The organism is Parapedobacter luteus, assembly GCF_900168055.1.
Classification (GTDB): Bacteria; Bacteroidota; Bacteroidia; order Sphingobacteriales; family Sphingobacteriaceae; genus Parapedobacter; species Parapedobacter luteus.
On record NZ_FUYS01000013.1, the window covers coordinates 57672 to 104192 of the forward strand.

Annotated in this window: 51 protein-coding genes and 1 pseudogene (1 of these 52 cut by a window edge); 18 read left to right on the top strand and 34 right to left on the bottom strand. The window is 51.7% G+C overall.

All coding sequences use genetic code 11. The features are described from left to right. On the top strand, positions 1-364 hold the 3' portion of the coding sequence (locus tag B5X72_RS18425) for a Gfo/Idh/MocA family protein (protein ID WP_079718402.1). It extends 1004 nt beyond the left edge of the window; the window shows 364 of its 1368 coding nt (coding positions 1005-1368); its start codon lies off the left edge, out of view; the stop codon is at positions 362-364. 130 nt (positions 365-494) lie between these two features. Here B5X72_RS18425 and B5X72_RS18430 read toward each other — a convergent pair whose 3' ends face one another. Next, positions 495-1742 carry an ABC transporter permease gene (locus tag B5X72_RS18430; RefSeq protein ID WP_079718403.1) on the bottom strand — a complete coding sequence of 416 codons (1248 nt, stop codon included), beginning with the start codon at positions 1740-1742 and terminating at the stop codon, positions 495-497. A 57-nt stretch (positions 1743-1799) separates the two neighbouring features. Beyond that, positions 1800-2585: a carboxylesterase family protein gene (locus B5X72_RS18435; protein ID WP_079718404.1), complete on the bottom strand. Its 786-nt coding sequence runs from the start codon at positions 2583-2585 to the stop codon at positions 1800-1802. Positions 2586-2764: 179 nt separating this feature from the next. Here B5X72_RS18435 and B5X72_RS18440 point away from each other — a divergent pair, with 179 nt between their 5' ends. Then, positions 2765-3931, top strand: coding sequence for an FG-GAP and VCBS repeat-containing protein (locus B5X72_RS18440; protein WP_079718405.1), 1167 nt, complete (start codon positions 2765-2767; stop codon positions 3929-3931). Between the two features lie 10 nt (positions 3932-3941). Here B5X72_RS18440 and B5X72_RS18445 read toward each other — a convergent pair whose 3' ends face one another. The 3 genes from B5X72_RS18445 to B5X72_RS18455 all read right to left on the bottom strand — a co-directional run bounded on the left by B5X72_RS18445 (position 3942) and on the right by B5X72_RS18455 (position 7198). Further along, on the bottom strand, positions 3942-5216 hold the full coding sequence (locus tag B5X72_RS18445) for a metallophosphoesterase (protein WP_079718406.1): 1275 nt from the start codon (positions 5214-5216) through the stop codon (positions 3942-3944). Further along, positions 5217-6278, bottom strand: a complete 1062-nt coding sequence (hemH, locus tag B5X72_RS18450) for a ferrochelatase (RefSeq protein WP_079718407.1) — start codon at positions 6276-6278, stop codon at positions 5217-5219. It abuts the gene before it with no gap. 71 nt (positions 6279-6349) lie between these two features. Then, entirely contained in the window at positions 6350-7198 is an 849-nt protein-coding gene (locus tag B5X72_RS18455; RefSeq protein ID WP_079718408.1) for a 4-hydroxy-3-methylbut-2-enyl diphosphate reductase, read from the bottom strand. Between the two features lie 151 nt (positions 7199-7349). Between B5X72_RS18455 and B5X72_RS18460 the strand changes: the two genes are divergently transcribed. After that, positions 7350-7775 (top strand): nucleoside-diphosphate kinase, encoded by a 426-nt coding sequence (locus B5X72_RS18460; protein ID WP_079718409.1) that lies wholly within the window; start codon positions 7350-7352, stop codon positions 7773-7775. Positions 7776-8055: 280 nt separating this feature from the next. Here the strand turns inward: B5X72_RS18460 and ybeY are convergent, their stop codons facing one another. The 3 genes from ybeY to B5X72_RS18475 are packed head-to-tail and all read right to left on the bottom strand — an operon-like array spanning position 8056 to position 9187. Beyond that, entirely contained in the window at positions 8056-8481 is a 426-nt protein-coding gene (ybeY, locus tag B5X72_RS18465; RefSeq protein WP_079718410.1) for an rRNA maturation RNase YbeY, read from the bottom strand. A 34-nt stretch (positions 8482-8515) separates the two neighbouring features. Continuing rightward, complete coding sequence (gene ruvX / locus B5X72_RS18470) at positions 8516-8935, bottom strand: Holliday junction resolvase RuvX (protein ID WP_079718411.1); 420 nt, start codon at positions 8933-8935, stop codon at positions 8516-8518. A gap of 51 nt (positions 8936-8986) precedes the next feature. Next, entirely contained in the window at positions 8987-9187 is a 201-nt protein-coding gene (locus tag B5X72_RS18475) for a hypothetical protein (RefSeq protein ID WP_079718412.1), read from the bottom strand. A 127-nt stretch (positions 9188-9314) separates the two neighbouring features. On the opposite strand from B5X72_RS18475, the gene dnaN reads away from it, so the two are divergent. The 6 genes from dnaN to nadD are packed head-to-tail and all read left to right on the top strand — an operon-like array spanning position 9315 to position 13801. Further along, on the top strand, positions 9315-10439 hold the full coding sequence (dnaN, locus tag B5X72_RS18480) for a DNA polymerase III subunit beta (protein ID WP_079718413.1): 1125 nt from the start codon (positions 9315-9317) through the stop codon (positions 10437-10439). A 4-nt stretch (positions 10440-10443) separates the two neighbouring features. Then, positions 10444-11094: a DedA family protein gene (locus B5X72_RS18485; RefSeq protein WP_079718414.1), complete on the top strand. Its 651-nt coding sequence runs from the start codon at positions 10444-10446 to the stop codon at positions 11092-11094. 30 nt (positions 11095-11124) lie between these two features. Further along, complete coding sequence (locus B5X72_RS18490; RefSeq protein WP_079718415.1) at positions 11125-11700, top strand: CAP domain-containing protein; 576 nt, start codon at positions 11125-11127, stop codon at positions 11698-11700. Between the two features lie 60 nt (positions 11701-11760). Beyond that, a complete protein-coding gene (locus tag B5X72_RS18495; RefSeq protein WP_079718416.1) occupies positions 11761-12636 on the top strand; it encodes a YicC/YloC family endoribonuclease in 876 nt (291 codons plus the stop codon). 2 nt (positions 12637-12638) lie between these two features. Next, positions 12639-13217, top strand: coding sequence for a guanylate kinase (gene gmk, locus B5X72_RS18500; RefSeq protein WP_079718417.1), 579 nt, complete (start codon positions 12639-12641; stop codon positions 13215-13217). 5 nt (positions 13218-13222) lie between these two features. After that, positions 13223-13801, top strand: a complete 579-nt coding sequence (nadD, locus tag B5X72_RS18505) for a nicotinate (nicotinamide) nucleotide adenylyltransferase (RefSeq protein ID WP_079718418.1) — start codon at positions 13223-13225, stop codon at positions 13799-13801. Positions 13802-13869: 68 nt separating this feature from the next. Here the strand turns inward: nadD and B5X72_RS18510 are convergent, their stop codons facing one another. The 13 genes from B5X72_RS18510 to B5X72_RS18570 form a co-directional block, all read right to left on the bottom strand. Then, positions 13870-14640, bottom strand: a complete 771-nt coding sequence (locus B5X72_RS18510) for an SDR family oxidoreductase (protein WP_079718419.1) — start codon at positions 14638-14640, stop codon at positions 13870-13872. Between the two features lie 7 nt (positions 14641-14647). After that, entirely contained in the window at positions 14648-15775 is a 1128-nt protein-coding gene (locus tag B5X72_RS18515) for a DUF4861 family protein (RefSeq protein WP_176146263.1), read from the bottom strand. Between the two features lie 36 nt (positions 15776-15811). Next, the gene (gene kduI, locus B5X72_RS18520) at positions 15812-16654 is read right to left on the bottom strand and encodes a 5-dehydro-4-deoxy-D-glucuronate isomerase (protein WP_079718421.1); all 843 of its coding nucleotides are present in this window, start codon (positions 16652-16654) and stop codon (positions 15812-15814) included. Between the two features lie 280 nt (positions 16655-16934). Continuing rightward, complete coding sequence (locus B5X72_RS18525; RefSeq protein WP_079718422.1) at positions 16935-17588, bottom strand: HAD family hydrolase; 654 nt, start codon at positions 17586-17588, stop codon at positions 16935-16937. A gap of 47 nt (positions 17589-17635) precedes the next feature. Next, complete coding sequence (locus B5X72_RS18530) at positions 17636-18022, bottom strand: (deoxy)nucleoside triphosphate pyrophosphohydrolase (RefSeq protein ID WP_079718423.1); 387 nt, start codon at positions 18020-18022, stop codon at positions 17636-17638. 37 nt (positions 18023-18059) lie between these two features. Next, positions 18060-19631: a glycoside hydrolase family 43 protein gene (locus B5X72_RS18535; RefSeq protein WP_079718424.1), complete on the bottom strand. Its 1572-nt coding sequence runs from the start codon at positions 19629-19631 to the stop codon at positions 18060-18062. Positions 19632-19651: 20 nt separating this feature from the next. Further along, positions 19652-22084: an alpha/beta hydrolase family protein gene (locus tag B5X72_RS18540; RefSeq protein ID WP_245827016.1), complete on the bottom strand. Its 2433-nt coding sequence runs from the start codon at positions 22082-22084 to the stop codon at positions 19652-19654. A 149-nt stretch (positions 22085-22233) separates the two neighbouring features. Continuing rightward, a complete protein-coding gene (locus tag B5X72_RS18545; RefSeq protein ID WP_079718453.1) occupies positions 22234-24120 on the bottom strand; it encodes an alkaline phosphatase in 1887 nt (628 codons plus the stop codon). A gap of 133 nt (positions 24121-24253) precedes the next feature. Next, positions 24254-25114, bottom strand: a complete 861-nt coding sequence (locus B5X72_RS18550) for a DUF808 domain-containing protein (RefSeq protein WP_079718425.1) — start codon at positions 25112-25114, stop codon at positions 24254-24256. 93 nt (positions 25115-25207) lie between these two features. After that, on the bottom strand, positions 25208-26137 hold the full coding sequence (locus B5X72_RS18555; RefSeq protein ID WP_079718426.1) for a helix-turn-helix domain-containing protein: 930 nt from the start codon (positions 26135-26137) through the stop codon (positions 25208-25210). A gap of 92 nt (positions 26138-26229) precedes the next feature. Then, a complete protein-coding gene (locus tag B5X72_RS18560; RefSeq protein ID WP_079718427.1) occupies positions 26230-27105 on the bottom strand; it encodes an SDR family NAD(P)-dependent oxidoreductase in 876 nt (291 codons plus the stop codon). 152 nt (positions 27106-27257) lie between these two features. Next, on the bottom strand, positions 27258-28940 hold the full coding sequence (locus B5X72_RS18565; RefSeq protein ID WP_079718428.1) for a RagB/SusD family nutrient uptake outer membrane protein: 1683 nt from the start codon (positions 28938-28940) through the stop codon (positions 27258-27260). 5 nt (positions 28941-28945) lie between these two features. Continuing rightward, positions 28946-32017: a SusC/RagA family TonB-linked outer membrane protein gene (locus B5X72_RS18570; protein WP_079718429.1), complete on the bottom strand. Its 3072-nt coding sequence runs from the start codon at positions 32015-32017 to the stop codon at positions 28946-28948. 473 nt (positions 32018-32490) lie between these two features. Here B5X72_RS18570 and B5X72_RS18575 point away from each other — a divergent pair, with 473 nt between their 5' ends. Beyond that, a complete protein-coding gene (locus tag B5X72_RS18575; RefSeq protein WP_079718430.1) occupies positions 32491-34140 on the top strand; it encodes a right-handed parallel beta-helix repeat-containing protein in 1650 nt (549 codons plus the stop codon). A gap of 63 nt (positions 34141-34203) precedes the next feature. Here B5X72_RS18575 and B5X72_RS18580 read toward each other — a convergent pair whose 3' ends face one another. The 10 genes and pseudogenes from B5X72_RS18580 to B5X72_RS18620 all read right to left on the bottom strand — a co-directional run bounded on the left by B5X72_RS18580 (position 34204) and on the right by B5X72_RS18620 (position 41770). Further along, entirely contained in the window at positions 34204-34530 is a 327-nt protein-coding gene (locus tag B5X72_RS18580) for a DUF3817 domain-containing protein (protein ID WP_079718431.1), read from the bottom strand. Between the two features lie 11 nt (positions 34531-34541). Then, a complete protein-coding gene (locus B5X72_RS18585; RefSeq protein ID WP_245827018.1) occupies positions 34542-35039 on the bottom strand; it encodes a hypothetical protein in 498 nt (165 codons plus the stop codon). 29 nt (positions 35040-35068) lie between these two features. Further along, a complete protein-coding gene (locus B5X72_RS18590) occupies positions 35069-35662 on the bottom strand; it encodes a TetR/AcrR family transcriptional regulator (protein ID WP_245827020.1) in 594 nt (197 codons plus the stop codon). Positions 35663-35710: 48 nt separating this feature from the next. Further along, entirely contained in the window at positions 35711-35854 is a 144-nt protein-coding gene (locus B5X72_RS20865; protein WP_176146264.1) for a hypothetical protein, read from the bottom strand. Beyond that, entirely contained in the window at positions 35851-37434 is a 1584-nt protein-coding gene (locus B5X72_RS18595; protein WP_079718433.1) for a DUF4595 domain-containing protein, read from the bottom strand. The genes B5X72_RS20865 and B5X72_RS18595 overlap by 4 nt, the downstream gene beginning before the upstream one ends. Positions 37435-37441: 7 nt before the next feature. Further along, the gene (locus B5X72_RS18600) at positions 37442-39208 is read right to left on the bottom strand and encodes a hypothetical protein (RefSeq protein WP_079718434.1); all 1767 of its coding nucleotides are present in this window, start codon (positions 39206-39208) and stop codon (positions 37442-37444) included. 126 nt (positions 39209-39334) lie between these two features. Then, positions 39335-39652 (bottom strand): annotated as a pseudogene (locus B5X72_RS18605) (outer membrane beta-barrel protein); the annotation flags it as partial. 236 nt (positions 39653-39888) lie between these two features. Then, positions 39889-40302, bottom strand: a complete 414-nt coding sequence (yidD, locus tag B5X72_RS21135) for a membrane protein insertion efficiency factor YidD (protein WP_079718436.1) — start codon at positions 40300-40302, stop codon at positions 39889-39891. 1 nt (position 40303) lies between these two features. Next, positions 40304-41503 (bottom strand): GTP-binding protein, encoded by a 1200-nt coding sequence (locus B5X72_RS18615; protein ID WP_079718437.1) that lies wholly within the window; start codon positions 41501-41503, stop codon positions 40304-40306. A gap of 57 nt (positions 41504-41560) precedes the next feature. Next, positions 41561-41770, bottom strand: a complete 210-nt coding sequence (locus B5X72_RS18620) for a hypothetical protein (RefSeq protein ID WP_079718438.1) — start codon at positions 41768-41770, stop codon at positions 41561-41563. A 150-nt stretch (positions 41771-41920) separates the two neighbouring features. Here B5X72_RS18620 and B5X72_RS18625 point away from each other — a divergent pair, with 150 nt between their 5' ends. From B5X72_RS18625 to B5X72_RS18640, 4 genes are all read left to right on the top strand, one after another. Beyond that, the gene (locus B5X72_RS18625; RefSeq protein WP_079718439.1) at positions 41921-42409 is read left to right on the top strand and encodes a hypothetical protein; all 489 of its coding nucleotides are present in this window, start codon (positions 41921-41923) and stop codon (positions 42407-42409) included. Between the two features lie 17 nt (positions 42410-42426). Then, complete coding sequence (locus tag B5X72_RS18630; RefSeq protein ID WP_079718440.1) at positions 42427-42906, top strand: hypothetical protein; 480 nt, start codon at positions 42427-42429, stop codon at positions 42904-42906. An 8-nt stretch (positions 42907-42914) separates the two neighbouring features. Then, complete coding sequence (locus B5X72_RS18635; protein ID WP_079718455.1) at positions 42915-43424, top strand: hypothetical protein; 510 nt, start codon at positions 42915-42917, stop codon at positions 43422-43424. 86 nt (positions 43425-43510) lie between these two features. After that, positions 43511-43723 (top strand): hypothetical protein, encoded by a 213-nt coding sequence (locus B5X72_RS18640; protein WP_245827022.1) that lies wholly within the window; start codon positions 43511-43513, stop codon positions 43721-43723. 47 nt (positions 43724-43770) lie between these two features. Here the strand turns inward: B5X72_RS18640 and B5X72_RS18645 are convergent, their stop codons facing one another. Next, a complete protein-coding gene (locus B5X72_RS18645; RefSeq protein ID WP_079718441.1) occupies positions 43771-44319 on the bottom strand; it encodes a hypothetical protein in 549 nt (182 codons plus the stop codon). A 293-nt stretch (positions 44320-44612) separates the two neighbouring features. Between B5X72_RS18645 and B5X72_RS21210 the strand changes: the two genes are divergently transcribed. Continuing rightward, entirely contained in the window at positions 44613-44816 is a 204-nt protein-coding gene (locus B5X72_RS21210) for an HNH endonuclease (RefSeq protein WP_079718442.1), read from the top strand. Here B5X72_RS21210 and B5X72_RS18655 read toward each other — a convergent pair. Beyond that, positions 44806-45204 carry a type II toxin-antitoxin system VapC family toxin gene (locus tag B5X72_RS18655; protein WP_079718443.1) on the bottom strand — a complete coding sequence of 133 codons (399 nt, stop codon included), beginning with the start codon at positions 45202-45204 and terminating at the stop codon, positions 44806-44808. The genes B5X72_RS21210 and B5X72_RS18655 overlap by 11 nt on opposite strands. 2 nt (positions 45205-45206) lie before the next feature. Beyond that, positions 45207-45428: a hypothetical protein gene (locus B5X72_RS18660; RefSeq protein WP_079718444.1), complete on the bottom strand. Its 222-nt coding sequence runs from the start codon at positions 45426-45428 to the stop codon at positions 45207-45209. A gap of 167 nt (positions 45429-45595) precedes the next feature. Between B5X72_RS18660 and B5X72_RS18665 the strand changes: the two genes are divergently transcribed. From B5X72_RS18665 to B5X72_RS18675, 3 genes are all read left to right on the top strand, one after another. Next, complete coding sequence (locus tag B5X72_RS18665; RefSeq protein ID WP_079718445.1) at positions 45596-45892, top strand: hypothetical protein; 297 nt, start codon at positions 45596-45598, stop codon at positions 45890-45892. An 11-nt stretch (positions 45893-45903) separates the two neighbouring features. After that, complete coding sequence (locus B5X72_RS18670; protein ID WP_139378779.1) at positions 45904-46197, top strand: hypothetical protein; 294 nt, start codon at positions 45904-45906, stop codon at positions 46195-46197. Positions 46198-46224: 27 nt separating this feature from the next. Beyond that, the coding region (locus B5X72_RS18675; protein WP_139378780.1) for a hypothetical protein at positions 46225-46521 on the top strand (297 nt) is incomplete at its 3' end.

A 46521-nucleotide genomic window follows, 5' to 3' on the forward strand; every position in this document is an offset into this window, starting at 1 on the left:
CGGCAGCTTGGAAACCGGATGGGACGGCTACAAAATCTATGACCTTCGCGGCAAGTTGACCAAGGAAGAACGATCCGAAGCAGAAAAAGGTGCCTTGGAGGGCCGGAATACCGCGAGTCCAAGTTTAAGTATGGATAACATGCATGTGGCGGATTTCCTGGATGCCATCCGCAATGACCGACACCCAAACTGCGACATCGAACTGGGGTATAAAAGCACAGTGGCCATGTTGCTGAGTAATATCGCTTGGCGCCTAAAACGCGATTTGCGCATAAACCCAGAAAATGGCCATATCATCGGCGATGCAGCAGCGCAAGAACTCTGGAGCCGAACCTACGAACCGGGGTGGGAGCCCAAAATATAATTATCCCTGTGGGCCGAAAAAAATCAATGGGCTTCGGCTTCGGAAATGAAATACCGCAAAGACCTCGTAAACCGCAATCCGGTTAGCCATTTGGCAGCGATCGGCCGAGGTGGTTGCTCGCCGAAATAGATTATTCGTACCGCAATGCCTCCACGGGGTCGAGCCTTGACGCCTTGGAGGCAGGGTAATATCCTGAAATCATCCCTACGCCCACGCATACCACCACTCCCAAGATGATCCAGTTCCAGGGAATGATAAAGCTGGCCCCCATCACCGCAGCAAGAACGTTTCCGATTAGGATCCCCAAAAAGATACCCGCAAAGCCTCCCATGAGGCAAATCACAACCGCCTCGGTAAGAAACTGCCTACGGATGACTTTTGGCGTGGCACCGATAGCTTTACGGATGCCGATTTCGCGCGTACGTTCCGTGACAGACACAAGCATGATGTTCATCAAACCAATTGAAGCGCCAATCAACGTGATCAGCGCGATGACAATGGCACCGAGTGTGACGTAAGTAAGGCTCTCAATTAGTATTTGCGCCACGGCATCACTTTTAGTGATTTCAAAATTCGTCTCCTGGCCGACCCGTAATCCACGGACATTTCGAAAGGTTGCTGTTGCTTCGCCAATAGCAGCCTCAATCTGCTGGGGATTCGTCGCCATCACCGTAATGGTGTAAGACGGGCGTCCCATAGCCATCACCGCGCGCGCCTTTAGCAGGGGAATAATACATGCCTTGTCTCCGCCAAATCCCGCACTTGACCCCTTATCTTCCAGCACCCCTATAATCGAATAACGGGCATTACCTATCGTAATGAATTTATCGAGTGGCTCCTCATTACTTTTAAACAGCCGCTTTACGATTTCGGACCCTACGATGACCACGTTGCTACCGTATTCGACCTCACGTTGCGAAAAATTACGGCCCAACGATAAATTGTACCCCGCGGTTTGCAAGTAATTTTCGTCTGCACCAAGCACATTGATGTTGGGATTGGTCTGTTCGCTCTTATATTTGGCAATAGCGCCGGTCGAGGCATAGGTACTCAAGGAAACCACCGCCGGATAATCGAACGCATCCTTGAACGCCTTGGCTTGATAATAAGTGATCTGCGGGAATTGCTTCGGCCGTGTACCACTTCCCCCGATCTGCACGTTTAACCCCCTATTACGGATGTTGAACGAATTGGATCCCATAGCCGAGAAGGAATCGGTCAGTGAGTTTTTGATAGCATCAATGGATGTGAGAATACCAACCAGCGCCGTAATCCCAATAGCGATAATCAGCGCCGTCAAAAACGTACGTAGCTTATTGCTGCTGATCGCCTGCAATGACAGCTTCACATTCTCCCTATTGGACATTTGGACCGACATCTCAAAACAGTTTTATAAGCAATTAGAGTTTCTTGGCTGGCATATGTTACACAAGACTCACATCTTTGTATGGCTAAACAGCCATGGAAGCAGTTCCGGTTCGGCAAAAGCGGCATCCCAGCTATTATGATTAGCCGTCGGATAAAACGTATATTTCGGATTGGCACCAATCCGTTTTAGTTCAGCAACAATGGCGTGAGAATGCGTCGGGGGCACCACGTCATCCTGCTCACCATGGAATATCCATAATGGCACATGTGCGTATTTTTTCACATTGAACGTATTATCTCCCCCGCAAATCGCAAACGCTGCAGCAAACAGCCTCGGTTTTCGCCGCAATGCTTCGTAGGTACCCATTGCCCCCATGGATAATCCGCCAATGTATATCCGGCTTTTGTCTACCGCTTCATTCCTCAACGTGTGTTTCACCAGCCTTAGGAACAGCCGCATGCCTTCCGAAGGCTTGCCGCCTGTACGGAAAGAAAATTCACGCCGGCCATCAGCCTGTGATTGGATGTCTACATTGCTCCAGAACGATTCGGTCGGACACTGCGGGAATACCACAATGGCCGGAAAGGCCTGTCGCACGCTATCCTTCAAAAACAAGGCTGCGCCATGGGTCAATTGACTTGCATTGTCGTTTCCTCGTTCACCGGCACCGTGCAGGAAGAACAATACGGGATATTGCTTTTGAGGATCATAGCCATCCGGATATAATATCCGGTAGGGCAATGTATCACCTCGGTGAATCAATTGCTTGGCTTGAAAGGCCGCAAAATCCTGAGCATGGGCAGACACATTCGAAAAAAAACAAGCTAAAACAATGAGCGAGATTTGTTTCATAGTCAAAATAGGTCTTAGTAATTTCATTAACCGATAAAAGTACTACTTTATTTGCGTTCGCCAAATAGAAAGCGCGATATCTTTCTTCGTCAGCCGTCCGCGGAGCGATAGACGGCGCATCCATATTCGCTAAAAAACAAGTGTGTGGTTAGATTGTTGATCAGAAAAACCAGACTTACATGAAGGATTTACTACTGGGACTCGCGATGCTGTATGCCACTCCGCAAGACCCTTCGTTTGAACAGCAATTGATCGATGACCAAGTAGCCATTGGCTATGGTATTGCTATCGGCGATGTGGACGGCGATGGCAAACCGGATATCCTGCTGGCAGACAAGAAACAGTTTGTATGGTATCGCAATGGCGATTGGAAGAAATTCGTGATGGTTGAAAACCTCACCGAGTATGACAATGTTTGTATTGCCGCCCGGGACATCGATGGCGATGGAAAAGTGGAAGTAGCCGTTGGCGCTCAATGGAACCCAGGGGAGACATCCGATACAGCGCAGTCAGGTGCCGTGCATTACCTGATTCGCCCCGACGACCCTACCCAACTGTGGACGCCGGTAAAACTTCATCACGAGCCTACTGTGCACCGCATGCGGTGGGCCAAGGCCGCTGAAGGCAAGTACCACCTCATTGTATTGCCGCTCCATGGGAGGGGCAATAAAGACGGTGAAGGCGCAGGTGTAAACGTGATTGCCTATGAAAAACCAGAAGACCCACGGCAGGAATGGCAGCATTGGATCATCGACAATTCCATGCACCTGACGCACAACCTTGATATACATCCCGATGGCGAGCAAGAATGCGTTTATGTCGGGGGCAAAGAAGGCGTGAAAGCGTTCTCCTACAGCAAAGGCAAATGGCGGCCTCACGGAGGCAGGAAATGGGTCATCAAAGGCCATGGTTTTAGCGAAGTGCGGGTGGGCCGCATTGACGAAAGCACACCGATGTTAGCGGGTATCAGCCCCCTGCATGGTCATGTATTGGTCGCGCATGTCCCCCGCAAAGGGATACCCAAATTACACCGGGCCGAGCGGATTACACTTGACGATGAGCTCCGCGAGGGCCACGGTCTGGTGGTGGCTGACCTTATCGGGCAAGGCAGGGATCAAGTCATCGCCGGATGGCGGAATCCCAACGATGCAGGCCATTTAGGCATCAAGTTATACATTCCCTTCAATGCGTTATGGGAAGCCTGGACCGTCAAGGCCATAGACATTGGCGATATGGCTTGTGAAGACCTCGCGGTAGCCGATCTGGATGGCGATGGCAAATTAGACCTCATCGCGTCGGGCCGGTCTACGCACAACTTGAAGATTTATTGGAACCGGAGCGAATGATTTTCGGCAACTATGCGCGCCGTGACGGTTGCTCGCCCTTTATCAATTCAAAAATCGTGATTTCGGGCAAGATGCCGACCCGGCCGGGATAGCCGAGGAAGCCGAATCCGGTATTTACATATAGCTGCTGGTGCCCTTGTTTGTATAAGCCTGCCCACTCTTTATAAATGTACTGCGCCGGGCTCCATTTAAAATTGCCGGCGCGCACACCAAACTGCATCCCGTGTGTGTGGCCCGCAAACATGACATCCACGTCAGGTCTCGATAGCACTTCTGCACGCCAGTGCGACGGATCATGCGAAAGAAGCAGCTTTACCGGAAGCTCATCCGTACCTTTTAAGGCCTCACCGAGGCGGCCGTGCTTCGGAAACCTGCCTGTGCCCCAGTTTTCCACCCCAATGATGCCGAGTTCCTCATTATCGACCCGCAGCTTGCGATGTTCATTGAGCAAAAGATCCCAGCCCATCACCTTATGCGTCTCTTTCAGGTCTTGCAGGTTTTTCGCTTTTGCGGCGGACGGCTCAGGGCCGTAGTGGTAATCCCCATAATCATGGTTGCCCAGTGTAGAATAGACACCCAAAGGAGCCTGTACCTTCGAGAAAATATCCTGATAATCCCGCATTTCATTGGCAAGATGGTTGACCAAATCCCCCGTGAAGAAAATAACGTCCGGCTTCTCCGCGAGCAACATCTCCACTCCCCCTTGTACCGCCGTCTTGTTGTAAAAACTACCCGAGTGAATATCAGACAGTTGGCCGATTTTTATTCCGTGGAATTCTTTCGGCAGGTTTGGCAGATAAAGCTTCTGGCGGCGGACCTTATAATCGTAAGCTCCCGATATCACGCCCCAGCCCATTGGCGCGAGCGGCACGGAGGCTACCAGAATACCTGCTTTGGTCAAAAATTCAGAACGGCTAATCCCCTTTACTGGTCTTTCCGGCAATGGGTCGGACGGCTCCACTGCTGGCACTACCGTTTTTTTCTTTGGAATAACGAGCCGCTTCAGCCACACCCCGCCGCGGCGGATATCATCAGCCAGTAATACCAAGATGAAAATAAACTTACACATAAAGGTGAGGAAAAACATCACCAATATGATGGAGCGGACCATCAACGGAATACTGAGATAGATGCTGATGAAAATCGCGGTCGTTAGAAATAAGCTATAGCCCCACCACAGCCTCGGAAATAGGCGAGATTTTGCCCATCTAATCGGCGTAGCCCGTAGCGCTTTGTAGATGTAATAATCCAGCAAAAGCAGCACTATCGTATTAAAAACAATCATCTAAACAGTCATCTTTTCTTTTTGCAGCCATTCTGGCAGGTCGCTATAAACCAGCTTTTCGAGTACTGCAATCCATTTGGGATGGTCATTGAGGCTTTCTACCAGTTGCACCATCTCTCCTCCCAATTCCTTAAACTCAGTTGCATATTCTGTGCCAACCTCATATACCGTCTCCAGACAATCCGATACAAATGCGGGGCAAAAGACCAGCAGCCGCTTTTTCCCTCTCGCCGCCACATCCTTCAGCACGTCGCTGGTATAAGGCTGTATCCAAGGTGTTTTACCAAGCCTGGATTGGAAACAGACGGTATAAGCCTCGGCATTCAGGTTGAGCCGTTTCGCTATCAGCCGCGTTGTTGCATAGCATTGTGCCACATAGCAAAACTTGTTATCTTCCGTTATCTGCTCCCGGCATTTTGCCTCGTCGCATCGGTGCGTGCCGGTGCCGTCTACATGGAGGAGCTGCCTCACAGGCAACCCATGATAACTAAACAGGTAATGGTCGTACGTTTCTGGGCGATACCGCTGCGCGTTTTCCGCAAAGACATCTATCATGCCTTCATGGTCAAAAAATTGATTAACGATGGATATCGCCGGAAAAGTCGCCCAATTGCGTATTTCGTCGGTTATTTTCTCTATCACCGAGCCGGTAGTCGCTGATGCGTACTGCGGAAACAGTGGGATAATCCGGATACTGTCTACCTTCATCTGCTTCAACCGCTCCAAGGCCGATGCTATCGAAGGGTTTTGATACCGCATGGCTAGCTCCACATAGTACTCATCACCCAGGCGCTCCTGCAGTAGTTGCTGTTGCCGCATACTGTAATACAACAGCGGCGATCCGGTGTCATCATCCCAAATCTCTTTATAGAGCTTAGCCGAATTGGGGGCCCGGAAAGGAACGATAATACCCTTCACCAACCAAGACCGTCGCCAAGCAGGGATATCAATGACCCGCCCGTCCATCAAAAACTCCGTAAGATACCGCTTCACGTCCGGCACAGACGGACTATCCGGCGTGCCGAGATTAACCAATAAAATTCCCTTTTTCGGTTTGCTCATCGGTTACAAAGTTACGGAATTATCGGTTTTGGCTGGTAAGGCGGTGATAATTTGATGCTTAGATGACTTAGCTAATAAGTCTCCAGCACCCCTTTCACCTGTTCCATCAGCCACATCGGCGTTGAGGTGGCGCCGCAAACGCCCACCGTATCACCAGCATTAAACATGGCGGGATTGAGTTCTGCCGGATCAGAGACAAAATAACTATTCGGATTGCTTTTAAGGCAGACCTCGTACAGTACGCGTCCGTTTGACGATTTCTTGCCCGAAACAAACACCACTTTATCGTACTTCCTGGCAAAGTCTCCCAAATCATCATATCGGTTGGATACTTGCCTGCATATCGTATCGTTAGCGTTCACCTGGTATCCCCTGTTAAGCAGTTCCTCCTTGATGGCGTAAAACTTATCAGTGCTTTTCGTCGTTTGGCTGTACAACGTAAAACTGTCGGGCAATTCCACATTGTCCAATTCAGCGATATCCTGAAAGACAATCGCATCGCCGTTTGTCTGCCCCTGCAGCCCAATGACCTCCGCATGGCCATGCTTTCCATAGATGAGGATTTTCTCTTGCTGGTCGTAAGAAGCCTTTACCCGGTTTTGCAGTTTGAGCACTACAGGGCACGATGCATCAATGAGGGTAATGTTGTTTTCGAGGGCTATCCGATAGGTCTCCGGTGCCTCACCATGCGCGCGAATAAGTACTTTCTCGTTTTTCAACTCCGGTAAGCTATCGTGACCAATGATGCGGAGCCCTTTTGCTTTGAGACGGGCCACTTCCTCATCGTTGTGGACAATATCGCCCAAACAATAGAGGTAGCCATCCTGCTCGAGTATGTCTTCCGCCATGTCAATAGCATAGACCACGCCGAAACAAAATCCAGAGTCCTTGTCGATGGTTACCTGTAAATTATAGCCCATACCCTGCAAAGGTAAATATAAAATTTCATAGCAAAAAGTTGCAGCACAAATCGACCACGCCGCAATCCAAATAGCTTTTTGGGCAACTCGATAGCAGGTTTGCCATTTGCACGGAAACCCAAGTTTGCCTACCTTTGCAAAAATTTTCTTAATGGCAACGACAACTAATAAAACATTCACCATGATTAAGCCCGATGCGGTGCGCAATGGCCACGCCGGAGCTATTTTGAACGATATCATTGCCGGGGGGTTTAAAATCGTGGCGATGAAATACATCCGGTTAAGTGAGGAAAATGCCGGCGCATTCTACGCGGTACATAAAGAGCGTCCGTTTTTTGGCGAGCTGGTCGAATTCATGACCTCCGGTCCGATTATCGCGGCTATCCTCGAAAAGGAGAATGCTGTCGAAGAATTCCGCAAGCTGATCGGTGCTACCGACCCTGCAAAGGCCGAACCGGGGACCATCCGCAATAAATACGCGAAATCGATCGAAGCAAACGCCATCCATGGCTCAGATTCCGATGAAAACGCAGAAATTGAAGGCAATTTCTTTTTTTCTCAGTTCGAACGATTTTAAGGCCCGGGGCTATAATCACAAAGCGGCAGCCAATTGGCAATATCACACATTGATTTCGGCTTAACGGATTTTTTAAGATCCGTTAAGCCGTCTTCCAAAGCATTCTGCTTTTATCATCACCTAATCTTCCGCGCCATCTACGACAGGGGCATCTGACAAAATTTATTTGGCTTAATACATGACCGGAAGGCACTTTGATGTGAGCCCATAAAGGCATTCGCAGCGTTTACCAACCCGGATGGCAGGAGGTATAGCGGACGCTGGGGGTTCGCCCCATGCGCTAAAACGCCCGCCTCGCCAGGTAGAAGTCCTCCTTTGCCGTCATCAGCGTTTTTTCAGCTTTCTTTTTGTCGCGGTAGCCACAGAGGTGCAGGATTCCATGGATGATGACACGATGCAGTTCATCCCGCTCTGTCACGCCAAATTTTGTCGCGTTTTCGTGGATGCGGTCAATACTGATGAACACATCGCCGGCAATTACCCCCTCGCGGTCACTATGGTCAAACGTCACGATATCCGTGAAGGTGTCGTGCTGAAGATATTGCCGGTTAATAGCAAGCAGGTACGCATCACTGCATATCACCACGTTGATATCCCCCACACGGAATCCCTCGGATTCGGCCGTATCCTTTATCCATATGCGCAACGCGATCTTGTGCTTAAGTCGATAGGTAGTATCTTCAGAAAAAAAAAGGATCTGTCCCATGGCAAAACCTGTTATAGGTGCCAAAGGTAGCAAGTTATTGCTGAAAACTCCGCTTTTCGAGGTATGATTGAAGGAGGAGTACAGCGGCAACGCTGTCAATTAACGCTTTGTCACGGCGCTTTTCCCTCCCAAGGCCGCTTTGTGCAATACTCGCCGACGCCATTTTGGATGTAAATCGCTCATCGATGGTTTCAATGGCAACGGCAGGAAACGTCCTTCTCAACAATCGGATGAAGCCCTTGACGTGCTGTGCAGATTCCGAGTCGCTACCATCCATTTGTCTGGGCATCCCCACTACAAACAACGATACCGCCTCTTTTTCCAGGTAATCTTTCACATACGCCACCACTTCTTTTGCATGCACGGTCGTCAGCGCTGTCGCGATTAACTGCAGCGGGTCGGTAACCGCGATACCCACACGTTTTGTCCCGTAATCAAAAGCCATAATGCGCATCACGCAAAGATAGGCTATTTATCCATGTGACTACCTGCTATCGGGCACCTTTTAGAAAATATAAAGGAAATAGATAACAGCCATAATCGTTATGGCGATAATCACGGCTATCCAAATGGTCTTGCTTGCCGGTCGATCATTCGGCTCTTTAATAGCCTCAGGCGACGGAGCAGGGTCCTCCTGATGTGCAGCATAGTTATCCTCCGCCTGGAGGTTCCCTTTGCTATCGGTTCGATGACTATTCGTTTCCATACACAAAATCGTTGGTTCTTCAAATAGTCAACAAAACTGTATAGGGATTGTTTGGGCATTCAAATCACAATCTCATTTCCCGAATACCAAATCTTTTCCTTATCATTGCACGTAATATTATTCGGACATGAGATTTATTGTTTCTACTTCAATATTATTAAAACAGTTACAGGCCATCAGCGGAGCCTCAAGTAGCAGTACCGTACTTCCAATCTTGGAAAATTTCCTGTTTGAAATTAAAGACAATGTACTTACTATATCCGCTACGGATCTGCAGACCAGCATGGTCACTTCCCTTCCCATTGAAGCCAAGGAAGAAGGCCGTGTTGCCATGCCGTCCAAAATATTGATTGAAACACTAAAAACCCTGCCGGATCAACCGGTGGCGTTCTCCGTAGATACGCAGACGTTAGCCATTGAAATCAGTGCCGGCGACGGCAAATACAAGCTCAGCGGCGAAAACGCAGACGATTTTCCAAAAATCCCGGTTGTAGACAATGCCTCTTCCGTCAATATACCGGCGTCGGTGTTGGCCGAGGCCATCAATAAGACCATCTTTGCGGTGAGCAACGATGAGTTGCGGCCGGCAATGTCGGGGGTATTGGTGCAATTGGCCGAGCAGTCGGTCACTTTTGTAGCCACGGACGCCCACAAGCTGGTCCGTTACCGCCGTACAGATATCACGTCGGCCAAGCCCACCTCGTTGATTCTACCGAAAAAGGCGCTCTCCCTATTAAAGTCATCGCTGCCTACCGAAGACATCAGCGTCTCCGTGGAGTACAACAGTACCAACGCCTTTTTCAAGTTTGGCAGCATCCACTTGATCTGCCGCCTGATAGACGAACGTTATCCTGACTATGAAGCAGTCATTCCGCGGGTAAACCCCAATAAGCTGACGCTTGATCGCCACACGTTCCTCAATTCGTTACGCCGGGTAGTCATCTTTGCCAATAAGACCACCCATCAGGTGAGGCTCAAGATCTCGGGCAGCGAATTGAACATTTCGGCAGAAGACCTTGATTTCTCCAACGAAGCGCATGAACGGCTGAGTTGCCAGTTTGAGGGCGAAGACATGGAAATCGGCTTTAATGCGAAGTTCCTCGTCGAAATGCTCAACAACCTGGACAGCGAAGAAGTTGTCATTGAAATGAGCACGCCTAATCGCGCGGGGCTGCTGATCCCTGCCATGTCGGATGAAAGCGAAGATATCCTGATGTTGGTTATGCCCGTCATGTTGAACAATTTAGGTTAATCCCTTGGATCTGATCACGTCCCTTATTGATTTTATCCTTCACATCGACCAGCATTTGGTTGAGATAGTCAATGATTACAAGACGTGGACCTACCTCATTTTGTTTCTCATTATTTTCGCTGAAACAGGATTGGTCGTCACACCGTTTCTTCCCGGCGACAGCCTGCTCTTCGCCGCCGGTGCTATCATCGCCAAGCCAGAAACAGATCTCAACATCGTGCTGATGTGCATGCTGCTCATTGTGGCAGGAATTTTGGGTGACATGGTCAATTACCACATCGGCAAGTATGTGGGTCCCAAAGCGTTCAGCGGCCGGTACAAGCTACTGAAAAAAGAATACCTTGAAAAAACCCAGCACTTTTACATTAAGCATGGCGGCAAAACCATCATCTACGCACGCTTCATTCCGATTATCCGTACGTTTGCGCCGTTCGTTGCCGGTATCGGCACGATGAGCTACGGGCGCTTCGCTTCCTACAACGTCATTGGGGCGATCCTGTGGGTTGCGTCCTTTTTGTTTCTCGGATACTTTTTCGGCGGGCTACCCGTCATTAAAGACAACTTTACGTACGTCATCTTTGCCATTATTATACTCTCCCTGCTCCCCCCGATCATCGAAATCTTCCGGGGAAGAAAAACCGGGAAAACGGCATAATCATTGCCTGCAGTTTGGTAAACACCCGTAATGAAATCAGTCCTATTTTTCGGTATTTTCACGTTGTTTTCCTGTTTCAACACAAAAGTCCGCCCGGTTATCGATCGACAGGAGGCGAGGCAGGCTTTCGCACTGCTCAACGAAATCCGGCAGCATCCCGAGGCTTTCCGGCGTGAATTCGGTCGCCATGCACTGGCATCGGTAAGCAGCACCCCCCTGCGATGGAATCAGACCCTTGCCCAGGTGGCCGAAGCCCGCGCCATGGATATGGCTCGGCGTGACTATTTTGACCATACCGATCCCGATGGATACGGCCCCAACCATCATATACACCGTGCAGGTTATTCACTGAACACCGATTGGCTGAAGCGAAAAGACGCCAACAACTTTGAGTCCATCGGCGCCAACCACGCCACGGCTATTGACGGGATAAAAGCCATGATCATCGGCAAAAACTCGCCGGGCTTCCGGCATCGCGCCCATCTGCTGGGCACGGATGAGTGGAATGCGTCCCTCCAGGACATCGGTATCGGTTTCGTGCGCGTACCCTCAGGCAGCACCTACCAATCATACCTGTGCATCATCATTGCCAAGCACGATTGGTAGCAACAGCCCAAAAGCTGGCCTTCTATGCCCAAAGCTGGAAGCTAATTATTACCTTTGCATATGATTAAATCCATGACCGGCTATGGCTTAGGGGCCAGAGACAACCAAAAGGTAAAATATACGGTTGAAATCAAATCCTTAAATTCAAAATTTCTGGAATTGATGTTACGATTGCCCAAGGCTTTTTCCGATAAAGAGCTTACGCTGCGAAGCGAGTGCTCACGGCTTATCGAACGAGGCAAGGTCAACGTTGTCGTCAGCGTCGAATATGTCGACCAAACGGCGGCAGCCGCTACCATCAATTCAGCATTACTCAAAAACTATTACCGGCAGTTGGAAACGGTCGCCAAAGAATTGGATGCCGATAGGAGCAACCTCTTTGAAGTTGCCCTCAACATGCCCGAGGTTATCAGTCACAACGAAGAGGAAGCCGATGAAGAGGAAGCTGCCCTGCTGATGGGCGCCTTTCAGGACGCTGTAGCCCAGCTTGATTTATTCCGTAGGGACGAGGGCGGCGTGCTCAAACAAGACCTGTCGTCCAGAACCTCCGAAATCCTACGGCTGCTGGGCGATATAGAACATGTAGAGACAGACCGTATTCCCCTCATCCGCGATCGCATAAGCCAGTACATGGACGACGCCGTCGGCAAGGAAAATGTAGATATGAACCGCTTTGAGCAAGAGCTTATTTTCTACATCGACAAATTGGACATCACAGAAGAGAAGGTACGGCTAAGGAGTCACTGCAATTATTTCCTCCAAGCCCTTGACGCAGCAGACGCAAACGGCAAAAAACTAGGTTTTATTTCGCAGGAGATGGGCCGCGAAATCAACACCCTCGGATCGAAAGCCAACCACGCCGGCATACAGCAGCTTGTCGTACGCATGAAGGAAGAGCTCGAAAAAATCAAGGAGCAACTGCTAAACGTACTGTGATCATGGAAGGAAAGCTTATCATTTTCTCTGCGCCTTCCGGCGCCGGTAAGACCACCATTGTCAGGCACCTGCTGAGCAAGCATCCCGATAAGATTTGCTTCTCGATCTCTGCAAGCACGCGCACCCCGCGTGAAGGCGAGGTAGACGGCAAAGATTATTATTTTATATCCAAGGAGGAGTTTTTGCACCGCATAGCCAAAAAAGAATTCATCGAGTTCGAAGAAGTCTACTCCGGCACGTTTTACGGCACGCTCCGCTCTGAAGTAGAGCGGATATGGGCCTTGGGCAAACATGTCATCTTCGATATCGATGTCGAAGGAGGGCTGCACCTCAAGCGAAAATACGCCGACCGCGCAATGGCCATATTTGTGCAACCTCCGTCGCTGGACATCCTCGTGCAGCGCCTGCGCGGCCGGGGTACCGATAGTGAAGACAAACTGGCCGAACGTATCGTGAAGGCCGAAAAAGAGCTCAGGTATGCAGACCGTTTCGATGTCGTCCTGCACAACGACGACCTCGACAAAGCTTGCACCGAGGCCGAACAGTTAGTATTGAACTTCCTACACCAGGACAAAAGTTAATTACCATGCGTACCGTCGGTTTGTTTTTCGGATCATTTAATCCCATACATACCGGACACCTGATTATCGCCAGTTATATGGCGCATTATACCGATCTTGATGAGGTTTGGCTAGTGGTGTCGCCGCACAATCCGCTGAAGAAAAAAGACTCGCTCATCAATATGTACGATCGCCTGGAAATGGTCAATCTTGCCCTCGATCAGGCCGAGGGTATCCGCAGTAGCACCATTGAGTTTTCGTTGCCCCAGCCGTCTTACACCATTGACACGCTTGCCCACCTCCAGGAAAAATATCCCACGACAACGTTCGTACTCATTATGGGGTCAGACAACCTCACCACCCTCCGCAAGTGGAAGAATTTTGAAGTAATCCTGCGCGACTATCACATTTTCGTGTACCCGAGACCCAATTACCCCGCACCGCCGGAGTGGGAAAACCACCCTTCCATCACCATTACCGATACACCGTTGATGGAATTTTCTTCCACATTTATCCGCAACGCGGTCAAGCAAGGCAAGAGTATCCGCTATTTCGTACCCGACAACGTATTGAATTTTATCGAAAGCAAGAATCTATACCGATAATCCCCTACCTGGCCGCAGGCGCTATCGCGGCAACGCGCGTCCATGACCACTGGCTGTTATAGCCCAGATCACCTACCCATCCAGCCCCCGTCAACCGTAAGCACAGTTCCATGCACATAATTGGATGCATCGGAAGCTAAAAACACCGCCGGCCCCTTGAAATCGTCGGGTTCCCCCCAACGCCCGGCCGGGATACGTTCCAAGATGGATCGGCTCCGGTCGGCATCGGCACGTAGCGCCTCCGTATTATCCGTGGAAATGTAGCCCGGCGCGATGGCATTCACGTTGACGCCTTTCGATGCCCATTCATTGGCAAAAGCTTTGGTGAGTTGCCCAATCGCGCCTTTAGAGGCCGCATAGCCCGGCACGTTGATACCGCCCTGAAAAGTGAGCAGCGATGCCGTAAAAACGATCTTGCCACTCCCCCGTGCCACCATGTCCTTGCCAATTTCACGGGTAAGCACGAATTGCGAATTTTGGTTCACTTCGATGACTTTGTCCCAGTATTCATCAGGGTGCTCTGCAGCCGGCTTGCGGAGTATGGTTCCCGCATTGTTAAACAATATATCCACGCGGGGGTGCTCTGCCCGGATACGCTCAATGAAGGCATAAACGGACTTCCTGTCACCAAAGTCGGCCTGATAAGCATAAAACTTCCGGCCCATGGCCTCCACCGCTTTCGATACCGCACTCTCCTGCAATTCAAGCGATGCCGACACACCGATGATGTCGGCTCCCGCCTCGGCGAGCGCCTCAGCGATTGCTTTGCCAATGCCACGTTTGCAACCGGTCACTATGGCGACCTTTCCTGTCAAATCAAATCGATTGTTGTTTGCCATGTATATCCTAGTTTATATTCACCATTAAGGGCGAAGCCTGCCGCTTTTTGAATGCCTCCAAGTAGTCAAACCAATCACCAGCTGTCGCAAACCGTCCAGCTTTGTTCCAAGCTCCGCCGTTGTAGTAGGTGATGGTCCCTCCATCCGGTACCGTCAGCAAATTGAGGTACTGCGTAGGCGTGGTCTCCAGCCCATCAAAGCCGCCATTGTCCAATATCACACCTACGCCCGTGATGCCATGGTCTCCCTGTTCCGGCTCCCAGTAGCCGAAGATACCCCGATGCTGCTCGCCGATGTGTGTCCCTTGGTCCGCTCGGCGGGCTACGCCAATCGCCACGGGCAATGCACCGCCGCCATCGACGGTATACGTCACCGCCACTTTGTTCAGCTGTGAGCCGGCGTCCAGGCTGTACACCTTGCTTACCGACACGGTTTTACCTGCCACCTGCCAAGGCTCATAGTCCAGCCTGAATGTGGTGCGCAACGGCCCATTGTCGAGCACTTCGTATGTCCGGTAGTGCTTAGAATACACAACATCCCCCTCAGCAAACGGCGCGATATCACCCGCACCCAAGGTCTGGCCCACCGAATAATAATCCATCCCCTCGCCATGGTCCGTATGATAGTCGCCATGGGCATACCACTTGTCTATGACGAGGTCGGTGGTCCGTTTTGACCACAAATCCAATCCTTGTGCATCATCAGGTCGTCCTTCCAGTGCTTTGCCATACATGCGAAATGCCACCACATCGTTCTCCCAAGCAAAGTCGTCATACCGTTCGGGCACGTAGCGGGCATAGGCCATCGGCCGCAGCGCTGTCGTCGGAGCATCGGCCTCAACGGCAAGCGTTATCGTCCCTGAAGCAGGGACGGATACCTGTAGGAGCACGTGTTGAGGCTCCTCTGCCCCCAGCATCTCCAGCTGGTAGGGCACTTCCATACCTGTTGCCGCGTCCACAACCCGAAACAAGCTGTCTACGCCAAAGGAAGTGCAAAACTCGCTGTAAGGCACGCTTACCAGCTCCTGGCGATCGGCATTCAACGGGCTACTCACCACCAAGGTATGCCCTCGCTCGCTGCCACCGCATGCGGCAAATAGCATGCAAACACAAAGGACGCAGCCCGTCCAACTCATTTTTTTAATCATTATCAGGTCTATCTGTATTAGTGGTTATTTCAGATCGGCAATCGCACGCTTATCCATATCGTCATAGTCGAGGTTTTCACCCGCCATCCCCCAAATAAACGTATAGTTGCTCGTTCCTGCCCCCGCATGTATAGACCACGGAGGCGAAATGACCGCCTGTTCATTATGCATCCAGATATGGCGGGTTTCATCCGGCTGCCCCATGAAATGGCTCACGGCCTGGCCTTCGGGCACTTCAAAATAAAAATACACCTCCATACGGCGGTCATGCGTGTGGGCAGGCATGGTATTCCATACGCTCCCGGTCTTTAGTTCCGTCATTCCCATCTGCAATTGGCAGGTTTCAATGACGCTATTGACCAACAGCTTGTTGATTGTCCGGTGATTCGCTGTCTCCAAGCTCCCCAGTTCTACGATTTCCGCTTCAGCCTTGGTCACCTTCTTGGTCGGAAAAGCTTGGTGTGCCGGCGCCGAGTTGAGATAAAATTTGGCCGGAGTGCTCGCATCGTTGCTGAAAAAAACAACTTCTTTGTTGCCCTTCCCGATGTACAATGCCTCCTTATATCCCAGCTCGTACAACTCGCCGTCCACAGTTACTTTACCAGCGCCTCCCACATTAATGACCCCCAGTTCGCGCCGTTCAAGGAAATAAGCTGCTTTTAAAGGATCGATGGTCTCGAGCGGGAGCGGCTTGCTTACCGGCTTGGCCCCTCCGGCAATATAGCGGTCGTAATGTGAGTATACCAGTTGGACGGCGTCATCGGCAAACACCGTTTCAATTAAAAAATTAGCCCGCAGTGCCGCCGTATCCAACGCGTTGGCCTCATTAGGTCCTATCGCATAGCGGGATTCATAGTTTACGTTCATAGTCTTTCGTTTTGGTATCCAAAAAGTATCATTGAATCTGCGCTAAGTTAAGCACATTATCACAACAATGCAAACGTTTACGCTATCGGTAATCAAGGAATTAGCAAATCCATTTTCTGAAAGCTGGTAAACGAAAAAGCCCCGAAACGGGGAGAATCGGGGCTATTAACTAACCAATTATAAACCTAAATTATGAAAAGACAAATTTTATGCAGCAAAGATACGAAGCATACGTTTCCAAAAAATAACCAATTTGTTAAGAATTGTTAAAGCAACCCCATCAACCCGCTAATTTGCGTTCCACCCATGCCGAAAAGTCACCAACCGAATAAAATATTCCGTCGGGATTCATCGCCTTCAGCGCCTCCGCATCGGTGGTATCCGCCCATGCCGCAGCGATGACGGGCACCCCCGCTTCCCTCGAAGCGGAGATATCGCTTGGCGCATCCCCCACATAAATCACCGTTTCCCTGTCTTTTACCGCAAGCGCCTCCAAGACCCGTTTTATTCCCCTGACTTTCACGGGCCCTTCAGGCGAACCTGTTTCAATGACGTCAAAATACGAGTTCAGCCCGAAATATTCCAATGAAATCCGCGTACTTATCGGCCCTTTACCCGTCACCAGCGCCAGCGCCACGTGTTGCCGCTTAAGCATATCCAGCAATGCGGGTATCCCTTCAAACGCGGTGGGGCACATCGTATGGAATTCCTCATAATACCTCAAATAACGCTCAACTCCCTGCTCGAAATGGTCGGGTGCCAACGCCATGATCGTACCCTCTTCCGAAGGCCCGAACGTGGCGATGATTTCGCTGTCCGAAAATACGCGGTTAGCCAGCGGTTCTACGGAGGCCCGGAACGCCCTGATGCACAAGGGCAGCGTGTTGGCCAACGTCCCGTCTAAATCAAAAATAACTGTGCTAAGTTGTTCCATGGGAGTGAATATAACATTTATTGGATGACTGGTGCATAATGCCCTCATCAAATAGCGGCGTGCACCACCTCATCCACAACTGGCCGATCAGCCGCCGCCCAATCAAAATTTCGCAGCTCGCTCCTCGCCACCCACAAGGCCTGCTTATGCTCTTTCAGCTTTAACTCGCCACCGAGCAGACGGCAAACAAAAGGATATAACCTGATGGAAAACTCCGGATAATGATGCGTCACTGGATTTAACGCCTTCCATACCGCTACATCCAGGTTCAGCTCTTCCTTGATCTCCCGGACGATACACGCTTCAGTTGTTTCGTTGTTCTCCACCTTCCCTCCCGGAAACTCCCATTTCAAGGGCAACCTCATCGCCTCCGACCGTTGGCAGATCAAGAGCTGTTGGCCGTTTTGAATGATTGCGCAGGTGACCTCCAACATATTCGAATCGTTTATTACGTAACGGGCTGTTTCTCAATCATTCGTTCTTGATTTCAAACCGCCGGATATTGACTTGTTCGCCGCCGTTTCCGCGCGCCGCGATGCCCACCCTAAATCCCATCCCCCAGGGCACAAGCGGCGCGGCGTCATAGCCTTCCAAGGCTGTTTTCCACGCGCCATGCTCACCCTCTTTCCACGAAAACGTCACGACATGGCCATCGGCCACGGCCATCCTCAAGGCAATGGTCTCCTCCGTTCCAGCGAGGTCCAGCTCCTGCAGGTGCTGTATATCATCTTTCTTGATTCGCCACACCTTCACTTTTTTACCAAACACCCCCACGCCTATACCGGCAATGGGCGCGCCAAACCGATTATCCGCGCCGCCAATCATCGCTATGGAAGCGCCCGCTTGCTCATTGGTTGTGCGCGGCACCACGTCTGCCGTCACTTCATAATCAATGGAAGTGATGGGCTGTACCAGCAGGGAACCGATGCCATCGTTCGCCGCGGAAGCCGTCAAGAAGATCCCCTCGTCACCCACTCGGTATTCCGCGGGCTGGTTTACGCGCCATCGCCATACCGGACTCATGGTCCGAAAATCATCGGTATAGTTTATTGACTCGGCATCCCGGTCGTAGGCGGCATCATTGGCAAACACCGGCCAGCCATCGGCTGTCCAGTTGATCTTTTCCAAAACCCCTTCCCTGCCCACGTATACACTTCCGGCCTGGTTATAAGCATGGTAGAGGTAGTAGAAATCATTCCCATGTGCTACCACCGTCCCGTGCCCCGCACATTTCCAATGCTCGTTATCTACCAATACCGGGTTATGTTCATACTTCTCCCACGGTCCCAGTAGGTGCTTAGCCCGGGCCACACCGGTTTTATAATTACACGTCACTTCGCAGCATGCCCCTGCCGAATAGGTCGCGTAGTAATAATCATTGTGCCTAAATACACTTATCCCCTCTACAAGCCTGCCTTCCCATTCGCTATCGTTTGCAAACAGCTGATGAGGTTCACCGCGCAGTTCGGTTCGCTCCGGATTGATTTCCTGTGCCCACATCGGAGTAGGTTGGCCTTTGCTGTTGCCGTCCTCTTTCCACAGCAAATAGATTTTGCCGTCTTCGTCCTTTACCTCGTAGGCATCGATAGAACCCAGCTCCTGGCTCACCAACGGCCCGTGATCCGTGTAAGGCCCTTCCGGGGCCGGAGCGCTGGCCACGGCCACGGCGAGGCGCCCGGTCGATTTATCTCGGGCCGTATAATACAGGTACACCTTGCCCTGTTCCTCGTCATAAGCCAATTCAGGCGCCCAAAAATTGTTCCTTGCCCACAGGGGAAGGTCAGCAAACGCATAGGAGACCTGCTCCCAATTGATCAAATCTGTAGATTTATAAATCGGAAACAACGGCGCCCATTCGTTGGATGTGGCGGACGCCCAGTACGTATCGCCGATCTTAATGACCGTCGGGTCGGGGTGGTCGCCGGGCAAAACCGGGTTTACAATGGCCAGTCCAGCGGGCTGCCTATCGGCAGGCCGATTGCCGGTACAGCTGTACACGATTGGCAACAATATCGCCAGGCATATCCGTACGGTGTTTTTCATCGCTTCAACGTTTACTGTGCTTATTTTTTTCGGTTTTTTACATAATTCTCCAACCACTGATCTTGTTCCCAGAATGTGTGCAGCACACCTTCGCGGCTTCGGTAGCCGTGAAACTCCTTGGGCAGCAATACCAAGCGCACGGTACCGCCATGCCCTTTGATTGCAGCATACAGCCGTTCGCTCTGGATCGGGAAGGTGCCGGAGTTTTCATCGTCCATGCCGTGGGTCATCAGCAGTGGCGTCTTTATTTGTGCCGCATAAGTAAAAGGCGACATGGCGTCATACACGTCCTTGGCTTGCCAGTACGTGCGGGCTTCACCCTGGAAGCCGAAGGGCGTCAAAGTACGATTATACGCGCCGCTGCGCGCTATCCCTGCCGCAAACAAATCGGTATGGGCAAGCAAGTTTGCCGTCATAAAAGCACCATAGGAATGCCCACCAACAGCAATCCTATCCCTGTCGGCCACGCCCATACCCACCACATAATCGATCAACGCACGGGCGTTATCTTCTATTTGCTGGATGAAGGTATCGTTCGGCTCGCTGTCGCCCTCGCCAACGATGGGCATGTCCGCCTGATCAAGCACCGCATAGCCCCGCGTCACCCAGTACACCGGCGAGCGGAATGCGAGCACCGGGTAGCGGTGCGCGGAGCCTTTTACCTGGCCCGCAGCCGCTTTGGTCTTAAACTCGCGTGGGTACGCCCAAATCAATACCGGCAGCGGCGGGTCGCCTTTTTTGAAGTCAGCAGGCAAATACAGCGTCGCGCTGAGCATCAAACTATCCTTTCGCGGGTATGACAGCAGTTGCTTCTGTACGGATTTCAAGCTCGGATACGGATCCGGGAAGTCAGTCAGTCGGCTTTCCTTTTTGCCCCGCAGTGCCACCGCAAACAAGTTGGGCGATTCGGTCGCAGATTCGCGTGTGAAGTACACAATCCCGCTGTCGTTAAAGAAAACCGGCTCTTCGTAATACCCCCGCTGCGATTTGAACAGTGTGTCCACTTTTCCGTCGTTCAGCTGCCATCTCAACACAAACGGCCGGTCACCTTCCGGAGAGGCCCCCGTACCCGTTGTAAACACACGACCTTTCTTATCAGTCAACAGTAGCCCCTTTTTTCCGATGATGAAGTTACCCGGATCAGTATAGGTATCTTCCGATTTGCGGGTAGACAGCGTTTTTATCACCGTTGCCGACGCCGGATCTATCCATGTCAGTTTCGTACTCCGGTCCTTGCGCCAGTTTTCGCTCACAATTGCCCGATCCTCACTCCAGTACACACTTCTAATCCGGTAGTTGGCCGCATATAGCTTTTTCTTTGCCTGCATATCGAACGGCTCATCTAAGGCAAACAGTTCATCCCGAAACTCAACCTCCCGCTCCGGGTTTCCCTCGTCCGGCGCTTCCAGCCAGGTCAACGTTGCCTCCGCATTCTTTTGCCAGGCAAAATTCCGTGGGCCAGCAATGACGGCATCGAAGCTCGGCGGCAGGTTATCTGCCAAAGGAGTAGTGTGCAGTTCTTTTACCGGCGCGCCGTCCACCGACCAGATAGCCACCGCAGTGGGGAAACTGGAGATCGGCACTACATACGAATACGGGCGGACGACCTTTTCCACCAAAAGGTATTTCCCGTTTGGCGAATACGATACCCGTTCAAAGATACCCGGTTCACCAATATCCTTGGCCGTGCCATCCAGCGCTACCTCCACCAATTGCGCAGTCAAGTAATATTCCATCAGTGCCTCGTCATGGGCATTGGCAAGCAGGTTTTGGTAAGTACGGGCAGGAGCCTTGCCTCCGAGATTTTCCTGCACGATTGGCCCTTCGGGCACCACGGGCGGCGGCGGAACAGGCCCACGATTGCGGATCACCTGGCGCACGAGCAGCGCGTCGCCTCCTTTTGCCCAAAGAAACGATTCGCCGTAGGTATCATTCACCTGGCTCAAGATTCTTCTTGCTGAGCGCTGGTCAAGATCAGCCACCCATAGCTCCGTATCGTTGAGGGATTTGTTTAAAAAAGCGATGCCATTCCCTTTGGGAGACCACTTTACATCGGCCATCTGTACATCCTTGGGCATTCCGGTTAGTTCAAACTCCTCGCCCGTCTTTAAGTCTCGTATGGTTGCCGCTTTGTAGGTATCCGTCTGTTCGGCCACCCAAGTGTTGGTGATTGGATTGATGCGCAAGCCTGCAATACCCAGTACCGGCTGCGCCACCTGCTCGATCGACTGGTAGCCCGGTGGGTGCAAAATCATCAGCCAGCGGCCGTCGGTACTGAACCGGTACACGGCGGCGCGCGGTGCATCTACCAAATCAACGATACTTTGCGGGGGCACTTGGTATTTTATCTGCTGTTGAGCAATCGCGCCCTGCGCCAGAGGAAGTAGCGACAGCCACAGGCAAGATACGACCACCCTGCGCATTTTCAGGTTGTACATACGTATAAAATCCATTTGTTTCTCTTATTTACCTACTTAGATTCTGCTTTTCAGCCCTTCAAACGTAGGCATTTATAAGCAGTTATCGGGCAAACCGATAACACATAACAAAAATTTTATACATTTTCAGCCGGCCTATGGCCACCGAATCAGCACATACCGCACTACTCGACCCCCAATAACCCGTAGATGCGCTTCGCTATTTCCGAATTATCCACGAATCCCTGAAAATGCTCAGCACCGGGGCCATACGCAGCCAGCGGCACAGGGATTCCCGTGTGGTCAGTCGTGGCAAACCTTCCCAGCACATGGCCGGTTTTATCGTTGCCATCCAGCACCACGAGGCCGCCGGTTTCATGGTCGGAGGTGACGATGACGAGTGTCTCGCCGTCGGCGTCTGCATATTCCAGCGCCTGGCCCACCAACCTGTCGAAGCTCAGGTATTCCGTTACGGTGAAAGGCATGGAGTTGCCGTGGCCGCCGCCGTCTATCTTGGCTCCCTCCACCATGAGAAAGAAGCCGTTGCCGCCGCTCTGTGTTTCCAGGAATTTCACCGAAGGCAGGAATGCATGTTCGATCATGCGGTAGTCGGTGCGTATGCGCCCTTGCTCCTTGCTCAATTTATCCCATTCTTGGCTCACTTGGTCTTCCGCAAACGCCAGCACGCGTTTGCTGCTGCTGTTTTCGATACCCGCTACCCCTTGCTGCACGTCAAACCCTTTGCCCCGCAGCTGGCGGAGCAAGGCACTGTCGGCTTTGGCAAACGCCGGATGGAAGCCCCCAACGACCAGCGAAAGCTTGGAGTCGAGCAGGCCACGGGCGACACTGTCCGACAAGTCGCGCTCGCTCACATGGGCATAGAACGAAGACGGCGTCGCCCCGGTCACGCGGTCGTTCGACACAATGCCGCTCACCATCCCCTTCACGGCGAGGCGGTCGGGAATATTAGTCACGGGATTGCCTAAGGTATCCACGCCGATATGGCGGTTGCGGGTTTTGACGCCCGTAGCCAGCGCGCTGCCTCCCGCGGCAGAGTCGGTATGGCTGTTATCCGTCGAGCCGGTATATAAATAACCCGTGTAGGGCATATTGAGCACATTCAGCAATCCGCGGTTGGCAATGGCCGCCGCCCAAAGCTGTGACAATCCGGCTCCATCACTGATGAGCAGGATAACGTTGCGCGGTACCGCGCCCGGTTTGGCGCTGTAGCGAGGCTGGTAGGGCACATAAGGCGCTTGTTCCTGGTAAGCATATCGCGGGTAGTTGCGCATAAACTCCGATACCCCAATCGGGTCATCGGTATTGATGTAATCAATCCCCAGCTTCACCCATTCGTACCATGTGGTTCGCGTATCCGGGGTTGCCCAAAAGCGTATTTTTTTATCAAGGCGGTGTACCGAATCCACGATAGCCGTTATCTTTTTTAAATCCGCCTCGGTGAGCCTTCCGAGGCCGTTCCACTTGGAGACGGAAGAGAAAGACGCGCTGAATAAGCCGATGCGTGCCAGCTGCTCGGGCGTATAATGTACGCCCAAATCCCCGTCAAAAAAGAAGATCTCATCGAAGTCGGCAAAGTTGGCGGCTCTTGGTTTTTTTCCGCTCACGACCAGTTTTACCGCCTTGGGGTTGTTCTTGCTGTCGAAATGATTCCGGTAAGGCCGCAATTTTTCGGTCAGCACGTTGAGGATAGCCGTACCATCCGTTTTCGGGTCTATCAGCAGTTGCAGTTGCCCCTGGTCGGGATAAAGATACCCGTCTTCCGAGTCCTTGAAAGCTTGGAGTATCGGTTGGAGATACAAGTTGTCAAACGTGCGTTCACTGCTGATTTCCTTTGCTTCATGAGCCACATACAGTTCCCCATCGCGGAAGAACAAGTCTACCTCAATCGAGCCGAACCCCAGACTATAGGCGAGGGTAAACGGATTGTTGCGGCTGTAATCATTATGGGAGTGCGCGTTGCCCACGTAGGCCACGGGGCGGATTTGAGAAGACGCCGATGCCGCCACCAGCAATGCCGCCGCCAGCCCCAGTATATGGATGATGTTTTTCATGTTTATCGATTCAATCATTGCCCCATTTGACAATAAGCAGTATACGCCCGCAAAAGTGGCGGAGCTGTGTTAACTTAATGTTGAACCAAAATTGTCTTTAGGTAAAGACTGACTCCGGCAACCCATGCCACTGCTACCCCTTTGCAAATACCCTTTTGCCCACTGTCATGACGGCAACCGCGATGATTCCCGCCACCAGGCCGATCACCATTTCTTTAAGCAATGGCGGCAAAACGGGCAGAAAATGGTGGAGGTAGCCGATATTGTGCACGAATATACCGCCCGACACCAAGATGAGCGCGATGGTACCGATTACACCCAACGACTTGATCACCACCGGCAAGGCGCTTACCAGCAGATGCCCCAGCCCAGCCAACCACCCCTTATCGTGCGAATGTTTAATCAGCCGGAAGCCCACGTCATCCATCCTTACGATAAGCGCTACAATGCCGTACACCCCGACCGTCGCCAGCAGCGCAACCACCGAAACAGTCAGGATCTGTATCGATAGACTTTTATCCAGCACCGTCCCCAGGGCAATGATCACGATCTCTATCGACAGGATGAAGTCGGTGGTCACCGCCGCCTTTATTTTTGCCCTTTCGGTATCCCTCCCGTTCGTACTCCGCTCTTCAATCACTTCATGCCCCTTCTTCGGCCGGTGGAAAAGGTATTCGATAATTTTTTCAGCACCTTCATAAGCCAGGTAAAATCCACCCAAAATCAAGATGATTTTAATCGCTACCGGCAGAAACACATTGAGTGCCAAGGCTACCGGAATGATGATCAGCTTATTGAGCAGTGATCCCTTGGTGATAGCCCAGAGCACCGGCAGTTCCCGGGAAGCCAGGAAGCCCGTCGCTTTTTCGGCATTCACCGCCAGGTCGTCGCCCAATATACCGGCGGTCTTGCGCGTCGCTATCTTGCTCGTCGCGGCCACGTCGTCCATCAAAGCGCCGATATCGTCCAGAATTGCAAAAAATCCCGATGCCATGTTGTCGTTGGTTTATCTGGCTATAAAAATATCAATTAAAATCATTCAACCGATCAGGTATTCAACAAGGCTGGCAGCGGGGGGCTATCCACGTTAATTAAACGACCGCCTGAAGGCAAGCGGCGAAAGGTTTGTTTTCGTTTTAAATAATTTGCTAAACGATTGCGGATGTTCAAAACCCAGCGCATAAGCGACCTCACTCACCGATGAGTTGGTGGTAGACAGTTTCTCTTTCGCTTTTTCGATGAGCTTGTTATGAATATATTGCTGCGCGTTCTGCCCGATCAACGATCGCAGCATGTCACTTAGATAACTGGGCGACCGGTTTACATGCTCAGCGAGGTACTGAACCGTGGGCAAACCCTGGCTCAGCGACTTTTCGCTGTCAAAATAATCGTCCAGCAGATCTTCAATATGTTGCAGCAGTTCATTGTTCATGGCCTTTCGGGTAATGAACTGCCGTTTGTAAAAACGGTTGGCATAGTTGAGCAACAGCTCAATCTGTGAGATCACCACATCTTGGCTAAAATCATCGATTCTGCCATGCAGCTCATTTTCGATCATCTCGAAAATGGAAATCACGGTTGTTTTCTCCTGTTCAGAAAGGTGCAGCGCTTCATTGGCCGAGTAAGAAAAAAAGCCAAACTGCCTGATCGTCTTCGCCAACGGGTAATTCCACAAGAAATCCGGATGGATGAGCAGCGTATACATCGAACAGTTGCCCCCATCAACGCCATCGCCGGTCGAGCCACCGATTATTTGGTTGGGCGAAGCAAACAACAACCCGCCTTCATCAAAATCATAATACGCCTGGCCATACCGGAGTTTTCCGCCCAGTTTCGGCTTGTACGATATTTTGTAGAAACTCAGCACGTGAGGGCGGCAAGGCCCGCCTACCCCACCGGGGCTATTCGCCCCATTGATTAAGCTTATCAACGGATGCTGTGGCTGCGGTAAGCCAAGCACCCGATGCGCGTCTGACAGCGAATCAAACTTACGGTGGTCTACTTCTTCCTTTTTCATTTTTTAAGCCCTTAATGCCACGATGACCGATACTGTTTTAAATATCGGCTATCGTGGCACCGTTACCAAATTTTTTTTCGTTTCCGTATCGTTTATACCGATTTACCCTGTGCGGAGCTGGAAATATGTTCCCATTCCTCCCACGTTGCCAGCCGCTCGGCATACGCAGCACGCACCCAGGGCAGGTTATGGCTGCCGAGGAAAAACCGCAGTGGCGGATGCTCAGCGTCCACCACGCTGAACAGCGCTTCCGGCGTCGCTTCCGGATCGCCCCTTTCCATCGTTTTCAGCCGTTCGGCAAACTGTGCTTTCAAATCGGTGTAGCTATCCAGGCTAGCCGCAAATTTCAGGGACTGCTGGCTCCCGAATTCGGTAGCATAGGCACCCGGTTCGATAATCGTTACCTTGATCCCGAACGGTTTGACCTCCTCGGCCAAGCTTTCATGGATAGCCTCGAATGCCCATTTCGATGAGCAGTAGTAGCCGATTACCGGCAACGTCACATGGCCGAGGTTGCTCGATGTACCCATGATATGGCCACTGCCCTGCTTTCGCAGCAATGGCAGCGCCGCCTGAATCACCGAAATGGGGCCGAAAATATTCGTATCATAAAGTGCCCGTACTTCCTCCACGCTGGCCTCTTCGATGGTGCCTACGAGCGAATATCCCGCATTATTCAGCACAATATCAAGCCTTCCGAAGTGCGCGTGCGCTTGTTCCACGGCAGACGTCACTTGGTCGGGCCGGGTGACGTCGAGCTCCAGCGTCAGCACGTTTGCCCCATATTTATCGTTAAAATCGGCGATGCTCGGCAGGGCGCGTGCCGTAGCCGCTACCTTGTCGCCGCGTCTCAGCGCGGCTTCGGCCCAAATGCGCCCAAAACCCCGGGAAGCACCCGTGATGAACCACACCTTACCAGCCCCGCCTGCCGTCGGCGGGGTGCCGTTATTTTCCTGTTGCTGTATCATATAATATATTTTGAGATTTCATGATATCACAAAGGTGAGGATGTACGGCAGGTTGCCTGTAGTCAAATTGCGGATATTTGTAGTCAAAACGGGCGACAATAAAAGCCGCCCCGCAAACGCAGGGCGGCCGCACAGGTAGGTGCTCGGTCCGATCAGTTGTAGCCCGGATTCTGCGGAAAAGCCTCGGCGCCGCCGGCGGTACGGTCTATCTGGTCCTGCGGGATGGGGCGCCGCACGTGGAAATCCCGGATATTGTCGCCCCCATCGGGGTTGTGGGCGCGCACGCGTTCCACCAACGTATGCGTACGCACCAAATCGTACCAGCGCAGTTGCTCGCCGAGAAGTTCGCGCCCGCGCTCCTCCAGGATGAGATCCAGCGAAAGATCACCAGGGTCTACCATCATCGCGGCACGCCGCCGGGCGTCCTCCGCCTCATCCAGCCCGTCATATGCAGCCCTTCCGCGCACCCTGTTGAGGTACTCGGCAGCCTTCGCCGGGTCACCGGCATACATAAACGCTTCCGCGGCGATGAGGCAGGTTTCCGCCAAGCGGAAGGCCAGGAAATCCCGTGAGCCAAACTCATAGTTCATATCCGGCCGCTCCGGATCGAGAAATTTGGTGAGCGTCGGATACAACTTTTGCGTATAGTCCGACGGTTCGATGACCATAAAGTCCTTGGCGGCGCGCACTTCAGGGTCGAGCTCATACCCCGGCAGCCACACCGCCGTATCGCCCAGCTCATAGGTTACCTCCTTGCCGTCTACGGTATACGTGCCGGGGTTGGTACACAGGTACACATCCACAAAGCTCTTGCGGTACCGCGTATCATTCTCGCGGTCGGCAAAAAGATATTCCAGCGTATACATGGTCGGCATAAACCGCTTCCAAGGCTGCCCGTCGCGTACATTGCGGTTCATGCCGGGCAGCACATCATATTCCATGAGGAAGTAGCGATGAGCGGCGTTGCCCGTGCCATCGGCGTCCGAATTAGCGCCATTGGTGATCGCATTTCGGGTATACTGCACCGCCCAGATGACCTCATCATTCCGCTCGCCGGATCCCTGCACGAATACATCGGCAAAGTTGTCCAGCAGGCGGAATTGGTAGCCCGTGATGACCTGTTCAGCCAGCGCGGCGGCTTCCGCATAGTCCGTATCTTCAGCCGCTTCCGAAGTCGCGCGGGTGAGCAGCACACGGGCGAGGAGGTGCTCCGCCGCCGGCTTGGTGGCGCGCCCGTAGTCGGGCGTGGTAGCCGGGAGCTGGGCTATCGCTGTCCGGAGGTCATCCACGATCACCGCATATATGTCCGGTACAGGCGCGCGCGACGCCTCGGTCGTCACTTCCGTCGTTTCGGCGGTGGCCAGGTGCACCGGCCCAAACTGCTGCACAAGTGTGAAGTAGTAGTAAGCCCGCAGGAACCGCGCCTCCGCCGTGCGGATGATCTTCACTTCCTCGGCAAGCCCCTCCACGCGGTCGGCACGGTCGATGACCGTGTTGCAGGCATTGATGCCGATGTACAGGTTGTTCCACAGGTCGCGTACAAAGCCCGTCCGCGGATCAAACTGCGATGTATATTCATTCACAAATTTATACGCCCCATCCGAGCCCATGGTGTAGGTATCCGTGCCAAAGACGGTCATGGTCATGCCCATTTCGTTGGCATGGAACGTACGCAGCGTGGAGTAGGCCGCTTTGACACCATCTTCAAACCCCTCGGGAGTAGACAGGTGGTTGTTGCTCACCTGGGAGCGGATTTCTTCGTCGAGCATGCGTTGGCACGAGCTGGCAAAAGCGATCACCAGCACGGCATATAGGATTGAAATCTTGTTTTTCATCACTTTTAAAATTTAACATTCAAACCGAGGAGCCAAGTACGTACCGGCGGGGTATCCACCGGCAACTGCTCGCTGTCACTATTGAAATCGATTCCCTCGGGGTCGACGCCCTGGTGTCTGTTGACGTAGGACGAGACGATAAGCGGTTGCTGCGCGCTCACGTACAAGCGCAGGGATTGCGCTTTGATGCGCGCCGCCCAGCTTGAGGGAAAGTTATATCCCAGGTTGATGTTCCGGATTTTGAGAAACGAGCCGTCGAAGTAAGCCATGGACGTGCTATACACCGGCCGCTCCTGGTTCTGGTTTGGCCGCGGGTATGCGTTGGTCGGGTTGTCAGGCGTCCAGTAGTCCACGTTGAGGTTGTTGTACCGGCCAAACAACGTATTATTGGCTTCGTGAAACGTGCTGTATATCATATTGCCCACGTTGAAGAAGAGGAAGACCGACAGGTCAAATCCACGGTATGCAAAGCGGTTGGTGAAGCCCCCGGTGAGCGACGGCCGGTTGTTGCCCAGGATCACGCGGTCCAGGTCATTGATGACCCCGTCGCCGTTTTGGTCTTTGATTTTGATCTCGCCGGGCACCCGGCCGTAAGACGCCGCAGCTTCAGCCTCATTGGCTTGCCAGATGCCTATTTTCTCAAAATCATAGTACACCTGTATCGGCTCCCCGATAAACCACCGGTTGCCGACGTCGTCCTGCGCACCGCCGTACAGCTCCAGGATACTCTCCTTGTTGGTTGCAAAATTGAGATCGGTCGTCCAGTTGAACCCCCGCTCATCCTCCGCCTGGATGTTGACGCTTGACAGGCTGAACTCAACGCCCACATTACGCGTAGCGCCGATGTTTTCCAGTACCGAGCCAAATCCACTGGTAAAGGGCAGCTGCCGCTGCATGAGCAGATCCCGGGTATCCTGCCGGTAGTATTCGGCGCTTCCGGAAAGCCGGCCGTTGAAGATCGAAAAATCCAGCCCCACGTTGAGTTGGCGGGTCGTCTCCCATTTCAGGTTATCGTTTTGCAGCTGGTTGGGCCTGAACCCGAAAGCGCCCGTTTCGTCAAAGGCATAGGTGGTGCGCGCCAGCAGCCCCTGCGTGCCGTACGGGGCGATGCCGGTGTTGCCCGTCTCGCCGTACGTGGCGCGCAGCTTGAGCAGATCAAAAAATTCGGCGCCCTCCATAAACGACTCGTTGCTGATGTTCCATCCCACGGCCACCGAAGGGAAAAACCCATAGCGGTGGTTGCGCCCAAAGCGCGAGGAGCCGTCGATGCGGGCCGTGAGGGTTACGAGGTAGCGGTCGTCATACCCATAGTTTACACGGCCCATGTATGAGAGGATATCCCACTGTTCGAAAGAGCTGCCCGTGCCGAGGATCTCTTCCGCCGCCCCGAAGTTGTAATACTGCATCTCCTCCACCGGGATGCCGCGCACACTGATGTTGGTCGCTTCAAACTGCCGGTGCTGGATGCCGAACAAGCCCGTCACTTCCAATGAATGCCGGTCGTTGAAGACCCTGTTGTACCGCACCAGGTTTTCGAGCGTATAGTTGAATACGAGGTCTTCATTGCCCTGCGCGGCAGTAGACCCACCCAGGCGGGCATTGGTATACCGGCCCTGAAAGTTTCCCACGCGGTTTTGAATAAGGTCGGGCCCGAAGTTGAGCCGGTAGGTGAGCCCTTCGGCCAGCTGCACCTCACCGTAGAGGCTGCTAAACAAGCGCATGCGCTTGTTGCGGTTGAGCAGTGCGCCCGGCACCAGCTCGCTCAGCGGGTTGCTCCGCAGCCCATCGGGCGTAGGCAGGAAGACAAGCTCACCATCTTCGTCGAACGGCACCCCGAGCGGATTTTCCAGCAGCGTATCGTCATACGGGTTGAGGTTTTGCCCGTTGGTGATGCTGTAGTTGCCCAATATGGAGGCACCGATGCGTATCCGCTCGCCGATGTCGTGGTCGAGATTCAAGCGCAGCGCATAGCGGTTGAAGTCCTGGATGGGGATGATCCCCTGGTCGTTCATGTAATTGAGGCTGATGTTGAAACGGGTTTTCTCACTGCCGCCCCGCACGCTGAGCGAGTGGTTCATGCTGTGGCCGGTTTGCAGCATCAGGTCCTGGTAGTCGGTGCTCCGCCCCAGCGCTATGGACTCCAGCTCCACGGGCGAAAAGAGCCCCGGCGTATTGCGGTCTGCGTTGGGGTCGCTGTCGTCATAATCGCCCGTGGCCCGGCGCGATTCGCGCTTGAACTCGGCAAACCTTGGCCCGTCCATCATCTCAATCTGCTTATACACGTTGGACATGCCGAACCACGCGTCATAGCTTACCACGGTTGCACCGGTCGCGCCGCGGTTGGTGGTGATAATGACCACCCCGTTGGCCCCCCGCGAGCCGTAGATCGCGGTGGCCGAAGCATCCTTGAGCACCTCCATCGAGGCGATATCCTGGGGCGGGATGTCCTGCAATCCGCCCGTGATGGGTATTCCGTCGATGACATACAGCGGATCATTACCCGCAGAAAACGAACGGTTGCCACGGATGCGCACCGTAGCGCCGGCACCCGGTTTGTTGCTCGTATTGGTCACGAGCACCCCCGCCGCACGACCCTGCAGCGCCTGCGACGCCTGGGTCACAGGCACTTCCGCTATCGCCTGTGCATCCACCGACGATACCGCGCCCGTGATATCGCGTTTGCGCTGCGTGCCGTAGCCCACCACCACGATCTCGTCGAGTTCGTTGGCCGCTTCGGCCTCCATGGTTACCACGATTTCGCCGGAGCGATCCGCCCATACAGGGTATTCCTGCGTCACGAAGCCGATGTAGGATACCACCAAGGTGGCCGTATCCGCCGACAGCGTAATGGCAAAATTGCCCCATTCATCGGTCGAAGCTTTGGTTTCGCTTCCCTTGACGCTCACCGTAGCCCCCGAAAGGGGCTGCTGCGCATCATCCACCACTCTTCCGCGCACCTCCTGCTGGCGGCTCGGCACATGCCGGTTGCCCATCATATCGGGGCTACGCGCCTCAGACGGGTAAGTAGCCAGCATCAGCCAGCATCCCAAAAAAACAACGGATTTTACTTGTCTCATAAATTAAGCATTTAGACATTAACTGGATATTACATTTACTTCTTTTCTGAAAACCACGTTGACGGAAAACCACCGACAAGCCAGTATCTGCCATTCGTATCTGGAAGGTTATCGCAAAACCCATTTAGCAATGTTGGCCGGAACCGCGGGAGCCTATGCAACCCCCCTGTTTATAATTGGCTCCACAGGCGAGGCCCGTCCCTTCACGGGTGCAGACCGTCGCTGATAGACAAGGGTAAAACGCACAAGAAAACCCCAAGGTTTGACCTGTTTAAGGTTTTTTTTACGAAAACGTTGTAGTAGCGTTTATGGCGCATAGGTTTTTACTACGCCGCAAAACAGCACCCATCAGGCCGGCCCGCGCCGGCAAAGCTGTGCGGCAGGGGCAATAGTTTCCGTGATTTTGAGTTATTATTAATAGAAGTCACCTGGTTTATCCAGGCGTTATAGGATACTAGAACAAAGGGTTTTACATGAAGCAGCTACCGTTCGTGTCACTGCTTTTGCTCGCGCTGGCCAACATGCATCCCACGAAAGGCCACGGGCAGGCGGGCAGTGCAGACACATCAATTTCAAGAGACGACACCAAATTTGTACAGACACTCATCGACAACGCCTCTCCGGGAGATACCGTGCACCTGCCGGGCGACCGGGTATACCGCATCCGCACCATCCACCTCAGGCAGGGGGTAAGCCTGCGGAGCAACGGGATGATCAAGCAGCTGCCGCCGCACGTGGCCGAAGACTTCACCTGGGCCAAGCAATACTCCGATTATCCCCTTTTCTACGGGCACAACGTCAAAGACATCCACATCAGCTTCCGGGAAGCCCATACCTACGGAGAGGCCGTGCGTCTGGACAGTTGCGAGCGCATCACCATCCATCACGCCAAGGCGATCGGCGACTCCACCAAGCTGCTTTCCTTCGCGGGGTTCTACATCCACCAAAGCCGCGCTATCCATATAGACCACGTGGAGGTGGCCGGCTACGGCATGAAGCGGCGGAGCCCCGATTATTACCAGCGCGGCACCGGCATACGGATACAGACCTGCCAGCAAATCCGCATCCGCGGCAGCCATATCCATGACAATGCAGAAAACGGCATTTTCCTTCATAGCTGCAGCGATGTGGCGATCCATGGCAACGACATTCACCGAAACGGGATGAGCGGCGTGCAAGTAGCCTTCGGATCCATGGGTGTCGAGCGCGATTACCGTATCACGCGCAACAAGCTTTTCGAAAATGCTGCCGATGCGATTGATATCAACAATCCTGAAGCCTCCCGTACAGTGGCTATCAACGCTTACATCGCAGAAAACATCAGCAAAGGCAACGGCTGGGTCAACGGCACCGAGACCCGCGATGGCTCGGGCATTGCCACCCTGGTAGGTCTCAAGCAGGTGTTGGTCAAGGGCAACCGGTCTGAGCAGAGCAACCGGCCGGCCGTCTACATCCGCGAGTGCGACGGCGTGAACGTGATAGACAACAAGTCAGACAATTTTGCCGAGATCGTCGGCAGGCAGGGCCAGATCCGCCTGGTCAAAAACACCTTCACCGGATTGCGTGTCCTGCGCGACCTCAGGGCAGAAAAATTGCAGCTCGACTCCAACCATATCGGCTACCTGGCCCTGCATAATGACATCCAGGTAGACAGCCTCGTGTTTATCGGCAACAACCTCAAAGGCAACATCAATTTCCACCTGGAGGGCAGCCTCGTCTTCAAAGACAATCTGCTTTCCAGCCGGTCGCCCCGCGGTGCCATTTCGCTGCGCAAGGTAAACGAAGCAATCCTGAGCGGCAATGAGATTACGGCCGATACGGCCGTCGATGCGCTGACCATCCATGGCGAAGCCTCAAACGTAGTCGTCGAAGCCAACACCATCCTATCAACGGCCGCCTGCATCCGGGATGAAGGGGCACCGGAGCTAAAGGTTGTCGGCAATACGTTTGCCCGCAGCCCCGGGAATGCCCCTGCGCCCGCCTTTGTCTCCCGTAGCCCCAATGCGCTGCTGCTCAAGGACAACATCTATCCCCAGCACGAAGGCATTGAAGCCCCGCGGCTCATTGTCATTGAGCAAGAAGGTTCGGTGACGATGGATAGCGTAGCTCGGGCATTGTTATAGCCGCTGGCGGCAAAAACGCATTTTCCCGATGCCTTATGCCGTACTTAGCGCCTCACGCCAGGCTCACTTACCGTCCTCACATCGCGCATGAGCGTACCTTAGCACTTTGCGGTCTATGTAGAACGTTCCGAAAGGAACCAGGCACGCAAGCAGTACTTTCCAGGTCGTTTCGCTGAATTTCCATTTCTGCTCAATACCTACACTTAACGTATTGAACACAAACAGCAGAAACAGCGCGCCGTGGGTGGGTTCCATCATTCTGGACAGCTCAGGGACATCCGCCCAATATTTCAAAGGCACGGCGATGAATACAAGAATAAGCAGTGAAGCGCCCTCCAAATATCCGATAAGGCGCAAGCGTCCGACCTGTGTTTTCAACAATGTTTTCATTTCTGTTCTGTCTATCTGAAATAAGGTCTGCCAGCAAGGGGCGAAAAAGGCCACGGGATGGCAATAAAAATAACAATAAGCGCCACCAGGTACCACGCAAGCATGGCCCCGAACTTTTCCTTATCAGCCAGCCTCCGTTTGGCCACAGCCGAGCCGATGGTGATCACGGCGATAGCCAGCAGCATGAGCAAGCCATGTATCAAGCCGAAAAACAAAAGGTCAGCACGCTCCTTGGCATTGTGAAAGTCCTTCATGAAAAATCTGGTCAGCGGACTTTGGAAATACAACGTCATTCCCACCATCAGCTGAATATGCGCAATCGTCGCTGTCCAATGCCGTATGGCGTTGTCGGCTTTTGAAAATTTCGCACCACCGTAGTATCCCCGGCAAGCCCTGTATAACGAAACGACGAGGCTAATCAATACCAGCCAGCGCAATGAAGAATGCAAAACAATAAGCACCTGATACATCTGATTTTTTTTGATAGCCAAAGGTATAAAAAAAAACATACCACTTAGTATGTTTTAAGGCAAAAAAATTACTTCAGTGTTTCCAGGTACAGCTTAAGCTGTTGGAGGTAAGCCCGGTATACCGATTTGCTGTTGGCCAGTTTCCCCATATTTCGGATACCCCAATACCCCGACATGACAAACACTGCCACTTCTTCTTCCGAAACGTCCTCTTTTATTTCACCCCTTTTTTTACCATTCGCTATGCACTGGATTATTCCGTTTTTCCATTTGGTTGACAAGTCGTTTAGTGCCTTGGTAAAATCCACATGCCAGGGTGCCATTTCCAGGGTAAAATTTGCCGCCGGGCAGCCGTGTTCCACTTTCAAAAATTCATTGGCCATGAGTATATCTTCCATCATGTTGTACACGATCCGTACCGGATCGCCATCCGATTGAAGCGGCCTGATAAACGTCGCCTCAAACGTAGGCACCAGCAATTCCCTGATGATGGCCACTCCCATTTCATCCTTATTTTTGAAATGGTAGTAAAAAGCCCCCTTCGTCACGTTGGTGGTCGCCAGGATATCGTCTATGCTGGTCGTTTGATAACCCCGTACGTAAATCAATCCGAAAGCCTTCTGAAGGATGCTTAAACGGGTAGCTTCTGCCTTTTTCATCATGGATACTACCTGGTATTTTTTACAAAGTAAGGGATTTTCCGCTGATTTTTAGTTGGATTTGTTTAAACCAACATCCATGCCCGGTATGCCGCCGACGCCTTCGGGAAAGTCGATACCTTCTTTAACAATACCGCAATCGAAGGCGTCGTAAAGCCCATCGCCGAGTATCCCGGGACCAAAGCCTCCAATCATTTACTGTAACTGAATTCGATCCGCATCGGGCGCCCGTCGATTGGCTGGCCATCCACCTGAGTATACCGATTAACAGCCGTTACGCGACCAGCGGCGTCGAATTCATACTGGTATTCGACGTCCGAAGTATACCCATAGTCGAATGAGCGATAGCGCGATCGTTTCAGCAAGTTCTTACTATGTTTGCCCATGCCGGGCTCCCATCCCGATCCGGCGTGGGAGTTGACCTGAAAACGAATTAGCCCTTGGTTCCAATCCTCATAATTGGCTTTATCGGTATGATACTCATAAGTCGTTTCCTCGTTGAAAGTGCCGGTTGTAACCGCCTTGATGAGGTTGCCGTTTTCATACTCGTAGCTGTAGGTATGTTGGTACGCAGTAGGGTCGCTCGACCCAGTCAGCACACCAGGCCCATCCCACGGCGCCCCCTTCGTTTCCTTTTTCACAAGGTTCGCAGCCGAATTGTAGGTATAGGTTGCCTCATATTCTGCGCCGTTCCAGTCGTAATTATAAATCAAATGCGCAGGATAACCGTTGTCCCCAATCGTGAATGTTGCCCGTTGGTAAACTATCGGATCCAAACGTTGGTGTGCCACCACGGTCACTGTATTTCCGCTGTATTCATAATCGTCATACGCAAACAAAGCGTATTTCCGGTGGTGCCCACGGTTGGGGTCTTCCATGTAATGATAGTAGCGTATGCGAATCACACGGCCCTGTTCGTCATATTCAAGTGTGGCCGTAGTCGGCCAGATGAAGATATACGTCCCCGAGTCGTCTCTCCCAGTTCGGAAGATAACGCGGTTGACGTGCGGTTCCGCCCAACGGCTTTCGGGCGCCCGTACATCGCCCGATTCCCACGACGTACGGATCTCATAAAGCCGTATCGTTCCATCTTGCGCCTGTACATGTACAGGTGTCGTACTCAATGAGGGATCCATAGCTCCGTCCACATCCAGGCTGATTTCCTTTTTTGCGCTGATATCCCAAGTCTCTCCTGCCGGATATTTTACCGCTGCGTGGTCAGACACCTCCACGATAGCATACAACTGTGCATTAGCCCCGGCGGGCAGCGTTACGGCGATTACGTTTCCGCTGATCTGCGCTGTCACATCCTCAATAAGCGAAGGATTATCGGCTTTCAGAAATTTCAGCGATAAGAATTCCTTCTCGCTGGAGAGCGGCTCCGAGGTCACGGTTACCGTATAGGTAGCAGTAGACCCATCTTCCGCCTTGACCGTCAAGAGCACCGGCGAAGAAAAGTCAGCTGTAAGCTCCCATATATCACCTTCCCCGCTTCCCGGCACCTGCCCATCGACCGATATCTGGGCCAGCGGAGACACCTCAATGGTAGCCGTCAGGTAGCCCACCGTCATCCCGGCAGGCAGGGATACTGTGATAGCGCTGCCCGAGACCGCCCCCGGCACGTCAATATCGAGCTTACCGCCATTAGCGTAAGCGAAGAAGGCAAAGCTAAGTACCTCCTTGGCATCGGAACGCGCAATCCGCTCTGTTTTCTTACACCCGGCGCTCAGCAGTACAAGCAGGAAGCATACGCCGGCAACATAAATTTTACGCATATCTTTTCTATTGCTTGACAAGGTCCATATTAAACCCATTGTTTGACAGCCCAATACTCTCTCCTATCAATCTATTAGGATGCTCAGGATCATACTTGAAGTGGTAGCGGATATTCCAATAATTGTGCGTCAGGACGAGCGTCATTCCCGCCGCATAAAATGATTGATTAAAGGTAAATTGGGCGTTCGAACGGTCATAATATTCCACATTGCCATCCTCGTATGTGTGTGACACTGGCCACCCCAGGTCATCCGCCCCATTCCCAAAGTCGATCAAGTTTGATTGGCCAAGGTTTGTACGAGTGTCATCCGTGTAGTAATTCAGCCGCCACCTACCCGTGAGCTCGAAGGCAGGCAGCACGATAACCCCCGAGAGCTCCACGGATTCCGTAAAGCCCTCCTTAGACGCGTGTATACGGTACGTAAACGTTTCCTCTGCTTGAGACAGCGACCTGAATTTAATCTTATTGCCCGATTGGCCTACATACGCCACGTTAGGGTTGGAAATATCAGACACAGAGATTTCAGCTCCATCCAGTTCCACGGCCTCCTTTTTTGGTGTAAATCCCGGCAGTTCTTTGAACAGCCCCTTAAATTTATCCCACGTGGGTTTAAGTTCTTTCAAGGCATTGATAAAACCACCGGTGTTTGGCGTCACATCACTATCCGTTTCCTCGACGGTCCGAAGAAAAGCATCCACATCTACCTCGGCATAGCGGTCATATGGATATTCTTTGGTTGCATTGGCATTCCGTCGCTCCACTACAAATACCCACGGCGTACCCAAATACATAATTAGCGTTCGTACGAGCCTCAACGTGGTAGGGGCGATTTCCGCAAGCAATATATACGTAGCCATCCCAATCGGCAGTGCCATGCCGACAGCGGTAATGCCCAGCGCAAAGGGCCCCAGCGCAGAAAGCGACAGTGCCGTACCTCCCACTGCACCAGCCATTAACACATATCGGGTAAATCCGCGCAATTGCCCATTAAGTAGCGACATTGATTCGCCCAAGTGTTTACCCAAGCAGTCATGAAAATCTTTCAGCCGGCCCGTAGGACAACCAAACGGGCTGTCCGTATTGGCGCTGGCTACGGTACCCGCATCCCCCAACGCCATCACCGGTTGCGCGCGGAGCTGTTGCATGGCAGCCACGCCGATGGCCATGGCATCGTTTAGTTGCCTTATCAGTTCGCTGACTTGCCCTTTGTTGGCCGTATAAAACATATGCGTTTGTCGCCGGTCAGACGCACTCATCTTGCCCCAAGTTTCCATGATGCCCTGTTTAAAGGCCAGCAATTCCTCCCTGTCGGCTAGCTCAGCCTCCGTAGTGCCGCCCAGGGCTTCCGTATCGGCGTCAAAGCCCTTCGCAAAGTTTGCAATGAATTCATCCGGATCTTCATCTGTCTGTACCGGCTGCACCTGAAATTTAATCGTCGCCAGCTCAAACTTGAGAAAATGCTCGCCTTGCGCTTCCTCCGGCACAAAAACCGCCAAGGTCGTATCCGAAGTCTTAAAGACTTCCACCGGCGTATTGCCGAACGTTCCGGCGTACTTGATTTTAAGATCTCCGCTGGCCGACAACGTCACCAGCTGATACGTCGAGACCTCCCGATTATCCACCGATACACCGTCGGTAAACTCCTTTTCTTCTTGAGCGGGCCTGGTATTTTCTTTTTTGCAGCTGTTTGCCAAAGGCAAGAGCAGTGAGAGTGTGATTGCCAAGCAATATCTTATCGCCTTTCGGTAGGCCTGATGTGCAGTAAGCTCCATAGCAGGTTTAGTTTAATTAGCATTAAAAACATCAATCGGGCACAAAACTAGTGGAAAGACAGCAGTGCTGAAATACTCACTAGTCGGTATTTTGCTCCCTTATTCAAATGTTCGTTTGCTCTGGCCTCACAGCTGGCGGTCAGACTTTACGCCGCCAGCAAGGCCGACGTCAACCACCCGCATGCATTCGATGATATTGTCCAGCCCCCCATCCAGCCGTTCGTGCGAATAAATCGGAAAACCAACCTGTGGGCCAGCTTCCAACCTCAGTCCGTGGATAATCTCATACTGCACAAGTATCGGTACAACCAGGTTATCTACTTTAGCCTCGCGTAAGGACACCCAGTCTTTACCACTATTCTTGATGATATTATAGTGCTGCGAATACAGCAATTCGGTTTGTAGATAAAGCTTATCGGCCAGGCCAAAACTACCGTACACCCCACCGACAAACCGTGCGGCCTACGCATCCCCTCGCTGTTATCCGATCCCTCAGCTCTTCAGCGTCCTTCTTAGAAAACGGCCCTTTTTTGTTGATAACGATCACACCGGACGGAATCACAGCTTGTATCCTTATCGGATCACTCCAGAGCGAGTCATAGAGTACGAACGCCAGATCCTGGCCGATTAGCCGCGATGTTCGCTATTTTCTCCTCGTCGGGCTTGTCGAATGCATCGGCTCATAATGGGGTATCGATGGAGGTCATGACGTGGGAGTCACCCATCTCATCCAGCAGTAATTGATCGAGTCGTTCTTCCATATGATCGGTTTTTTTTACCGGGGCTCCTATTCCATACCCCGGATGAATTTCAACCGGCGGTATCCCTGCCGGAGATGTGCTAGTCACAGGCGCCGATGGTTTTCGGGGTATGGGATCATATCCTGATGTTCCCCAGGGATGGCAGCGCGCCAGTCGTTTCAGCCCCATCGGCACACCTTTCGTTATGCCCCATTCGCCGATGGCCTCCACCATATACTGCGAGCAAGTGGGTACATGCCGGCAGGATGGAGGGAACAGTGGTGAAACCAGCACTTGGTAAGCCCGGACGGGTAAGATTACCAGTGTACGTAGAAATGAAGAAGATGTTTCCATTTCAGATATTTTCGGGGAATTCGTCCTTCCACAGCGTGTAACGCCAGTCGTCCGCCTCCTCTTCCGTGAGCAGGCACTTTTCCAGATCACGCAGATGCTTCTCTTTGTCCAGATCCTGTCCGATGAAGACCAGTTCCGTTTTCCGGTCGGCCCATTGCGGGTGCCAGCGGGCCTCGATGGAATCGCGGTGCTCGAGGTAATCCGCATAGCGGTAGCGCTCGGCCTCCGGAATACTGCACCACCATGCGCCCGCACTCTCAATACGGAGGCTGCCGCCCGCCTGGCTGAAGCTGATGGCCATGTTGGGCCGGGAGGCCATCCAGAAAAGTCCCTTGGCACGTATGACTCCTGTCGGGTAATGTTCATTCAGGTACCGGTACCAGCGTTGAGGATGGAAAGGCCGCTGCGTGCGGAAAACAAAGGAGGATATACCGTACTCTTCCGTTTCGGGCGTATGCTCGTTTTCCAGTTCCCTTATCCAGCCTGCTGAGGATGCCGCCTTCTCGAAATCGAATGACTTGGTACCCAATATTTCGCTGGTATCCACTTTCCCGAAATGCGACCGGATGATCCTTGCATCGGGGTTCAGTTTCCGTATGGCGGCCTCCAAGGTGCCTACTGTTTCATCCGATACCAGATCCGTCTTGTTGAGCACAATGACATTGGCAAACTCAATTTGGTCGGTAAGCAGGTTCACAATTGTCCGCGTGTCGTTTTCATCGTCGGTCATGTTTCGGTCTTGCAGGGTCTCGTCGGTTCCGAAATCCCTGAAAAAATTATAGCAGTCTACCACGGTCACCATCGTGTCGATGTAACTGAACCGGGAAAGGTCGATGCCGTTGTTTTCGTCCACGTAGCTGAATGTCTGTGCCACCGGTACAGGTTCTGAAATACCCGTACTTTCGATAAGCAGGTAGTCAAACCTGTCTTCCCTGGCCAGCCGTTCCACCTCCACCATCAGGTCCTCCCGAAGTGTACAGCAGATACAACCGTTGCTCATCTCCACCAGCTTTTCATCCGTGCGCGAAAGCGTGTTCTCCCGCTCTACCAGTTGGGCGTCAATATTCACTTCGCTCATGTCATTGACGATGACGGCGACTTTGAGGTTTTCCTTGTTGTGCAGCACATGGTTCAATAGGGTGGTTTTTCCCGCTCCGAGGAATCCGCTCAATACAGTTACGGGTAATTTTTTTGCTCCCATAGATTTCCTTTTTTTATAGTTGTATCGTTATCTAAATGTTCCATGCATTGTCTTTATTCAACGTATCCGTTCAAGGGCGATACGGCTGAACCAATCCACTACGCGCTTGTGGTGCTCCTCACCATAGAGCCGGATGAATTGCTGCGTTTCCGGCAGCTCGGGATTGTTGTAGACGTTAAGCCGTTGCCGTGCAAAAGCTGCCGTCAGCGGTATCCGGCACTGCCGCTCCATGCAATCTTTCCAGCTTTCGAAATCCTGTGGTATCATATCGTTGCGTTCTGGTCGGTCAAAACTATAAATTAAATTTAACAAAAGCAACTAAGTTGCAATTGAAAAAACAATGTATTACCTTTGTTGGGCTTGGAGAAAATCAAATAACGTGGCATTGACTTAATATTAAACTGTAACAATCAAAAAATGGAACAAAAACAATTCAGCGAAAAAATGGTGATTGACACCTTGCAACTTTGGTGCGACAATGTGGTTCTGATTGGCAAGATCTATTCTGAAGGTGGAGATGTAGCCTCAGCTGCCGATAAAGTGCTGAGCGACAACTATGACTATGACAGTGGCAAAGTCCTATTCAAGCCGACACTGGCCTATGGGCCGCAAACATTCAGACCCACCAAAGAGGGAGCCCTTGCTTATTTCATCGGAGGAAACAACAATTTCCCTGACGACAAAGGATTCAAATTAAAGCCATGGGTAAAGGTTTGGTTTAATAAGCTTGATTACATACTGCATAACGATCTGGCTATTGTCCAATGCAACGTTCATTTTATTGGGGCCGATGATAGCCACATTTTTGTAAACAAAAGCTTTGTATTCAAAGTCTGTGACGACGATAAAATTAGAATCATTTTACATCAATCATCATTGCCCTATAACCCGGGGCCTGTTGCCTAATGCGAAAGTGCTTATATATGATTTGCCCAACTGACCAGCTTGAATCTGCCATCAATGCCAGATTTGAAGGCCATAATTATTTTTATACCACGCTCGGCAACACGCTGATTTTGGATAAAAATACAGTTGGGCAAATCGTGGCACTTTTAGATAAAAACAGCATTAGGGAAATTACATTTATATTATCTGAAGACAATTGCATCGTTCTGGACGCATTAAAAAATCAACATTTCCTTACAATCAACGGGTTAAATGGACCTTACGCCCATTTGCAGAAACACAAAAAACATGTGTTAAGTTCCTGGGATGCAGAACACCAACACACCTTGATTCTTTCGCATCACCTGAACCAAAAAATAAAAGAATTAAAAGCAGGGCTTCAGGGGCTTCTTACCACTCCACCTTTGATTAACGGGAAATTATTTTCAGTGCATACAAAGGACTTTAGACCCATACATTCCGATTTGGTATGTATGTATTCCGGCAATTTAAGTTAATCCTGACAATGGCATTGCGTTTTTTAACTTGGTTCTGCAAAAGAGGGTTTCCGGCATGTGTGCTGATGCTGCTGTCATTGACAGTAAGTGCGCAGCAAGCGGATCCGACCCATCTCGTTGATCACAAACCCTTGATGAACGCTGTCTGGGAAACGTTCGACCAGCTGATGTACAAAGTGACGCACAAAGACGGGCAAACGATTTATACACCTCATTTCCCCGAATCGCTTAAGCGTCTCGACGGTAAAACGGTAACCCTAAAGGGGTACATGGTACCCATCGAGCCGGGGCGTCGCCACCATGTCTTCCTGCTATCGGTGCTGCCCGTATACCAGTGCATGTTCTGCGGACAGAACGGCATCCCGCCCATGGCTGAAATAACCATGGCCGACAACACCAAGCTCACGTTTGGAGAGGAGCCCATTACCATCAAAGGGACTGTCTTTCTGAATGGGGAAGATGAAAACCGCGCGGAAATACAGCTGCGTGGGGCCACGAAACTGGCAGAAAGCAAATGATACAATTAAATAATCGAATATAGAGCAATGAGGCCTACTGGTCCGGGAGGATAAGCGGGCAGGAGCTGATCGACTCGGGGAAGGAAATCCGCCGGAAGAACTGGCTCCTGCAACGGGATGCCGGTATTGACCTGATCCCATCGGGTGATTTTTCGTTTTACGACCAGGTACTGGATACCTCGCTGATGGCCCACGCCGAAATAATACGCTCCGTTTTCCCAAGCTTTGTCTCCATCGATGGGGCTGGGAGCAGGCATGGCCAGCAAGCGTATCACGCAAACGAAGCTGCCTGTAGGTGATTTAGCGCGACATGAACGGGCTCCTCCCCCACTCGAAGCCCGCGACGCTATAATTTGGATTCAGCGATGCGGAAGGCAATCGATACATCAGCAGCCTTCGCGGCATTGCACCGAGTCCGGTTATCCCACAAAGTCGCTGTCATCGTGCCTTCGAGGAAGGTCTCACCGTTGGCCGTCTCAATCTTGGAGATCGTGATGCCACCTTCCGATGCCTGGTATTTAGTGTGCCCGCCGGGTTCACATACTTTCCGCCACGTATCTGGGCGAGAATAAGAATTGCCATGAATAATTTGCTGCAGGATGGCTTTACCTTTCTGCCCTGCATAGGAAGATCCGTCGTACCATGCAAAAGTACCCGTCCGGGCGGTGGGCCCCATGCCGTTTATCCATGCGTAGAACATTTCGCTTTCCGAAAAATTGCAAGACAGAAACAAATCTTCGCCTGCAAACCAGTAGTAGAATTCGCCGGGTCTGCCGGTGAATTTTTTTCCGTTGAGCGTACCGTAAAAATAGGTGTCAGCGGCCGGCAAGGTCACTTCAGGAGTTGTCTTTCCGCTTGTCAGCAAAGCGGCACAAAGTAATAGCAGTGTTTTCATCGCCACAAAGGTAGCGTGCGGTTAGTGCGCATTTCTCCGTACCACACCGCAGTCGGTGTTTTCCGTATTGCTACGAGGAAATTGAAAAGTCGTAGCTACGGTTAATTTTGTGACCAACGCTAGTACGTTTTTGCGTTCAATTTCCAAGCCCCGGCAACCCGCACCCTCCTGCAAGCAGCCATACTCGACACTTACTTCCCCGAGCAAAAAGCTTACTTCTACCAAAGCACCTGCGCGTTCACCGGCATGCGTTTGGTATCACGGCATGGCCATAGTTTCGTTGACGCGGGCCTATTGAGCCATTCAGTGTAAGCCATGATGATCGCATTGGCAACGGCATTGCACTGTGTCCCAATATGCACCGCGCCTTTGACCGTGGGTTACTTAGCGTAGATGAAGATTATCGGGTTATCGTGTCGCCGCATTTCACGGAGGATGAAGGTCATGGCACAAAACTATCGGCTAACACAAGAAAATTAGTCCTGCTCACCAAATAATAGGATAGCTCTCCTTATAGGCCTCAAACTTTTCATCCTTCGTTATGAATGAAAGGTTTTCATATTTAGCAGTTGCAAGTAGATATCTATCAAATGGATCACGATGGTTTTCGGCAAAATTCATCCCCATATAAGTCCTGAAATGTTCATCTTTAATTGACAGTGTATTATATCCAGAACGATAAGTAGCATCAATAAATTCATTGAGCGATACGCTAAACTCCGTCAATTTTCCGATTTTCAATTTAATAGCTATTTCGAAAAAGCTCATTTTGCTTATAAAAAAACCGTTGTCATTGCTTTCAAGGGTTTCCCGTACTCGATCGGACAACTTACTTTGGTCTGCTAAAGCCCAAATGCATACGTGAGTGTCAAGCAGATAGTACATATTTACATGTAATCTTTTAAGTCATCTAACGGCTCATTGAAGTCCTCAGGAAGCTTTATTTTGCCTTCCAGCAGTCCAATTTTCACTTTCCCTTTCAGAACCTTTTCAGCGCTGTCCTGCCCCGTGAGAAAAGTAATCATTACTTCCGCTTTAGACTTTACTGGAGGCTCTTCGGTAAACGTTATTTTACCATTTTCATAGATTCCTTTTATCGCCGTGTACATAGCTATCTCCTTTACGCAAAGATAAGCTATTTTTTCTAAAACTAGATGAAGGCCATTTACTCTCCAAATACCGTAAATACCTAAAGCAGTATTCAGGGGACGACTTTAGTATCACGAATGACAAACGCTTCAAATTAGATTACGCAGTAGAGCCGCGGCCAGCTACCGTGGTGAAGTTTGACGTGGCATGGCGCAGCAAAGATGCGTTGCACTTAGTCAAACCGGTGAGCTTCGATTTGAGCCGGCAGGATGTCATCACCCGCAAAGCCTACCAATATTATGGGCAGTTTCTGGATTTGGAGGACGTGGCCACGGAAAACAACTACGCATTTGACTTGCTACTCGCCAAGCCAAGAAATCGCAACCTTTTTAAGACCTATGACAACGCCATAAGATTGTTAGAAAAACCAAACCGTGTCCATCCTGCAGACTGCCCTACTGGATACTTATTTTCCCAAGCGTAAGGCTTACTTCCTTGCGGCCAAGCACAGTGGTGAGGGCTACCTGCACGATGCGGAGGCGTATCCTTCAAGAACCGGAGGCGCAATATAAAACCATTCGCATCGACACCGAGGAAGATGTCTTTGTACGCAACAGGCTGTTCAATCGGCACATCCTACGGCTTTACCAAAGCACCTGCTCGTTCACCGGCATGCGTTTGGTATCACGGCATGGCCATAGTTTCGTTGACGGATTTTGGAAAATTTTAAGCAAGTTTGTAAATTGCGGCCTCTACCAATCCAACCATTACAACAGAAATAAATCATAAAACCGCTAACTACATAACAGCTTGAATATGGAACAATTTGATGGAGATGAATTGATAACCATAAACCTAAGGAAATACCATTACCTGATTGAATGCAGGAAAAAGGTAGCGAAGTTCGACTTTGTCATCCGTTTGCTGGAAATGGATGACGATAAACTTGCTAAAAAAATATCAGAGTTCGACATTACCGAGCATCGCGCCAATGTCCTTAAAGAATCCGGTATAGTCACCGTTCGGGATTTGAAACACTTTATAATTAACAACTATCCCACTGACGTTGATATATCATCGGTGACTTTTCGTGGGTTTGGCTCCACCGGCTCG

Coding starts and splice junctions, on each gene's coding strand:
- B5X72_RS18595 (WP_079718433.1), bottom strand. CDS start 37,434: ATGCGTAAAATTTATGTTGCCGGCGTATGCTTCCTGCTTGTACTGCTG.
- B5X72_RS18630 (WP_079718440.1), top strand. CDS start 42,427: ATGATTTGCCCAACTGACCAGCTTGAATCTGCCATCAATGCCAGATTT.
- B5X72_RS18585 (WP_245827018.1), bottom strand. CDS start 35,039: ATGTTTTTTTTTATACCTTTGGCTATCAAAAAAAATCAGATGTATCAG.
- B5X72_RS18455 (WP_079718408.1), bottom strand. CDS start 7,198: ATGGGCTATAATTTACAGGTAACCATCGACAAGGACTCTGGATTTTGT.
- B5X72_RS18570 (WP_079718429.1), bottom strand. CDS start 32,017: ATGAGACAAGTAAAATCCGTTGTTTTTTTGGGATGCTGGCTGATGCTG.
- B5X72_RS18540 (WP_245827016.1), bottom strand. CDS start 22,084: ATGGATTTTATACGTATGTACAACCTGAAAATGCGCAGGGTGGTCGTA.
- B5X72_RS18475 (WP_079718412.1), bottom strand. CDS start 9,187: ATGGAAACGAATAGTCATCGAACCGATAGCAAAGGGAACCTCCAGGCG.
- B5X72_RS18435 (WP_079718404.1), bottom strand. CDS start 2,585: ATGAAACAAATCTCGCTCATTGTTTTAGCTTGTTTTTTTTCGAATGTG.
- B5X72_RS18495 (WP_079718416.1), top strand. CDS start 11,761: ATGATTAAATCCATGACCGGCTATGGCTTAGGGGCCAGAGACAACCAA.
- B5X72_RS18565 (WP_079718428.1), bottom strand. CDS start 28,940: ATGAAAAACAAGATTTCAATCCTATATGCCGTGCTGGTGATCGCTTTT.
- B5X72_RS18655 (WP_079718443.1), bottom strand. CDS start 45,204: ATGTACTATCTGCTTGACACTCACGTATGCATTTGGGCTTTAGCAGAC.
- yidD (WP_079718436.1), bottom strand. CDS start 40,302: ATGGAAACATCTTCTTCATTTCTACGTACACTGGTAATCTTACCCGTC.
- nadD (WP_079718418.1), top strand. CDS start 13,223: ATGCGTACCGTCGGTTTGTTTTTCGGATCATTTAATCCCATACATACC.
- dnaN (WP_079718413.1), top strand. CDS start 9,315: ATGAGATTTATTGTTTCTACTTCAATATTATTAAAACAGTTACAGGCC.
- B5X72_RS18460 (WP_079718409.1), top strand. CDS start 7,350: ATGGCAACGACAACTAATAAAACATTCACCATGATTAAGCCCGATGCG.
- B5X72_RS18445 (WP_079718406.1), bottom strand. CDS start 5,216: ATGATTGTTTTTAATACGATAGTGCTGCTTTTGCTGGATTATTACATC.
- B5X72_RS18555 (WP_079718426.1), bottom strand. CDS start 26,137: ATGAAAAAGGAAGAAGTAGACCACCGTAAGTTTGATTCGCTGTCAGAC.
- B5X72_RS20865 (WP_176146264.1), bottom strand. CDS start 35,854: ATGATTGGAGGCTTTGGTCCCGGGATACTCGGCGATGGGCTTTACGAC.
- ruvX (WP_079718411.1), bottom strand. CDS start 8,935: ATGCGCATTATGGCTTTTGATTACGGGACAAAACGTGTGGGTATCGCG.
- B5X72_RS18545 (WP_079718453.1), bottom strand. CDS start 24,120: ATGAAAAACATCATCCATATACTGGGGCTGGCGGCGGCATTGCTGGTG.
- B5X72_RS18635 (WP_079718455.1), top strand. CDS start 42,915: ATGGCATTGCGTTTTTTAACTTGGTTCTGCAAAAGAGGGTTTCCGGCA.
- B5X72_RS18490 (WP_079718415.1), top strand. CDS start 11,125: ATGAAATCAGTCCTATTTTTCGGTATTTTCACGTTGTTTTCCTGTTTC.
- B5X72_RS18620 (WP_079718438.1), bottom strand. CDS start 41,770: ATGATACCACAGGATTTCGAAAGCTGGAAAGATTGCATGGAGCGGCAG.
- B5X72_RS18575 (WP_079718430.1), top strand. CDS start 32,491: ATGAAGCAGCTACCGTTCGTGTCACTGCTTTTGCTCGCGCTGGCCAAC.
- B5X72_RS18625 (WP_079718439.1), top strand. CDS start 41,921: ATGGAACAAAAACAATTCAGCGAAAAAATGGTGATTGACACCTTGCAA.
- B5X72_RS18510 (WP_079718419.1), bottom strand. CDS start 14,640: ATGGCAAACAACAATCGATTTGATTTGACAGGAAAGGTCGCCATAGTG.
- B5X72_RS18600 (WP_079718434.1), bottom strand. CDS start 39,208: ATGGAGCTTACTGCACATCAGGCCTACCGAAAGGCGATAAGATATTGC.
- kduI (WP_079718421.1), bottom strand. CDS start 16,654: ATGAACGTAAACTATGAATCCCGCTATGCGATAGGACCTAATGAGGCC.
- B5X72_RS18525 (WP_079718422.1), bottom strand. CDS start 17,588: ATGGAACAACTTAGCACAGTTATTTTTGATTTAGACGGGACGTTGGCC.
- B5X72_RS18515 (WP_176146263.1), bottom strand. CDS start 15,775: ATGAGTTGGACGGGCTGCGTCCTTTGTGTTTGCATGCTATTTGCCGCA.
- B5X72_RS18440 (WP_079718405.1), top strand. CDS start 2,765: ATGAAGGATTTACTACTGGGACTCGCGATGCTGTATGCCACTCCGCAA.
- B5X72_RS18560 (WP_079718427.1), bottom strand. CDS start 27,105: ATGATACAGCAACAGGAAAATAACGGCACCCCGCCGACGGCAGGCGGG.
- B5X72_RS18550 (WP_079718425.1), bottom strand. CDS start 25,114: ATGGCATCGGGATTTTTTGCAATTCTGGACGATATCGGCGCTTTGATG.
- B5X72_RS18535 (WP_079718424.1), bottom strand. CDS start 19,631: ATGAAAAACACCGTACGGATATGCCTGGCGATATTGTTGCCAATCGTG.
- B5X72_RS18580 (WP_079718431.1), bottom strand. CDS start 34,530: ATGAAAACATTGTTGAAAACACAGGTCGGACGCTTGCGCCTTATCGGA.
- B5X72_RS18615 (WP_079718437.1), bottom strand. CDS start 41,503: ATGGGAGCAAAAAAATTACCCGTAACTGTATTGAGCGGATTCCTCGGA.
- B5X72_RS18590 (WP_245827020.1), bottom strand. CDS start 35,662: ATGATGAAAAAGGCAGAAGCTACCCGTTTAAGCATCCTTCAGAAGGCT.
- B5X72_RS18660 (WP_079718444.1), bottom strand. CDS start 45,428: ATGTACACGGCGATAAAAGGAATCTATGAAAATGGTAAAATAACGTTT.
- B5X72_RS18430 (WP_079718403.1), bottom strand. CDS start 1,742: ATGTCGGTCCAAATGTCCAATAGGGAGAATGTGAAGCTGTCATTGCAG.
- B5X72_RS18645 (WP_079718441.1), bottom strand. CDS start 44,319: ATGAAAACACTGCTATTACTTTGTGCCGCTTTGCTGACAAGCGGAAAG.
- B5X72_RS18530 (WP_079718423.1), bottom strand. CDS start 18,022: ATGTTGGAGGTCACCTGCGCAATCATTCAAAACGGCCAACAGCTCTTG.
- gmk (WP_079718417.1), top strand. CDS start 12,639: ATGGAAGGAAAGCTTATCATTTTCTCTGCGCCTTCCGGCGCCGGTAAG.
- ybeY (WP_079718410.1), bottom strand. CDS start 8,481: ATGGGACAGATCCTTTTTTTTTCTGAAGATACTACCTATCGACTTAAG.
- hemH (WP_079718407.1), bottom strand. CDS start 6,278: ATGAGCAAACCGAAAAAGGGAATTTTATTGGTTAATCTCGGCACGCCG.